48 protein-coding genes and 1 pseudogene (2 of these 49 only partly in view) are annotated in these 57,671 nt (G+C 31.5%); 15 read left to right on the top strand and 34 right to left on the bottom strand.

Annotated features, from left to right (window positions below):
* The 5 genes from GQR97_RS16895 to GQR97_RS16875 all read left to right on the top strand — a co-directional run.
* Nucleotides 1-3,836, top strand: partial view of a hybrid sensor histidine kinase/response regulator transcription factor gene (locus GQR97_RS16895; protein WP_158850526.1) — the 3' portion only. The gene continues 313 nt to the left of window position 1, outside the view; 3,836 of the gene's 4,149 nt are visible here — the last part of the coding sequence; its start codon lies off the left edge, out of view; its stop codon occupies nucleotides 3,834-3,836.
* Between the two features lie 489 nt (nucleotides 3,837-4,325).
* Complete coding sequence (locus GQR97_RS16890; protein WP_158850524.1) at nucleotides 4,326-7,526, top strand: SusC/RagA family TonB-linked outer membrane protein; 3,201 nt, start codon at nucleotides 4,326-4,328, stop codon at nucleotides 7,524-7,526.
* A gap of 13 nt (nucleotides 7,527-7,539) precedes the next feature.
* Complete coding sequence (locus GQR97_RS16885) at nucleotides 7,540-9,228, top strand: RagB/SusD family nutrient uptake outer membrane protein (protein WP_158850522.1); 1,689 nt, start codon at nucleotides 7,540-7,542, stop codon at nucleotides 9,226-9,228.
* Between the two features lie 79 nt (nucleotides 9,229-9,307).
* Nucleotides 9,308-11,119 (top strand): alpha-L-fucosidase, encoded by a 1,812-nt coding sequence (locus tag GQR97_RS16880; RefSeq protein WP_199269875.1) that lies wholly within the window; start codon nucleotides 9,308-9,310, stop codon nucleotides 11,117-11,119.
* Nucleotides 11,120-11,126: 7 nt separating this feature from the next.
* Complete coding sequence (locus GQR97_RS16875; protein WP_158850520.1) at nucleotides 11,127-12,269, top strand: putative glycoside hydrolase; 1,143 nt, start codon at nucleotides 11,127-11,129, stop codon at nucleotides 12,267-12,269.
* A gap of 264 nt (nucleotides 12,270-12,533) precedes the next feature.
* Here GQR97_RS16875 and GQR97_RS16870 read toward each other — a convergent pair whose 3' ends face one another.
* The gene (locus GQR97_RS16870; RefSeq protein ID WP_158850518.1) at nucleotides 12,534-14,042 is read right to left on the bottom strand and encodes a sulfatase; all 1,509 of its coding nucleotides are present in this window, start codon (nucleotides 14,040-14,042) and stop codon (nucleotides 12,534-12,536) included.
* 813 nt (nucleotides 14,043-14,855) lie between these two features.
* Between GQR97_RS16870 and GQR97_RS16865 the strand changes: the two genes are divergently transcribed.
* The 7 genes and pseudogenes from GQR97_RS16865 to GQR97_RS16835 all read left to right on the top strand — a co-directional run bounded on the left by GQR97_RS16865 (nucleotide 14,856) and on the right by GQR97_RS16835 (nucleotide 27,068).
* On the top strand, nucleotides 14,856-16,325 hold the full coding sequence (locus tag GQR97_RS16865) for a sulfatase-like hydrolase/transferase (RefSeq protein WP_199269874.1): 1,470 nt from the start codon (nucleotides 14,856-14,858) through the stop codon (nucleotides 16,323-16,325).
* A gap of 2 nt (nucleotides 16,326-16,327) precedes the next feature.
* A complete protein-coding gene (locus GQR97_RS16860) occupies nucleotides 16,328-17,722 on the top strand; it encodes a glycoside hydrolase family 28 protein (protein WP_199269873.1) in 1,395 nt (464 codons plus the stop codon).
* Nucleotides 17,723-17,732: 10 nt separating this feature from the next.
* Nucleotides 17,733-19,634, top strand: a complete 1,902-nt coding sequence (locus GQR97_RS16855) for an alpha/beta hydrolase family protein (RefSeq protein ID WP_158850516.1) — start codon at nucleotides 17,733-17,735, stop codon at nucleotides 19,632-19,634.
* A gap of 1,448 nt (nucleotides 19,635-21,082) precedes the next feature.
* A pseudogene (locus GQR97_RS16850) lies at nucleotides 21,083-22,875 on the top strand (alpha-L-fucosidase).
* Between the two features lie 45 nt (nucleotides 22,876-22,920).
* Nucleotides 22,921-24,732: an arylsulfatase gene (locus GQR97_RS16845; protein WP_158850514.1), complete on the top strand. Its 1,812-nt coding sequence runs from the start codon at nucleotides 22,921-22,923 to the stop codon at nucleotides 24,730-24,732.
* A 244-nt stretch (nucleotides 24,733-24,976) separates the two neighbouring features.
* Nucleotides 24,977-26,320, top strand: coding sequence for an integrin alpha (locus GQR97_RS16840; RefSeq protein ID WP_199269871.1), 1,344 nt, complete (start codon nucleotides 24,977-24,979; stop codon nucleotides 26,318-26,320).
* 112 nt (nucleotides 26,321-26,432) lie between these two features.
* Nucleotides 26,433-27,068, top strand: a complete 636-nt coding sequence (locus GQR97_RS16835) for a hypothetical protein (RefSeq protein ID WP_158850512.1) — start codon at nucleotides 26,433-26,435, stop codon at nucleotides 27,066-27,068.
* Nucleotides 27,069-27,350: 282 nt separating this feature from the next.
* Here the strand turns inward: GQR97_RS16835 and GQR97_RS16830 are convergent, their stop codons facing one another.
* Both GQR97_RS16830 and GQR97_RS16825 read right to left on the bottom strand, forming a co-directional pair.
* A complete protein-coding gene (locus GQR97_RS16830) occupies nucleotides 27,351-27,569 on the bottom strand; it encodes a hypothetical protein (protein ID WP_158850510.1) in 219 nt (72 codons plus the stop codon).
* Nucleotides 27,562-27,993 carry a hypothetical protein gene (locus tag GQR97_RS16825; RefSeq protein WP_158850508.1) on the bottom strand — a complete coding sequence of 144 codons (432 nt, stop codon included), beginning with the start codon at nucleotides 27,991-27,993 and terminating at the stop codon, nucleotides 27,562-27,564. Before GQR97_RS16825 ends, GQR97_RS16830 begins: the two co-directional genes overlap by 8 nt.
* Nucleotides 27,994-28,507: 514 nt before the next feature.
* Between GQR97_RS16825 and GQR97_RS16820 the strand changes: the two genes are divergently transcribed.
* On the top strand, nucleotides 28,508-29,479 hold the full coding sequence (locus GQR97_RS16820) for an IS110 family transposase (protein ID WP_158848152.1): 972 nt from the start codon (nucleotides 28,508-28,510) through the stop codon (nucleotides 29,477-29,479).
* Between the two features lie 47 nt (nucleotides 29,480-29,526).
* Here the strand turns inward: GQR97_RS16820 and GQR97_RS16815 are convergent, their stop codons facing one another.
* From GQR97_RS16815 to GQR97_RS16790, 6 genes are all read right to left on the bottom strand, one after another.
* Nucleotides 29,527-30,435 carry a hypothetical protein gene (locus tag GQR97_RS16815; protein ID WP_158850506.1) on the bottom strand — a complete coding sequence of 303 codons (909 nt, stop codon included), beginning with the start codon at nucleotides 30,433-30,435 and terminating at the stop codon, nucleotides 29,527-29,529.
* A gap of 160 nt (nucleotides 30,436-30,595) precedes the next feature.
* Nucleotides 30,596-31,219, bottom strand: coding sequence for a porin family protein (locus GQR97_RS16810; RefSeq protein ID WP_158850504.1), 624 nt, complete (start codon nucleotides 31,217-31,219; stop codon nucleotides 30,596-30,598).
* A gap of 163 nt (nucleotides 31,220-31,382) precedes the next feature.
* On the bottom strand, nucleotides 31,383-32,186 hold the full coding sequence (locus GQR97_RS16805; protein WP_158850502.1) for a hypothetical protein: 804 nt from the start codon (nucleotides 32,184-32,186) through the stop codon (nucleotides 31,383-31,385).
* A 167-nt stretch (nucleotides 32,187-32,353) separates the two neighbouring features.
* On the bottom strand, nucleotides 32,354-32,833 hold the full coding sequence (locus GQR97_RS16800; protein WP_158850500.1) for a DUF2004 domain-containing protein: 480 nt from the start codon (nucleotides 32,831-32,833) through the stop codon (nucleotides 32,354-32,356).
* Nucleotides 32,834-32,976: 143 nt separating this feature from the next.
* Nucleotides 32,977-33,825, bottom strand: coding sequence for an IS3 family transposase (locus GQR97_RS16795; protein ID WP_233267657.1), 849 nt, complete (start codon nucleotides 33,823-33,825; stop codon nucleotides 32,977-32,979).
* Nucleotides 33,795-34,229 carry a helix-turn-helix domain-containing protein gene (locus tag GQR97_RS16790; RefSeq protein ID WP_158850498.1) on the bottom strand — a complete coding sequence of 145 codons (435 nt, stop codon included), beginning with the start codon at nucleotides 34,227-34,229 and terminating at the stop codon, nucleotides 33,795-33,797. Before GQR97_RS16790 ends, GQR97_RS16795 begins: the two co-directional genes overlap by 31 nt.
* A gap of 418 nt (nucleotides 34,230-34,647) precedes the next feature.
* Here GQR97_RS16790 and GQR97_RS16785 point away from each other — a divergent pair, with 418 nt between their 5' ends.
* A complete protein-coding gene (locus tag GQR97_RS16785; RefSeq protein WP_158848152.1) occupies nucleotides 34,648-35,619 on the top strand; it encodes an IS110 family transposase in 972 nt (323 codons plus the stop codon).
* Nucleotides 35,620-35,653: 34 nt separating this feature from the next.
* Here the strand turns inward: GQR97_RS16785 and GQR97_RS16780 are convergent, their stop codons facing one another.
* From GQR97_RS16780 to GQR97_RS16700, 17 genes are all read right to left on the bottom strand, one after another.
* Entirely contained in the window at nucleotides 35,654-36,184 is a 531-nt protein-coding gene (locus GQR97_RS16780) for a hypothetical protein (RefSeq protein WP_158850496.1), read from the bottom strand.
* Nucleotides 36,185-36,370: 186 nt separating this feature from the next.
* On the bottom strand, nucleotides 36,371-36,850 hold the full coding sequence (locus GQR97_RS16775; protein ID WP_158850494.1) for a hypothetical protein: 480 nt from the start codon (nucleotides 36,848-36,850) through the stop codon (nucleotides 36,371-36,373).
* A 40-nt stretch (nucleotides 36,851-36,890) separates the two neighbouring features.
* On the bottom strand, nucleotides 36,891-37,475 hold the full coding sequence (locus tag GQR97_RS16770) for a hypothetical protein (protein ID WP_158850492.1): 585 nt from the start codon (nucleotides 37,473-37,475) through the stop codon (nucleotides 36,891-36,893).
* Nucleotides 37,476-37,619: 144 nt separating this feature from the next.
* Nucleotides 37,620-38,213, bottom strand: coding sequence for a toxin-antitoxin system YwqK family antitoxin (locus tag GQR97_RS16765; protein ID WP_158851749.1), 594 nt, complete (start codon nucleotides 38,211-38,213; stop codon nucleotides 37,620-37,622).
* 661 nt (nucleotides 38,214-38,874) lie between these two features.
* The gene (locus GQR97_RS16760; RefSeq protein WP_158850490.1) at nucleotides 38,875-39,657 is read right to left on the bottom strand and encodes a hypothetical protein; all 783 of its coding nucleotides are present in this window, start codon (nucleotides 39,655-39,657) and stop codon (nucleotides 38,875-38,877) included.
* A 142-nt stretch (nucleotides 39,658-39,799) separates the two neighbouring features.
* Nucleotides 39,800-40,846, bottom strand: coding sequence for a hypothetical protein (locus tag GQR97_RS16755; RefSeq protein ID WP_158850488.1), 1,047 nt, complete (start codon nucleotides 40,844-40,846; stop codon nucleotides 39,800-39,802).
* Nucleotides 40,847-40,962: 116 nt separating this feature from the next.
* A complete protein-coding gene (locus GQR97_RS16750) occupies nucleotides 40,963-41,682 on the bottom strand; it encodes an IS3 family transposase (protein WP_233267656.1) in 720 nt (239 codons plus the stop codon).
* A 111-nt stretch (nucleotides 41,683-41,793) separates the two neighbouring features.
* Nucleotides 41,794-42,315: a helix-turn-helix domain-containing protein gene (locus GQR97_RS16745; RefSeq protein ID WP_136583671.1), complete on the bottom strand. Its 522-nt coding sequence runs from the start codon at nucleotides 42,313-42,315 to the stop codon at nucleotides 41,794-41,796.
* Between the two features lie 114 nt (nucleotides 42,316-42,429).
* The gene (locus GQR97_RS16740; RefSeq protein ID WP_158850486.1) at nucleotides 42,430-43,080 is read right to left on the bottom strand and encodes a hypothetical protein; all 651 of its coding nucleotides are present in this window, start codon (nucleotides 43,078-43,080) and stop codon (nucleotides 42,430-42,432) included.
* 186 nt (nucleotides 43,081-43,266) lie between these two features.
* Nucleotides 43,267-43,665: a hypothetical protein gene (locus GQR97_RS16735; protein ID WP_158850484.1), complete on the bottom strand. Its 399-nt coding sequence runs from the start codon at nucleotides 43,663-43,665 to the stop codon at nucleotides 43,267-43,269.
* Nucleotides 43,662-44,048 (bottom strand): pentapeptide repeat-containing protein, encoded by a 387-nt coding sequence (locus GQR97_RS16730; protein WP_158850482.1) that lies wholly within the window; start codon nucleotides 44,046-44,048, stop codon nucleotides 43,662-43,664. The genes GQR97_RS16735 and GQR97_RS16730 overlap by 4 nt, the downstream gene beginning before the upstream one ends.
* A gap of 140 nt (nucleotides 44,049-44,188) precedes the next feature.
* Nucleotides 44,189-44,878, bottom strand: a complete 690-nt coding sequence (locus GQR97_RS16725) for a hypothetical protein (RefSeq protein ID WP_158850480.1) — start codon at nucleotides 44,876-44,878, stop codon at nucleotides 44,189-44,191.
* Between the two features lie 315 nt (nucleotides 44,879-45,193).
* Nucleotides 45,194-46,531 (bottom strand): alpha-L-fucosidase, encoded by a 1,338-nt coding sequence (locus GQR97_RS16720; RefSeq protein WP_158850478.1) that lies wholly within the window; start codon nucleotides 46,529-46,531, stop codon nucleotides 45,194-45,196.
* A 253-nt stretch (nucleotides 46,532-46,784) separates the two neighbouring features.
* Entirely contained in the window at nucleotides 46,785-47,183 is a 399-nt protein-coding gene (locus GQR97_RS16715; RefSeq protein ID WP_158850476.1) for a hypothetical protein, read from the bottom strand.
* Nucleotides 47,184-47,417: 234 nt separating this feature from the next.
* Nucleotides 47,418-48,044: a hypothetical protein gene (locus tag GQR97_RS16710; RefSeq protein WP_158850474.1), complete on the bottom strand. Its 627-nt coding sequence runs from the start codon at nucleotides 48,042-48,044 to the stop codon at nucleotides 47,418-47,420.
* 759 nt (nucleotides 48,045-48,803) lie between these two features.
* Nucleotides 48,804-49,550, bottom strand: a complete 747-nt coding sequence (locus GQR97_RS16705) for a hypothetical protein (RefSeq protein ID WP_158850472.1) — start codon at nucleotides 49,548-49,550, stop codon at nucleotides 48,804-48,806.
* 170 nt (nucleotides 49,551-49,720) lie between these two features.
* On the bottom strand, nucleotides 49,721-50,266 hold the full coding sequence (locus GQR97_RS16700) for a hypothetical protein (RefSeq protein WP_158850470.1): 546 nt from the start codon (nucleotides 50,264-50,266) through the stop codon (nucleotides 49,721-49,723).
* A 355-nt stretch (nucleotides 50,267-50,621) separates the two neighbouring features.
* Between GQR97_RS16700 and GQR97_RS16695 the strand changes: the two genes are divergently transcribed.
* Entirely contained in the window at nucleotides 50,622-51,593 is a 972-nt protein-coding gene (locus GQR97_RS16695) for an IS110 family transposase (RefSeq protein ID WP_158848152.1), read from the top strand.
* Nucleotides 51,594-51,643: 50 nt separating this feature from the next.
* On the opposite strand, the gene GQR97_RS16690 is transcribed toward GQR97_RS16695, so the two are convergent.
* The 8 genes from GQR97_RS16690 to GQR97_RS16655 all read right to left on the bottom strand — a co-directional run.
* Nucleotides 51,644-52,270, bottom strand: coding sequence for a hypothetical protein (locus tag GQR97_RS16690; protein WP_158850468.1), 627 nt, complete (start codon nucleotides 52,268-52,270; stop codon nucleotides 51,644-51,646).
* Between the two features lie 146 nt (nucleotides 52,271-52,416).
* A complete protein-coding gene (locus GQR97_RS16685) occupies nucleotides 52,417-53,037 on the bottom strand; it encodes a hypothetical protein (protein ID WP_158850466.1) in 621 nt (206 codons plus the stop codon).
* A gap of 637 nt (nucleotides 53,038-53,674) precedes the next feature.
* Entirely contained in the window at nucleotides 53,675-54,511 is an 837-nt protein-coding gene (locus GQR97_RS16680; RefSeq protein ID WP_233267647.1) for an IS3 family transposase, read from the bottom strand.
* Entirely contained in the window at nucleotides 54,508-55,029 is a 522-nt protein-coding gene (locus GQR97_RS16675; protein ID WP_158850464.1) for a helix-turn-helix domain-containing protein, read from the bottom strand. The genes GQR97_RS16680 and GQR97_RS16675 overlap by 4 nt, the downstream gene beginning before the upstream one ends.
* A 114-nt stretch (nucleotides 55,030-55,143) precedes the next feature.
* The gene (locus GQR97_RS16670) at nucleotides 55,144-55,851 is read right to left on the bottom strand and encodes an MBL fold metallo-hydrolase (RefSeq protein ID WP_158850462.1); all 708 of its coding nucleotides are present in this window, start codon (nucleotides 55,849-55,851) and stop codon (nucleotides 55,144-55,146) included.
* A gap of 161 nt (nucleotides 55,852-56,012) precedes the next feature.
* Complete coding sequence (locus GQR97_RS16665; protein WP_158850460.1) at nucleotides 56,013-56,609, bottom strand: hypothetical protein; 597 nt, start codon at nucleotides 56,607-56,609, stop codon at nucleotides 56,013-56,015.
* Between the two features lie 209 nt (nucleotides 56,610-56,818).
* Nucleotides 56,819-57,463 (bottom strand): HNH endonuclease, encoded by a 645-nt coding sequence (locus GQR97_RS16660; RefSeq protein WP_158850458.1) that lies wholly within the window; start codon nucleotides 57,461-57,463, stop codon nucleotides 56,819-56,821.
* On the bottom strand, nucleotides 57,460-57,671 hold the final stretch of the coding sequence (locus tag GQR97_RS16655; RefSeq protein WP_158850456.1) for an AAA family ATPase. The gene runs 994 nt beyond the window's last position; the window shows 212 of its 1,206 coding nt (coding positions 995-1,206); its start codon lies beyond the right edge, outside the window; it ends in the stop codon at nucleotides 57,460-57,462. The genes GQR97_RS16660 and GQR97_RS16655 overlap by 4 nt, the downstream gene beginning before the upstream one ends.

The following is a 57,671-nucleotide window of genomic DNA, read 5'->3' as shown; positions in this document are numbered from 1 at the left end:
GTACCAAACAAGGAATAAATGTATATGTGCCCTGGCTTGAAAAATTTCATACCATACCTATAGATTCTAAATTAAACATTAGCCATATTAGCTCTGGTCCTAATGGAGCAATTTGGTTCTCGGGCGAAAATAAATTATATGCTTGCAATATTGAAGATGTTATTAATGGCGTTTTTAAAGTATCAAATATTTCTTTAGATGCTTACACCAACATAGCTACTATAAAACAATTCAGTTTTACGGATAACAACGCACTGCTCTTAGCTACTTCTAAAGGTCTTAAAGAAGCTTTTTTCAGTAAGGAATCAACAGGTATTAATTCAAGAATTGAAAAAATAATTGATTTTGAAAAATTTCATAATTACAATATTTCTACAATAAAAAACATAAAAGACATGCTTTGGATAGGGACCTTTGATGGTTTATTCAAAACAAGTTTTAAAAATAGTCGCATACAAATTATTCGTAAATATGATATTGGTGATATCAAATCGCCTATAAGAATAAATACTATTTTTGAAGATAACAATGATATTGTTTGGGTTGGAACAGAAAAACATGGTCTTTTAAAATATCTAGAAAAAGAAGACAGGTTTTTAAACTATTTACATACTCAGAAAAATGAAAATGGACTGAGCAGTAATATTATCAATGCCCTTTATCAAGACAATTATAATGTTTTATGGATTGGAACAGGGCAAGGAGGTATTAATAAATTGGACATTGCTCAAAAGCAATTTATTAACTATTCAAAAAACCCATTTGACAAACACTCCATCTCTGATAATTTAATAAATTCCATTTTGGAAGATAGTAAAGGTAAATTATGGATCTCCACATATAATAAAGACTTATTTAGAAGTACTGAAATAATCAATGATAAAACCGTAAACAACATTAAGTTTGAAAATGTATTAAATCAAAATAGTTTAAAAGAAGACTCTGATATAATAACAAATATATATGAAGACAAAGCAGGATATATCTGGTTTGCTACAGATTCAAATATAATGGTTTACAATCCTTTAAAAAACAATTTTAAACATGTTGATTTTAAACATAACGGAAAAATAATTCCTAAACAATTATACCATATTATCCACCAAATAGATGAGAACCATTTACTTTTTGCAGGTAATCAAATTACAATAGTAGAAAATCCATGGACTAGCATAAAAAATAAAACAGATCCTGAATTAGAAGTTAAAAGCATTTTAGATTTTGATTATAAAATTGTATTTCAGACCCTAATAATAGACAAACATAAAAAACTATGGTTCGGCACCAATAAAGGTTTGCTGTATGGAACTTTTGATGGAGAAAAAATCAATATTGAGAATCAAATTTCTGATGAAGGAAATAACAGATTGAAATTAAGCTACTCAACTGTTTTCTCACTCTATGATGACCCTAAGGGCAATATTTGGGTTGGTACATTTGGTGGTGGGTTAAATAAAATAACTTTAGATGATACTGGTACGCCAATTAAAATAGATTATTTCAGGAAAAACGATATTTTACCAGATGATGCCATTTATGGTATTTTACCAGAAAACGACACCAACCTATGGCTTAGTACAGATATGGGATTAGTTAAATTTAATACTGAGACTACTAAAACAAATGTTTACGATGTAAGAGACGATGGTTTAGCTCAAAACAATTTTAGAAAAGGTGCATATTTTAAAGGTTCATCTGGCTATTTTTATTTTGGAGGATTAAATGGTTTAACACTTTTTAAACCTAAAAATATTCAATTAAACACCACGCCTCCAAAAATAATAATCACGGCTTTACTTGTAAATAATAAAGTAATAAAAATTGGTGAGAAGCTTGATGATAATGTTGTTCTAAATAAGTCCATTTCAGAAACAGAAAGCATTTCTATAAGCCAAAACGAACACATTGTTGCTTTTCAATTGGTAGCAGAACACACCTCTACGCCATCGAAAAATAAATTAGCTTACAGACTAAAGGGGTTTTACGATACTTGGATTGAAGATCCAAACGGAAAAACTACAGCAACCTATACTAATCTTTCTGCGGGCGATTATGTGTTTCAGGTAAAAGCCTCAAACGGTGATGGTGTTTGGAGCAACGAAATAAAGAGCTTAGCTGTTGTAATTTTACCACCATGGTATCAAACTTGGTGGAGTTATTTGCTTTTTGTTTTACTAACCGTTTTAATATGTGCTGGTATTATTATTTATTTTGTTCAGCATGAAAAGCTAAAACAGCGCTTAAAATATGAACAACTCGACAAAGAACGATTGGACACCATAAACCAAGGGAAATTTAGATATTTTACCAATATATCACATGAATTTAGAACACCACTTACGTTAATTTCAGGACCGTTAGAACATATAATTTCCATTAATAAAGATTCCGAAAAGACTAAGTATTTAGCTATTATTCAAAAGAATACCAAACGGCTACTTAGTTTAGTAGATCAATTAATAACCTTTAGAAAAGCAGAGCAAGGTTATTTAGACTTAAATTTTAGTCAGAATACTTTAGGAGGTTTTATATACCCAACTACAGAAGCATTTGAAAATTATGCTACCGAAAAAAACATAAATTTCTTTTACAAAGTTAATTCGCCTAATGAATACATTGTAATAGACACAGAAAAAGTAGAACGAATCCTTTTCAATTTACTATCCAACGCCTTTAAAAATACACCTGCCAACGGAAACATTAGTATCGAATCTGATATCATTCATAAAAACGGAACAAAAATGATACAAATAGATGTTATAGACAATGGTAAAGGGATACCTGCAGAAGATTTGGATAATATTTTCGAAAGATTTTACCAATTAGGAAATAATGAAAATAAATTAAGTGGAGGTGGAATAGGTCTTGCATTTTGTAAATCGCTTATCAATTTATTTGAAGGAGATATTTCTGTAAAAAGTGAACCTTTTAAAGAAACCAGGTTTACAGTTTTAATACCTATTGGCAACATTGAAGATTATAATAATATTGAAGTAAACACCACTACAAAATCATTTATTAAAGATTGGGTACCATTATCAACCGAATATAAAAATGAAACTTTAAATGATGAATTAAAGGAACACCATTTATTGATTGTTGAAGACGAAGAAGATGTACAAAACTTTTTAACCAGTACACTTTCGAGAACATATTCTATTACCTTAGCAAATAACGGTTTAGAAGGCTTAGAAAAAATAAAATTAAGAGAACCAACCCTGGTAATTAGTGATGTTATGATGCCAGAAATGGATGGATTTGCTTTTTGCGAGAAAATTAAATCAAACACTGAAACATGTCATATCCCTGTATTACTGCTCACGGCATTAGGTACTAACGAAGATATCATTAAAGGTTTAGAGTTTGGAGCAGACGAATACCTAAGCAAGCCTTTCTCTATAAAAGTTTTAAAATTACGTATAAAAAAACTGATCGAAAATCATATTAGAATAAAAGAACATTTCAAAAAGAACAGTTCAATTCCGAAAAAAGGAATCGAATTATCTACTCGAGATAAAGCATTTTTAAGTGATATTATTGAAGTTATAGAGGGAAATATTTCAGACACTAATTTTGGTGTTGTAGAATTATCAGCAAAAATGAATTTAAGTACTTCTCATTTTTATAAACGACTAAAACAACTTACAGGTCAAATTCCCAATGCTTATTTACGAAACTTTAGACTACAAAGGGCCGCAGAATTATTGAATAAAAATGATGGCGCGAATATTAATGAAGTGATGTATCAAATAGGTATTAGTTCTAAGTCATATTTTTCTACCTCGTTTAAAAAACTACACGGTGTCACACCTTCTGAATACTCAAAAAAATCCTAATTAATTCACAATCCTTTTAAAATTATTTAAAAGTAGTTTTTTTTTAGAGTATTTATTGTCTCTCTTCCAAAAACGGGGAATTTTGTTCTCAAAGAAACGACTAACCAATTTGCATTTGTTTATAAGTTTCCTGTTTTTCTTGTTCACTTATTGCTTCCATTTTGTCCTAAATAACAAGATGAATTCAAATTTACCTTACATCTCTTTTTAAATGAATTACTCTTATTAATTTATTCTTTTTTTAGATAAAATAAAAATTGCAGAGGTAAAATAAAGAATTAGAAAATTTCGAATTCTATTTTGGCTACCAAAAACAAATACTAGGTAATAAAAGCGTAAAAATTTAGAAAATCGGTTTTTTGAGCAACAAAAAAAGTGATTTAAGAAATTCATTTTTAGGATTTGACACTAAATTTGGCATACAAACTAAAAAGTGTTTTATAAATCAAGATGGAATTATAAAACCTAACTATTAACTAAACTAAAATTATGAAAAAATTATTAAGTGCATTTATGTTGTTTAACTCAATGCTGTTATTGGGTCAAACGCAGAATGTTTCTGGGCTTGTTGTAGATAAAAATGAAAACCCTCTTCCTGGTGCTACAATAATTGTAAAAGGAAGTAAAGTTGGTGGTGTCACTGATTTTGATGGGAACTTTACGATCAAAGTTTCAGAACCAGTAGATGATAAATTATTAATAGTTTCTTATATTGGATATAAAGAACAACTTGTTTCTTTATTGAGTAATAGGAATCTTAAAATTATCATGTTAGAAGATACCGAGGCCTTAGATGAGGTAGTTGTTATTGGTTATGGTTCGGTAAAGAAGAGCGATTTAACGGGAGCTGTTGTATCCGTAAAAGCTAAAGAGATTACCAAAGTAGGAGCCGTATCTTTAGATCAGGCATTGGCTGGTAGAGCAGCAGGTGTATTGGTAACACAAACCTCTGGTGTTCCAGGTGCTGGGGCAAGTATTAGAATTAGAGGTATTACTTCTACGAATGGTTCAGAACCTTTGTATGTTGTAGATGGTATCCCTTTTGATAACGAGCAAATAGAGGGCTTAAATGCTGAAAGTCAATCAGCGAGTATGAGTCCTTTGTCAACAATTAACCCGTCTGATATAGAGTCTATTGAGGTTTTAAAAGATGCTTCTTCTACGGCTATTTACGGATCAAGAGGGGCAAACGGAGTTATTTTAATTACTACAAAAACAGGGAAGTCAGGGAAAGGAAAAGTGCAAATTAGCTCTGATACTGGTTTGGCACAGATAAGAAAATATTATGATGTACTTGATGCTAATGAGTATACTATAGTTAGGAACGAGGCGTATACAAATGATGGTGATCCAAATCGTGTTTCTCAAGATGATTTACAAAGTGCTCTTGCAGGAGAGTTGCCTACAACAAATTGGCAAGATGAAATCTTTAGAACAGGTCAAAGTACAAATTTTAATGTAGGTATAAGTGGAGGTAGTGAGGCTACTACATATAATTTTTCTACTAATATTTCCAATATTGATGGAATACTTAAAGGAACAGATTTTAATCGTATCGCAAGTCGTTTGAATTTAGATACAAAGGTGAATGATAAATTGTCCTTTGGAACAAGAATTAATTACACAAATGTAACGTCAAATCAAAAAAGTACATCAACGAATACAGAAGGTGCATACGGAACAAATAGTGTTATTAGTAGAGCGCTTAGAACCGCACCAACTGTTGCTTCTGATGCTGTTTTTGAGTTTGATGATGTTGATGGAACTAATGGTGACTTGACTTTATATTCTCCATTAGAAGCTTTAGAAGGTAATATATATAATAACATTATTAATGAATTTAGAGGAAGTGTGTTCTTGAAATACAAATTAAATAAAAACATGTACTTTAGGTCAGATGTATCCTATTATACTAGATATGTTGGACAAACATTTTATCAGTTAAAATCTCTTTCTACAAGAAGCGGTACTCAAGATGGTAGAAGTGGATGGGCAAAAACCCAGGATAGTAGGTCTACGGGACTTGTAAATCAAAATACTTTTAATTATAATTTTGATTTTGGGAAGAAACACAAATTCACAACAATGATTGGTCAGTCTATCAATACGAGTCAGAGTTTCTCTGTTAGAACGTCGAATTTTGGTTTTGCCAATGATATTTTAGGTATCTATGACCCAGGATCTGCAACATATCAAGATGATGATGTTATTAGTGCTGTTGATTCTAACTTGCTTTCATTCTTTGGTAGGTTAAATTATAATTATAACAGTAAGTTACTTTTTACATTTACGGCTAGAGCGGATGCTTCTTCAAGATTTGCAGAAAATAATAAATGGGGGTTTTTCCCAGCAGCAGCTGCGGCATACAATCTTCATAAAGAGAATTTTATCAAAAACACGAATGTAATATCCAATTTAAAATTAAGATTAAGTTACGGATATTCTGGAAATCAATCTGTAGCACCATATCAATCATTGTCTATTCTAGGAACAGATCAACATATCTTTGGAGATGGTAGTGGAGGTGAAGCTGCAGTTACTATTGTTGCTCCTGCGCAATTACCAAATGCAGACTTAAAATGGGAATATACAAAGCAGTTAGATTTTGGAATAGATTTTGGATTGTATAAAAATAAAATAACAGGTACTGTAGAATACTATAATAAAATAACAGAAGATTTACTCTTTAATGGCATAGATATTCCTTCGCATTCTGGTTTTACTGATTTTACTAAAAATTATGGATCTCTTGAAACGAATGGATTTGAGTTTTCTATGAATGCTAATATTATTAGCAAACCAAAATTTAGTTGGACTTTAGGAGGAAATGTAAGTTTTGGGAAAACCATTATTAAAGATTTGCCAGCAGATTATGTTCAAGCTGGTTTACAATGGGGTATTGTTACAGACACTCAAAGATTAATTATAGGTGAAGAATTTGGTGCTTTCTACGGATATAAAACTGCTGGAATAGCGCAGTTTGATGATTTTGTAGAATTTCAAGGCCTTTCAGAACAAGAGCGCATAGATACATATAATGCAAATCCAGCAGCTAACTATACATTGGTTGAAGGAGTAACAGGAAAAGCACCTAGAAGTACTACACAGCTAAACCCAGGGGCACAATTATATGAGGATATTGATGGAAATGGAATTATAAACGGGGAGGATCAACAAGTAATTGGTAGAGCACAACCTGATGTGGTTTTTGGAATAAATAATTCATTCTCATTTGGAAATATTGACCTTAGCTTCTTCATAGATGGACAAGTAGGTAATGAGATTGCTAACATGATGTCTTTACAGACCTTAGCTTTTAGTGGTAACCAGCAATCGAGTATAGTTAAGGAGGCTTGGACAGCTACAGATCCAAGCTCAGTTTATCCAAGATTAAATAGCGAAAATAATGGACAATATGTTTTTAGTGATAGGTTTATTGAAAATGGTTCATTTATTAGGTTGCAAAATATAACCTTAGGTTATAATTTCCCTAGAAAGGTAACGCAAAGTTTAGGACTGAATAATCTGAGATTATACACTTCAGCATCAAATTTATTTGTAATTACTAAGTATTCTGGATATAATCCTGATGTTTCGCTTTCAGGAACCCGAGTTATCAGTCTTGGTCATGATAATGCAGCCTATCCTGTTCCTTCTTTGATAAGAATTGGTGTTAATGTACAATTTTAAAAAAAACAAAAAAATGAAAAGTATATATAAAATTTTATTGTCGATTTCTTTAGCATCGGTAGTTTCTTGTGAAGGATTTTTAGAAGAAAATCCTCCAACATTTATTTCTACTTCTAACTTTTATCAAGATGAGAGCCAGGCTAGATCTGGATTAGATGCTGCCTACAACTCATTGGATAATCACAGTTCTGTAACATCTGCTTATGGGTTTTCATGGCCTATGTTAGATTTGGGGACAGATGATGTTTCTTCTAAGCTGAATGAAAATAATGAAAGTCCTGATTTTCTATCTCATAATATATCGTCTACCCTCCGTTTTATAAATTTAAGACAACAATATGCAATATGGTGGCAAGGAATTTCGAGAGCAAATTATGCAATGGAAAATATTCCTAACGTACCAGATATGGATGATGCGACTAAGAATAGTATGGTTGGTGAGGCTAGAGCATTAAGAGCGCTTTATTATTTGCATTTGGTTAAAACATTTGGAGATGTACCGTTAATGTTAAATTATGTATCTACGGAAGCTCAAATAAATGTAGATAGAGCACCGGTAGATGATGTGTACGATGAGATAATTATTCCAGATCTTAAGTTTGCAGAAGAACACTGTGAAGATGCACTTCATTTTGGAAGAGTTACTAAATGGACTGCAAAAATAATTTTGGCTGATGTGTATCTAACGAGAGCAGGTTGGAGAAGAACATCTCAAGGTGAATTTGTACAAGGAGATCCTGTTAATTGGGCATTAGCTCGAGATAAGGCATTAGAAATTATTGAGAATTCTCCTCATTCTTTAAATACAGTACCAGAGGTTGATGGACTTCATGTGACGCCATCTTATGGAGTAGCATGGAACAATCCTTTTACTAGTGAATCGATGATGGAAGTAGCAACTTTAGCTGAAGATGGTTTAGGATCTCGATTAAGTAAAGGATGTGCAGCCTCTAATAGTGGTGTTAGTTATTGGGGACTTTTTAGTGCTCAACCATTATTAGATGAAGGAAATTCGTCTACAGTTTCTCAAATGAGGTTTCCTGGTAGGCCAGGTACAGCTGGAAATTATATACCAACTCCAAATCTTTACAGAGCTTTTGAAGATGGAGATATTAGAGGAGAATGGAGTTTAATGACTAGGTATAAAACAGCTGATGGTACTGAGTATGTAATAGCACCAGTATTTAGAAAATATGTAGATATAGATTATTATTTAGGATTACCAGAGACATCGCAGTTTAGAACCAATTCTAACTTTATATTATATAGATATGCAGATGCACTTTTGATCTATGCAGAGGCAGCAAATGAAGCAGAAGGATCACCAAGTGATTTGGCATATGATGCAGTAAACCAGATAAGAAGAAGGGCTTTTGAAGTTACAGATGATTCTAGAGACTTTTCAGGTCTTTCACAAGAAGAATTTAGAACTGCAGTATGGCTAGAAAGAAGACGTGAGTTTAATGGAGAAGTTAAGAGACGTTTTGATTTAATTAGAACCAATCGTTTGTTTACTGCTACAGATCCTTCTGTACCTAATCAAATGGATAGATTTTGGAGTGAAGAGGAAGATTCTGCAACAGAATATACAAACATGCATATTTTATATGGTAGTGCGCCTTTTCCTGATAGAGAATGGTTATTGCCTATTCCTCAGGTTGATATAACTTTGACAGGTTGGGAACAAAACGAAGGTTATTAAAAATGAAACAAGCAAGAGGAGTGACTTATTTAACCGATTCGCCCCTTCTCTTGCTTAAAAGAAATAATATTAATAAAAAATGAATATATTTAATAAAAGTAATTTATCCCTTGTAGTCTTTTGTCTATTAATCGCTTTTTCTAGTAGAGCTCAAGTCAAAACAGAAAGTATGGATAAAATGTGGGGGGAATCTAATGTTTCACCGGACGCTTTAAAAAGCGGAAAAGGTAAATTCTTTGATGAAAGTAATTTCGGAATGTTCATTCATTGGGGTTTATTCTCAAATCTCGGAGGTGTTTGGAACAATAAAACGTATTATGGTATTGGCGAATGGATAATGAATCCAAGAATGGCTGGAATACCTGTTGAAGATTACAAGCAAATTGCAAATGACTTTAATCCAACTGGTTTTGATGCAAAAAAAATAGCACAATTAGCCAAAGATGCTGGAATGAAATACATTGTAATTACCAGTAAGCATCACGAAGGTTTTGCCATGTTCGACTCTAAAGTAAGCGATTTTAATATTGTAGATGCAACACCTTTTGGTAGAGACCCAATGCACGAATTGGCGGATGCATGCCATGATATAGGTTTAGGTTTCGGGTTTTATTACTCACATAACCAAGACTGGACTGCTCCTGGAGGTAAAGGAGGTCCTAAGACAGATGAAAATGGAAAAGAAGCTACTTTTAAAGATTACTTCTATAATAAATGCAAACCTCAGGTAAAAGAGATTTGTACAAATTATGGTGATATAGATTTTGTATGGTTTGATACACCTGGAGATATGCCAAAGGAATATGTAGTAGAATTAGCTGCTATGGTTAGAGAATTACAACCAAAAGCCATGATGTGTAGTCGCGTTGGCTATGGTTTAGGAGATTATGCCAGTGTTGGCGATATGGAAGTTCCAACAAAACGTATTGAAGGTTTATGGGAAACATGCGATACTAATAATGATTCATGGTCTTATGCTTGGTACGATAATAACTTTAAAAGTCCAAAAGTCATTTTAAGTAGATTATTGGAAACTGTAGCACGTGGTGGTTCTTATTTGTTTAATGTAGGTCCAAACGAATTAGGAATTGTTCCAGAAATTGGCGCTGAATTTTTAAGAGAAACAGGAAAATGGCTAAAAAGATATCCTCAAGTGGTTTATGATGCCGGCTATTCTCCATGGGATTATAAATTACCTTGGGGAGATGTAACTACAAAAGGTAATAACATGTATTTAGCGGTTTCAGAATGGCCTAATGATGGTAAATTGTATTTACCTGGTTTAAAAACTAAAATTAAATCGGCTAAAATTCTAAATCCTGAAGGAAAAGATCAAAAGATTGAATTCAATCAAGGAAAAGATAATTGGGTTACTTTTAATGTACCTTTTAAAGCTCCAGATCATTTAATTTCAATTATTGAAGTTGAAGTAAATATCAAAAAAGGAGAAGACATAATAGCCGAAGACACAGCTCTTGGAATCTACCCAAATACAAGAACAGAATTAATTACCGAGTTTGGAACTGTTAGCAATGCCAAACAAGAAGACAAAAAATGGATGGAGAAATTCGGTGAATGGAAACACGTCAATCAAGTTGGAAATTGGGCAGAAAACGGACAAGTAACTTGGAGCATCGACGTAAAAGAAGCTGGATATTACTATTTAGATTTAGATTACAGAGGTACTGATCGTTTGGTTTGGAAAACAACAACAGATGAAGGCATTATAGTACAAAACCAACAAGCCGCTACCGAAAAGTATGTGTTTTACAATATGGGTATTTTAGAATTTAAAACACCCGGAAAACACACCATAACAACAACTTTAGTAGAAGGAGACAGAAAAACTGCTAGTTTAAAATCAATAGCTTTAAGACCTATAAATGATTAATTAAGATATGAAGCGCGTCACTTTAAAAGTTTTTTTTAATGCTTTAATCCTGTTTATCTGTTTTCAATCAACAGGACAATCAAATAAAGCTTTTCCCAAATTCCTTTGGGATAAAGTACCTGTGGCATTTCATTTTGGAAAACAGGGAGCTTTAACTAACGATGAAGCAAAATTTATTGCATCGCATTCAAATTATGTCGTTTTAGAAAAAGGACATGGTTTACCAGATTCTAAAAACACCGAAACTGGCATTGAAGTAGATGCAAAAAAATTAAAAGAATTGAATTCCAATATGAAAGTCATTTTCTATTGGAATGCTTTTCTAGATATCTCAACATACGAAGCACATCATGTATATAAAAGTCATCCAGAATGGTGGTTAAAAACAAAGGAGGGCGAACTTGATTTAAAAAACGGAAAAACAAAACGCTATGATTTGTCCAACCCAGAAGTTAGAACATGGTGGGTAGAAACAGCAAAAAACGAAATTTCAAACGGCCCAACCGATGGATTATTTATGGATGCTTTTATTCAAGTAGGAAGTCCAGCAAATATTGAACTATGGGGCCAAGAGAAATACGATAGGATTCAAGAAGGGTTAAAAAAATTAATAGCCGAGACCAGAGCTGCTCTTGGAAATAACAATCTAATAGTTTACAACGGTATTCGAAGTAACCCAAGAAGAAATGTTGGAAATAACTTTCCAGATTATACCGACGCCGTAATGATTGAACATTTCGGAATCATTAACAGTAACTCTAAAGAAAGCATGCTACAAGACATTCAAGAAATGGAGAAAGCCGGACAAACTGGTAAAATAGTAATTTTTAAAGGATGGCCTGGATATACTTGGCTAGACAAAGATTTTATGGCAAAACCCCTAAAAGAAAAACAAGAAATTTCTAAAAAAAATATAACGTTTCCTTTAGCTTCATTTTTAGCAGGCGCACAAGAAAACTCCTATCTCATATATAATTGGGGCTATCGCTTTAAACATGGTGCAACAGATTGGTATCCTGAATTTGATAAACCACTAGGCAAACCATTAAACAATATGAAAGTGAATGGTTGGGAGTTAACTCGCGATTTTGAACATGCCTCTATTTGGGTTGACTTAGAAAACAAAATTGCCAAAATCGATTGGAAATAACTAATGAACTTCTTCTACATGGATTGGAACTTCAAATAATGAAGATGGAAACCTCTAGTCATAACTATAAAAAAAAAGAATACATTAAGTTCTGTGCATGAATTAAAATTTTTGAATCTATTCTTTTTACCTAGAGTACAAAATCTTTGAAACTGAAAATTTATTGATTTAGAATCGTAATCTCTTGACGGAAACTATGCCTTTGCAAAATGGATGATTGTAGATGCTAAACTTATATATTAGTACGATTAGGCATTTCATAACTTAGTATTTTTTATAGTATTTCTCCGGTATAGTATTTCCTACTCTATCATTTTTCCACCAATCTGGACCTTCTGTGAGTACTTCATCATCATATTCCATAAGTGCTTTTTTTAGCCTTTCAAATAGCTTTGGTTCATGAGCAGATAAATCAGTTGTTTCCCTTGGATCAATAGCAAGATTGTATAACTCGAAACTTGTTAGATCACCATTAGCTAGTATTTTCCAATCGCCTTCTCTTAATGCTACCTTAAACTCATTACTGTTGTTCCTCCAATAAAGTGGTTTTTCTCTGTGGAATTTTTTGTTCTCAAAAATTGGCAAAATAGAAGTACCATCAAGGGTAATGTGTTTTGGCAAGTCAATTCCTGCAATATCCAAAAAGGTTGAAAATATATCGGAACCAATAATGGGCTCTTCTGCAATTCCTCCTGGCATCACACCACTTCTCTTAAAACCAGCAGGCCAAGATATAATCCCTGGAACTCGAATACCTCCTTCATGAGTGTGTCGTTTTCTACCTCTTAGTCCTCCGGTGTTTCCACGATACCTTGCACTACCAGCATTGTCTATTTTAACAGGAAACCCAAATTCATTATCTCCTTCTGGGCCGTTGTCACTCGTATACCAGATTAACGTGTCATCGTAAATCCCTTCTTCTTTCATAACACGTACAATTTCTCCAACTGCTTCATCTATTTGGGTCACATTGGCGTAGTATTGCTTAAGGTTGGGATCGTCTATTTCATCATCATATTTTTCAATAAACTTCGGATCGCTCATTATTGGTCCATGGGGTTCATGAAACCAAAGTGTCATAAAAAAAGGCTGATTGCTATTTCGATACTCTCGAATCCACTTCACAACCTCTTTCGCCACAAGTTGAGCAGAATAACCGTTCATCGCTCCCATTGGCTTTCCATTAAGGAAAAAATTACCCGGATTCTCATGAGAGGGCCTTGCTACATTCCCGGTTGCAAACCAATAATCGTACCCATAGTCATCCATACTTGGCTGATTTGGGTCAGTACCAAAACCAAAGTCTGTGTATGGCTGTGGCCACTGACGTTCTCCCTGCTTTTTCTCTGTATAATTACTTAGATGCCATTTTCCAAAATGAGTTGTTTGATATCCATGTTCTCTTAACAACTGTGGCAATGTCACTTCATCCTTTTGCAAATGACAGAAATGGTCTGCGGGCACCCATCTGAAAACACCGTTACGAAACGGAGTTCTGCCTGTTAATATAGATGAGCGAGAAGGGGAACAAACTGCAGCAGATGAATAGCATTGTACTAATTTGATGCCTTCCCTAGCCAATTGATCGATGTAGGGGGTTTTTATAAATTCATGTCCAAAAGAACCAAGGTCACCCCAACCCTGATCATCTGTAAGAATTTGGATAAAATTGGGTTTTCTCTCACTTTTAGAAAGTTTGCCTCCACGAATACTCTGACCATAGGCGGTGGTAAACAAACCATAAAATACAATGGCTAAAACAAGTCTTTTCATAATCATAGTAAAATCTAGTTGTTAACAAAAACTCTTCACATCTTCCAAGATAATCATCTCTCTTTTGTCGGTAGATTGTGTTATCATTTTTAAATTTTTAAATTCAATATTTTTAGCATAGAGGATGTATGCTCCTATGCCAGTAGTACTCCGAAGAAAAACTGATCTGAATATGTGCAATATTTCCCACCACTTCTCTTTCCGAGTTTTTTGCCCCTCCATTTTTCTAATTTCACATCTCCTATATATTAATCAAGAATCCCAGTAATTATGATTGGCTCCGCTTTGACCATTTCTTGATCCCTATTGTTAAAATTATTTCTAGTATTTTTTTTGAGATTTTATTTAACAAAGATACCTTAGACATTTAAAAAACATTTGCTCTAATCAATTCATATTTTCCTCTATTTAGTGAAAAAAAGATTTTATAAATTATATAGAGTTTAGAACTAGATAAACTAAGGTTTATCCATGAGTATTATAAAAACATTGAGCCTTAATTTCTAATAAACAATTCCTTAATCGATAGAAAAGCAAGCACATCAACCAAAACTGAGTCTTCATATTAATCGAGTTTTCGAGTAGTCATATTTACATTATTAAAACCAATATTTTAATATCATATCTTATAGTTTGTTCTTTTACTGAAAAGTTTATAAAACACAGAACATTCGCATTTCTCTATGCACCTTTCTATTTTTTAATTGATATATGGCTAGAAAAATCTTAAAAAAAATAATATTGCGATCAATACTTTAGAGCTATTTTATAATTTTATTTACAATAATTGATTTGAGAAACAAATAAATCTAAATGAGTAATTGGTTCGTTTATGATTTTAATAATTTCGCTGAAAACAATTTTATCATGAAAGCCTTTAAACTAATTACATATCTTTTTTTAACTACTTTACTTATTCAAAGTTGTAAAACTGATACTAGCACTAAATCTATTAAAAACAAAGAAACCCAGCCTAACATTATTTTCATATTTGCTGATGATTGGGGATATGGTGATTTAGGAATTCACGGAAGCTCATTTTGTAAAACTCCTAATCTAGATAAAATGGCAGCTGAAGGAATTGATTTTCAAAATTTCTCTGTAGTCAATCCAGTTTGTTCACCTAGTAGAACTGGAGTCATGACAGGTCAGTTTCCTGCGAGACATAGTGTGCATGGACATTTTGCTTCTGTTGAGTCTCATATGAAACGTAATATGCCAGATTGGTTAAGTACAGAAGCACCTTTGTTACCACGAATGCTTAAAAAATCAGGATATGTAACTGCTCATTATGGAAAGTGGCATTTGTCAAATACTGATGTAGCAGATGCACCATCTCCTTTAGAATATGGATATGATGAATATGGAGCATTTAACTTACCAAATAAATTGCATCAAATGGATGTGGATTCTACATTGTATAAAACCATAGATTTTGTAAAGAAAAATAAAAACAAGCCTTTCTTTGTAAATGCATGGATTCATGCAACACACACACCCCATTATCCAAAGAAGGAATATATGGATTTGTTTTCAGATTTAGATGAACAACAACAGGTGTATGCCGCAGTAATAGCTGAATACGATGATCGTATTGGGCAATTGTTTCAAACATTAAAAGATTTAGGAATAGATGATAATACTCTTGTACTTTTTTCTTCTGATAATGGTCCAGAATTTACAGGAACTACAAAAACACAAGGAGATAATTCAACTGGAGGTGGTCTAGGATCGTATTATTCAGTTGGAGAAACGGCAGGTCTTAAAGGTAAAAAGCGTTCGTTGTTCGCTGGAGGTGTTCGTATTCCTTTTATCGTGAGATGGCCAGGTTCTGTACCTGCTGGAGTCCATGATAAAACGACACAATTATCTACAGTAGATTTGTTACCTACTTTTTTAGAATTAGCAGGAGGTAAATTGCCTGAAGGATATGAATCAGATGGTGTTAGTATTGTAGAGGCTTTAAAAGGGAAAGAGATGAAACGAGAAAAACCAATTTTTTGGAACTGGAACTTCTCAAATAATAGAACAGAATTCTGGCCTTCAGCAGGTATTCAAGAAGATAATTGGAAGCTTTTAACCAATTCAAAATTAGGCAAAACTGAATTATATAATATCAATTCAGATTGGTCGGAACAAACAGATGTGGCGGGTAAATACCCAGAAAAAGTTTCTGGTTTATTAAATAAAATTAAATTGTTTGAACAAACTTTACCTACAGCACCTCTAAGTAATACTTTTTCTAAAGAAAGAGAACTATTAACTAAACAATTAGGAAACTAAGTATGAAAAACCAATTATTAAAAGGTGTTGTAATGGCACTATGTTTAATCTGTTTTGGAAGCTGTAAAAAAAATAATGAGTACAATATCTTAGATTATGGAGCAATTAATGATACTACAATTGTAAATACAGTAGCGGTTCAAAAAGCTATTGATAAATGTGCTGAAAATGGTGGAAAAGTAATCATTCCTTCTGGAAAATATGTTATAGGTACAATTAATTTAAAAAGTAATGTTGAATTACATATTCAAAAAGGAGCAGAACTTTTGGGGAGTTTGTCTTTAAAAGACTATTCTACAGAAAATAAAGGCGCTATAGAGGCACCAGCATTTAATAAGAGTTTATTGTATGCGGAGAATGCTCATAACATCAAAATAACAGGACAAGGACTTATTAACGGTAGAGGTACTAAAAATAATTTCCCAGTAAAAGTTGCGGATAGCTTAGGAGAGAGACCCATGTTAATGCGATTTGTTGATTGTAATAATATAGAATTTAGAGATGTATCATTTTTGAACAGTGCTTCATGGTGTGTTCATATGGTTTCTTGTGAAAATATTATAGCAAAACAAGTGACCATCAATAGCATGGTTAATAAAAATAACGATGGCTTTGATTTAGATGGATGTTCCAATATTTTAATTGAAGATTGTGACCTCAAGACTGGAGACGATGCTATTTGCCCAAAAAGTACCACATCTAAAATCACAGAAAACATGGTTGTTAAAAACTGTAGGGCAGAAAGCCATACAGCAGCTTTTAAGTGCGGAACCTCTTCAAGGGGTGGCTTCAGAAATATTAAAGTTTCTGATTGTGATTTTTCTAATACACGTATGGGAGTTATAAAACTTTTACAAGTAGATGGAGGTATTCTAGAAGATATTACTATCGAGAATATTACCATGGATAATGTAGAAGGTCCCATTTTTATTAGACTAGGAAATAGAGGTAGAGTTTATGATAAACCAACAGAGCAAATTTATAATTTGAAGGAAGGAACAAATGAAGGAGCTTCTACTGGATCTATAAAAAATATAACCATACGAAATTTAAAAGCAAATGTAGTTAGTAATATCCAGAAGCGTTGTGGTATTATGATTACTGGAATTCCTGGTCATTATGTGGAAAATGTTTTATTAGAAAATATTACTATTTCTTATCCAGGTGGAGGAACTGAAGAAGATGCAAAAAGAAGTATTGCTGAAGATATTATAAGATATCCAGAACAATTTTTCTTTGGAGTATTGCCTTCTTGGGGTGCTTATATTCGTCATGCAAAAAACATTGAATTTAAAAATGTGATCATGACTACTCGTAGTAGCGATGCTCGAGAAAAAATTGAGCTAGTTGATGTTGTAGGTTTTATGAATAATGAATCTTCTAATATTCACAATTAAATAAGTTAAGATGTTTTTAAAAAATATTATTGTTGCATTATTGTTTGTAATGTCATCTATTTTGACCTCACAAAATCAAGAAAATGACACTTTTAGTACAATAACTGATGCTAAAGATGTGCCTCAGAATTTCCATGAGCTGTGGAGTCACTATGATGCAAGAAAAGAACCTTTAGATACAGAGATTCTTAAAGAGTGGGAAGAAGATGAGGTCATCTTTAAAGTTCTAAGATATAGAGTTGGAGTTTTTAAAGGCAAAAAAGCTATGGTGGCCGCTATTTATGGCTATCCAAAAAACGGGAGTAACCTACCTGGTTTAGTGCAAATACATGGCGGAGGACAGTATGCCGATTATAGAGTTGTACTAACAAATGCTAAGCGCGGTTATGCTACCATTTCTATTTCATGGGCGGGTAGAATAAACGCACCAGAATATAAAGTAACACCAAAGGAAGTAAAGCTTTTTTTGGCTGGTAAAACAAAAGATGCTAATTACAAAATAACAACAGACTGGGGAAAATTAGATGGATATCATGCTCCAACTAGATACAGCTCTAAGGGAGGTTACGGAGGGTCTTTAGCCCCAGAGGATTGGTCTTTAGATTCTGTGGATTCCCCAAAAAACAGTCGTTGGTTTTTAGCTGCTTTGGCAGGAAGAAGGGCTTTAACATTTTTAGAAAATCAACCACAAGTAAATGCAAATAAGTTAGGTGTGTATGGACACTCAATGGGAGGTAAACTTACAGTATTAACAGCAACAGATTCAAGAGTAAAAGTAGCAGTCCCTTCTTGTGGAGGAATAAGTGATAATGACAATGATATATACAAGGATTTATATAAAAATACGATTGGAGATAATTCTTATTTAAAAGAAATAAAATGTCCTATATTATTTTTGAGTCCTTCAAATGATTTCCACGGACATTTAAAAGATATCCCTAATGCAACAAGCTTAATAAAGACCGATGATTGGAGAGTTGTAAGTTCTGCGCATATGAATCATAAGGTTTTAGGAGAATATGAGGTGTCAGGTTTGCTTTGGATGGATCAGTATCTAAAAGGAAGTTCAGAGTTGCCTAAAACACCTGAAAGTAAAATAAAATTAAAAACTAAAAATAAAATCCCTCTTATTGAGGTGTTACCAGATAATTCCAAACCAATTATTGAAGTTGATATTTATTATACATTTCAAGGAGAAATTCCAAGAGCTACTAAAAGTGAAGAAAGAGAAAATAGAATAAAGAGGTATTGGAACTATGCTAATACGGTAAAAGTAGGAGACAAATGGAAAGCTGAATTACCTTTAATTCGCATAGACAAGCCCGTTTGGGTCTATGCAAATATAAAATATAGGTTGAGCAAGCCCCAACAAGGTGCAGGCTATTATTATAATATATACAAAACGGATAAATTTAATATATCTACACCTATCCAAGTAATTTCTCCTGAAGATTTAAAAAAATCCAAAACTGTTGTCACTGATAAACCTTCATTAATTATTGAAGACTTTAAAGGTAATTGGGAAAAAGAGTGGTTTTACGATAAAAAAAATATTTGGGGAAGAAGTACTCATAAACCTTATAGTACGAAATATAAAGCACCTAAAAAAGCGAGATTGGGAATTGAGCTAATTAGTAAAGAAGCGAATAAAATGGTCATTCTCTTAGATGATTTTGCCTCAGAATTAATTCTTATTGGAGGTTCAGAACCTCAAAAATTGATACTATCACCCAAAGACTTTAAAAATATAAAAGGAGAATCTTTAAAAGATTTTACTCTTGTAAAAGAACTTTCATTGTTACCTAAAAAAGTAATAAAAGGAAAAAAGAATACTAGTTCAAAAACGGTGAAACTTGGAGGGGAATGGAATGGAAAAAAACCTATTTTCAAAAAATTGTATTGGGTTAAATAGTACTGTTAAATTGAGATGTATAAAAAAAATGAAAAATTCAAGAAAAGTTACCTTTATTACAGTTTTTTATGTGTTTGTGCCATCGCGATGAATGCACAAACGAAAGTTATTGGTCTTAAGTAAATTAATGTTCATTTTTTTGCTTATTAAAAAAAGAACTTGAAAATTATATAGGTCTGTTTTCTCCAGCTGCCGTAAGCAGAACTTAAATTACTATAGAGAGCGTTGCGCTCGTACTCGATTTTTGAGGGTTTTGTTTTTTTAATTGGTTAAAAGGGGGATGTCCTTATAATTAATGTATAATTTTTACGAATAACATAGTTGTTGTAAAAACAACTATGTAGGATAGAAATACATATTAAGCAAAGTTATAAAATATAGGTGTAGGCTTTTCTTTTTAGAAAACAGAACCATTAAATAATTTGAATTATATATAATCATGAACTAGCTGTTTAGTCATTCAGCTAATTGTCTAGTTTTTTTGCAAGTCTGGTATTTGAGGTTACAAGTATCTTATAGATGTTGAATAATTTATTATGAATAGAATTAAAAATTGATAAAAATGATGTTAAATATTACAATGGGTATTTTGGTAGGGCTAATAATAACTATACTTTTATTAAAATATAGTTCGAATGATTTTACTAAATAAGAATTCGTAATATATCATTTCAAGGTTTAGTAGGACTATTTTAGTGTTTATAAATATATATCCATGTTTTTAATTTTAGAAAAGGCCATTAAAACCCTTATTTGATAAGAATTTTTAGTGTTTATCTAGTATTGATTTTTTTTTTTTTAGATGAGATATTGTTATTCTAAGGTATGAGAATTAAAACTTATTACAGTGAAAGCTCCTTTTGATTGGTCTTCGTTTTGTGCAAATGATAATGAATTTGCCAATATAAATAGTGCAAGTTGTGTGAAAAAATAAAAGTTAGTTGTTTTAATAAACATGATTTTTGGTTTTTGATTTATTTGTTAGTAGTGTTTTTTATATTGGTGCTACTGGTGAATTAATGATTTAGTTAATTGTTTTAAATTTTTAAGAATTGCATCCATTCAAATATAGGTTTATGAATAGAATTGATTTTTCTCATATTCAGCTAAAGTTTGCTCGAATTGGTCAGTTTTAAATTTTTTCAAATGTACAGCAATTGAATATTTTGTACTTAAAAGAATATCAGGATTAAAATATAAAAAAGGAAGATTAGCTTTGTTAGTGTTTAATTTATTGATTTATAGGGTGGTTGTAAAGGTTGAGTGATTGTAAAATGTGATGTTATGCCCTTTCCGTTGAAAAGAGCAAAAAAATGACTGATTAAAGAAAAGCGAGTTAGGGTATGAAGAGATAATTTAGCTGAACTGTTACATTCTACTTTAATTAGTTGAAATAAATGTTCTGTAAATCAATATAATATATTGTAAAAAACACAAAAAATAAATATATGATAGCTATGAGTAAAAATAAATATTTATCACTAATGATGGTTTTATTTATGTCAATTTCCGTAATTTCTCAAACGAAGGAAGGAAAAGGAATCGATGAAATGTGGGGTGAATTTACAGTTTCAATGGAAGCATTAAAATCAGGAAAAGCCAAATTATTTGATGAAAGTAATTATGGAATGTTTATTCATTGGGGATTATTTTCTCATTTATGGGGTAAATGGAATGATAAAACCTATTACGGAATTGGTGAATGGATTATGAATCCAAGAATGGCAAATATTCCTGTTGATGAATATATGAAAATTGCAGCTGATTTTAATCCAGCTCAATATGATACAAAGAAAATAGCACAATTGGCCAAAGATGCTGGAATGAAATATATTATTATAACAAGTAAGCATCATGAGGGATTTGCTATGTTTAAATCAAAACAAATAAATTCAATATAGTTGATGCAAGTCCATTTGCACGTGATCCAATGAAAGAATTGTCTAAGGCGTGTCATGAATTAGGTTTAGGATTTTATTATTCGCATAATCAAGACTGGACTGCCCCAGGAGGTACGAGAGGTCCTGTAGTTGACGAAAAAGGAAAAGCAGCCACTTTTAAAGATTATTTTTATAATAAATGCAAGCCTCAGGTAAAAGAAATTTGTACAAACTACGGAGAAATTGATTTTGTATGGTTTGATACACCTGGTGATATGGAAAAAGAATACGTTGTAGAACTATTAGATATGGTTAAAAAACTGCAAACTAAAGCAATGATGTGTAGTCGTGTAGGTCACGGTATGGGTGATTACGCGAGTAAAGGAGACATGGAAGTGCCAACTAAAAACATCGAAGGATTATGGGAAAGAGCAGATACCAATAACGATTCTTGGTCGTATGCCTGGTATGATAATAACTTTAAAAGTCCTAAAGAAATTGTTCATCGTGTTTTAGAAACAGTGGGAAGAGGAGGAACGTATTTGTTTAATATAGGACTTGACGGAAAAGGAGTTGTACCAACTATTGGAGCTAAATTTTTACAAGAGTCTGGAGCATGGATTAAAAAGTACCCACAAGTGGTATATGGTGCAGGTGCTTCTCTTTGGGGACATTCTTTACCATGGGGAGATGTTACAACTAAAGGTAAATCGTTGTTTTTAGCAGTATCTGATTGGCCTCAGGACGGAAAATTATATTTGCCAGGATTGACCAACTCAATTAAAAGCGTTAAAGTGTTGAATGGAGACAAAGCACCTACGATTTCATTCGAACAAAAAAATAACTGGACCGTTTTAAATGTTCCTTTTGAAGCACCAGAAAACTTGGTTTCTATTGTTGAAGTTGAATTAAATGAAGAAGCGAGTCAAGTTAAGATTAAAGATGATTTAGGTGTATATCCTAATATTGATACTGTTTTATTGACTGAATTTGGTGAAGTTAAAAATGCTAAACAAGAGACTATTCGTTGGATGGAGAAATTCGGTGAATGGAAACACGCTAATCAAGTAAGTGAGTGGGCAGATAATGGATCGGTTACTTGGACTGTAAATGTTCAAAAACCAGGTTATTATTATATTGATTTGTCCTATGCAGGTAAAAATAGATTAGTCTGGAAGACAGAAACTGATGAAGGAATTATGGTTCAAAATCAACAAGCAGCTACTGAAAAATATGTGTTTTATAACATGGGGATTTTAGAGTTTAAAAAAGCGGGTAAACATACAATTACAACTACATTAATAGAGGGTGACAGAAAAAAATCTAGCTTAAAAGCATTGAAATTACAACCTATTAAGTAATCGTTGATAAGATTGCCAGTTATGAAATAATAATTTACAAATAAAATGAAATTTAATAAGCTGACTAAAATGTTGCTGTGTTTGCCTATGTTTTTAGGTTTACAAACAGTTGAAGCACAAAAAGCAAAGAAACCAAATGTTATTATTATTATCACAGATGATCAAGGCTATGGTGATTTGGGATGTACAGGAAATCCAATAATTAAAACACCAAATTTAGACAAGTTCTATAAGCAATCTGTTCGATTGACTGATTTTCATGTTGGACCAACTTGTGCTCCTTCGCGTTCAGGTTTAATGACTGGTCGTTATGCGAATAGAGTAGGGGTTTGGCATACTATTGGTGGAGTTTCAATTCTTCGTGAAAAAGAAGTAACCATGGCTAATGTTTTCCAAAATAACGGTTATGAAACAGCTATGTTTGGAAAATGGCATCTGGGAGATAGTTATCCATCACGTCCACAAGACAAAGGTTTTAAACACGTAATGCTACACGGTGGTGGCGGAGTAGGGCAAACACCAGATTATTGGGAGAATGATTATTTTGATGACACTTATTTAGAGAATGGAGTGCCTAGAAAAGTAAAAGGCTATTGTACTGATGTATGGTTTGATGAAGCGATAAATTATATTGAAAAGAACAAGGACAATCCTTTCTTCTGTTATATTTCAACCAATGCTCCGCATTCGCCATATAATGTTATAGAAGAATACTATAACAAGTACAAAAACGAAGCGATACCTGAAGAATTGAAGAAATTTTACGGTATGATTTCTAATGTAGATGATAATTTCAAACGTCTTCAAGATAAATTGAAACAGTTGAAGTTAGATGATAATACGATTGTGATTTTTATGACTGACAACGGAACTGCTGCTGGTTATAAAGAAAAAGAAGGCAAAATGTATGGTTATAATGCCAACATGAAAGGAACTAAAAATAGTGAATATGAAGGTGGACATAGAGTGCCATTTTTCATTTCTTATCCTGCAGGTAAAATTTCAGGAGGAAGAGATGTTAATACGATGTTAGCGCATTTAGATATTTTACCATCATTAGCAACAATTTGTAAACTAGAATTGCCTAAGTTGGATTTAGATGGTAGTGATATTTCGGCATTACTAGTAGATAAAAAAGCTACTTTTAAACGTGATTATTTAATTACAGATTCACAACGTGTTCAAGAGCCAATTAAATGGCAAAAAAGCGCGGTAATGTCTGATAAAATGCGATTAGTAAACGGCGTAGAATTGTATGACATTGCAACAGATCCAAGACAAGACAAAGATTTGGCAGCTCAATTTCCTGATGTAGTGGCTAAAATGCGTGGGTATTATGAAGAATGGTGGAGTTCTGTTTCTGCTGAGTTCAATCAGTTTCCAGTAATCATTGTAGGTTCAGAAAAAGAAAATCCAATGATCCTTACTTGTCATGATGAACATATTCATGATTCTAAAATTCCGTGGAACCAAAACTTCATTAGAGAAGCAAAATTAAATCCAATAGGAGGTGAGTTTATAATAGAATTTGAACGCGATGGTGTGTATGAAATTGAGGTAAGCCGTTGGCCGTTTGAGTCTGGTTTGAAAATTAATGAAGGTGTTTCAGGAAGAAAATCGACTCAATATATTGATGCAATAGCTGAAGGTAAAGCGATAGATTTTAAAAAGGCTGTTGTAAAAATTGGTGCTTGGAAAGAAGAAAAACCAGTAGATCCTAATGCAAAATCAGTTTTGTTTAAAGGGAATTTTACCAAAGGAAAAACATCATTGAGTTCATGGTTTATTGATGCTAATAAAAAAGAAGTGGGAACATTCTATTTTAAAATAGCAAGAGTAGGTGATTTTAAAATTTAAGGATGTTTTTTTAAACAAATTTTTATAATTGAGATTTGTATAATATTTTATTTGTATATCCGTAAATCACCCTAAAACAAATTAATTTGCATTTATTTATCTGATTACAAAAGAGTTATGAGTGAATATATTTAGTTTTGGAGTTCATTTTACAGATGAAAAGAGTTGTCGTTTACATTTTAAAGAAGATTAAACCTTTTGTGTTGATCAAAGTCTTAGAATAAAGAACATAAAATAATTTTACATGATATTGATTTTTATTAAATCCAAAAAAAGCAATTTATTTTTAAGTATAATTTTAATTGCATTTACTTTTTTTAGTTGCAATAGTAGGGATGATAATACTGAAGAAATTATTGATGATGAAGTAATTGATGACGATGCAATGTTTTATCAAGCAGAAAGCTTTGTAAAGATAGAGAATGGTTTGGGAGGGCTTGATGCTGATTTGGATGCTGGAGACAGGTTTGGGAGAGACCATGATGTAATAGGAGATGTGGATGGAGATGGGGTAATAGATTACGTTATAGGTGCGCGATCAGATGATGATGGTGGGGTTGATGCCGGAGCGGTATATATCTTGTTTATGAATAGTGATGGTTCTGTTTCATCTAATCAAAAAATATCTACAGAAGAAGGTGATTTTGATGAAACTTTAAATGCCGGAAATTTCTTTGGTTACGGTGTTGCAGGTGTGGGGGATTACAACGATGATGGTATTCCTGATATTGCAGTTTCCGCACCAACGAGTCCCAATAACTCATTGTATATTATTCACTTGGATACGAATGGAAAAGTAAAAAGTTATGTAAAAAATGAAAATATAAGCGCTCAAGGTTTAACGGCTATTGGGGATATTAATAACGATAATCGAATTGATTTAGTAGCATGCGACCCAAGATCGGATGATGGTGGTTCAAATAGGGGCGCCATTGATATCTTGTTTTTAAATGATAGTTCTGAAGTTCTTAATGAAAGTACGGTAACCATTAGTTCAACACAAGGCAATTTTGGTGAAGGATTGCAAGATGGCGATGAATTTGGAGGAAGGGAAGTTGCTATGCTTGGAGATTTAGATAATGATGGGACTATAGAGATGGCTGTAGGGGCATTTTTGTCTGACGGTGGTAAAGGTGCAATCTGGATACTTTCATTGGATGCAACAACACTAAATGTAGTTTCTAAAATTAAAATAACAGAAGGATTAAATGGTTTTACGGAAACACTTGATTTAGAAGAGAACCCCAATGGTACTTTTGGTGCGCAGTTTGGGCATGCTATGTGCGCAGCTGGGGATATTGATGGTGACGGGATAACAGATTTAGTTACGGGAGCCAATCAGCAGAATGAGGGTAACGGGTATATCTTATATCTAAATGCAGATAAAACCGTAAGAACATTTGATAAAATCAGTGCAACTGAAGGGGGTTTTGATTTGGTTCTTGGCACAGAAGACCGTTTTGCACGTTCTATTTCCTATGTGGGAGATATAAAAGGAGACGGTTCTTTTGCAGTAAATTTTGGTGGTGGGGTAGGAATTGGTGGAACAGGTTCGCTTTATACACTTTTCTTTAGACCTATTGAGTAGTTTAATCTTGTTGGGTCTAATATTTTGAAGCGTTCTTCTATTTTACTTTTCAAAAAAAATCTTAACTAAATAAAATTTTATTGGTAAACATAAATCTAAAGAAATCAATTTGATGAAAAAAAATAAAAAACAGAGCAAAATGGTAAGAACATTTTCAATAACAATAAAAAGTATAGGTATACTTATCCTTTTTATTGTTATTATGAGTTGTAAAAAGGATGAAGAAGGTGAACCTGAAGTAGTGAATGAACCTGAGGTAGGTATTGAGTTGAATGCTCCTATTATTCAAACTCCGGCACCACTTATTCACTTGGCAGATAACCTTGATGAACAAGATGAATTAGGGTGGTGTATCGACACTCGAGGTAATGGCTTTGCTGAAGACCTTCATGCCCATTCTTGTAAACCAGATGGTGGTGATGTTCAATTTTATTATAATGAAGAAACAAATCAAATTTGTTCAGCAGAATTTGTTGATTTTTGTGTTGAAATGACTGGAGGTCCCATAGAGGGGATGACTTTAAGGCTTGTTGATAGTGACCCTAACTCATCTGAGCAGAAGTTTATTTATCATGATGAAAGCGGCGAGTTTAGACCAGATGGTAACAATAATCTTTGCCTTGTTGCAGGTGCCACAAGTGCTGTTGCTGGTATATATATGTCACGTACATTAACATTAGAGCTTATTTCTAATACTGACGTAAGTTTAAAAAAATGGGTTATTGTAAGTGCGGAGTCAACGGATTAGTTCTGTTTTAACGTAAGTTTATTTTTTTGAGAATATTTACTTAAAGAAATACTAACCTGTAATTAATGAATATCCTTAAAAAGATGTACTTCTGTATTGCGTTTAAACTAAATTTTGACTATTTTCTCAAATAAGAGATAACGTTTATGTATAAGAATAGTTGCGGGTTTGTATGCGAGGAATTTCCGAAGGAAATTCAGACGTTACAAACACGCAACGACCTTTGATTAAGCACTAAACCGTAATTATTTTTATACGATGTTGTGTGTAGTTTTTATTCAGTTATATCTTTGGAAATATAGCAATTACATTACTTTTTGAATCAGTCATTTTTCCATTTTCTAATTCAATTTTTTCGGTTAGAGGTAATTGAGATAATTTTTCCACAATTGTTTTAGTTAATAATTTAATTTCGTCAGATGGATTAGTAATTCCATCGTCTTGCATTTGCATTCGTATTGAATAAATTCCTAAATAATGTTTTACGTCCAAATTATCCATCTATTGAAACTCCAACCTGTTTATTATTCTCAAAATGAACATTGAAAAAGTAGTTTTGTCCTTCTTTTTCCTGAAACGCCATTTCAAATCCTTCATGACGTACTGATATTCCTTTCAGTTCAAAATGCTTTTCAATTGACACGAATTCCATTTTCGCGTTTTCAAATTGTTCTTTAAGTGCTTTTTCCGATTCAGATTTTATTTCCGTTTCGTTATTCAACGCATTGAGTAAAATCCGCTTTTGGTTTTCAGATATTCCATCTTTATTTCCTGCTAATAAAATTTCAATATCAGAATTCAAAAACCTTTTATTCACTTGCCAACCAACATCATTTCCTCTCGTGCTAAAACTCTCAATTTCTCCAAAATCAGAGTCAGTCGTTTTTAGTTTTTTACTTCCAAATAGATTTCCAAATATTCCCATTCAGTTTGTTTTTTAGTTCGGTTGCCCAAATTCTGAGTAACATTTTTTCAATGTTCTGAAAATCAATTACTTATGTTTTTGATTTTCAGCTGTCTTTTTCTTTTTTTCTGGAACTAAACGTTACCTTAAAGTAATTATTTTCTTTCCCGAAAAAAGGGGAATTACACACAACGTTTTTGTGTATGATTAGTTGCGTGTTTTGGGCAGTGAATTTAGTAAAAAAAGCACGAACGGCGAAATTCCGAAGGAATTTCCCAAGTGAGCTAAAACTAGCAATTAATTATACACGTCTTAAGTTAGCATTTTAATAAAAACACTAAATTAAGGCCTAAAAATAAGAAAGCACAAAAGAGAGGAGTAAGGTTAATATACACGCAGAAGCTTTAGACTTCGTCAACATTGAAAATCCCCTCTCTTTTCTACACAGATTTCGTACAGTTCTATGAGGCTTTTAGACCTCGATTTTAAGTCGTTGAAACTCGCGTAGATCGTCCTTTCAAAAAAACATTTTCTTATGAATAAAGATATTAAATATTTTGGAATAGACATTAGTCATTTGGTGTTCGATGTCACGGACTCTGATGGTAATTACTATCAGTTTAAAAACAATGAACTTGGCTTTAAAAAGTTCACGAAACTTTTAAATAATAAGAGTCATTGCGTTATGGAAGCCACAGGCTATTATCATTATCAGTTAGCGTATCATTTGCTAGAATCTGGTATCAAAGTATCGGTTGAAAATCCATTGTCAGTAAAACGCTTTATACAGATGGGACTATCAAAAGTTAAGACAGATAAGAGCGATTCAAAACTTATTTGTGCTTACTCAGAGCAAGTAGAATTAAAGCTATGGAAAGGAAATTCTAAGGAAGAAATAGAATGTCTTCAAATCGTTAGAACCCTTTCTGTATATACAAAACAAAGCACTATGCTAAAAAACAAACTACATGGAGAAGCGGTTTTGGGAAATCCAAGTAAGCTTGTTGTAACGTCTTTAAAACGTAGTTTAAGACAACTAACAAAAGAGATGAAAACTTTGGAGGATAAGCTGTTAATATTAGTAAAACAATCACATCAAGATTTATTTACCCGTTTAAAAACCATTCCAGGTATAGGACCAAAAACAGCCATTATGTTAGTGGTATTAACAGGTGGATTTGATCGTTTTACGAGCGCAAGTGAACTTTGTAGTTACGCTGGCCTTACACCTATGATCCGGCAAAGTGGAAGTAGTGTAAAAGGGAGGCCACGAATAAGTAAAATGGGGAATCAAAAGCTTCGGAATTTATTATTTATGTGCAGTTTTAATGCGTGTAAATACAACAAAGCTTGCCGCGATCTTTATGAGCGAATCGTAGCGAAAGGAAAGAGCAAAAAATTAGCATTAATTGCCGTGTGTAATAAGCTACTAAAACAGGCTTTTGCACTAGCTAAATCAGGATTAATATATGATGGAAACTATAAAAGTACTTTAGTGAAAAATTAATACATTTTTACTTGTTTTTTACCACAGTACTTTGTTGTACACAGTTTTTATTGGTTCGTTGAATATAAAATATATGGAAACTCTTCCTCGTCCATATCAGAATAGCTTTCTAAAACATTTGAATTAGAGAAATTAAAAAGATATTCATTTGTGAATTCGTTACCATTTACATTATTTTCGTTTTTTTCAATAACCTTTGTTACATTATTCTCAGATAAATATGCTGGTCCGATGTATGGCATAAAAACTGATACTGCAATAAAAAGGTCTTTATATGGATTTTCTTTATTATCGTAGAAATATTTATAAGTATAACTGTAATTAGTTCCACTTGTGTGTTCTACTCTTGTAACGTTTGAAAAAGTAGAATCATAGTAAAATTTTTGGTGACCAAAACTAACATCAAAACCTCTTCCTCGATGGTCATTATAAATTTCCTTAATTTTTCCGTTTGGATAATAACCAAAGTAGTTTTCCTCAACGAAATAGTCATTATCCATAAAAATACTTTTTAGAAGTCCATTATTGTTGTAGTTAAATGTGTAAGTTTTTATAACTTCATATTCATTACAAAGATTAGTTCTTGTTGACACAATTGACTCAATAAGATTCTCAAGATTGTAATGGAAGACAAAAATGTTCTTTTCACAGCCTGAATAATGTGGTAAATAAAAAGTCATTTTAGAAAGTCTGTTTGTGTCTTCTATATATTCAAATTCCCAATATCTTTCCGCTGGTTCAGGAAAGTTATCAAACATTTGTAGTAAAACATTTTGAATATTTTTATCAAAACTTCCTTTTGCAATATCATTTAATATAGTTTCAGGCTCTTCTAATTCAAAGCCTAATTCAGCGTGTGTTAAAGAACTGTTGTCTATTTCAATTGATTCATATCCATCATCTTTGTCACATCCAAAAAAGATAGTCAGAATTAACAGTGTTAATATTTTTTTCATTTTCGTAGTCAAATTGTGTACAACGTTGTTGTGTATGGTTAGTTGCGTGGTTAAGCAACTAAATTAGTAAACTTTTACGAACCCGTGAATATTCCGCAGGAATATTCGCAAGTAAGCTTAATGAAGCAATTAATTATACACGGTGTTACAAACAGTTTTTTTATAGTTTATAATTCATTCCTAATTGAATTACAGAAGTTTTTAAATTTTGACGTTCAATTATCCCATAATTATACCTTAATGAAATTCCTAAATCAGAAGATATAGAATATCCGAGTCCTAATCCTATCCCGAATTCAAACGTTTCTTTATCATCATTTTTTAAGAATCCTTGATCAAAAGAACTATTTTCGTATTCAATTTCTCTATTTAATGTAAGACCAAATTGAGGTCCAAATTCCAAGCTTAATTTTTTATTCAATTTATATTCCAAAATAATTGGTATTAATACTAAAGATTCATTTATTTTACCGTTAATTCCACCTCTTATAAAAACATCATCAGGTGCAGAATAATTACTACCATTAGTAGAAAAGTTACTTCCTTGCTGTGAATAAATTAATTCGGGTTTTATTAATATTCTTTCACTAATTGGTAATTTTACAAAACCTCCAAGGTGAAATCCGATTTTTCCTGTATAGTCAGCTGGAATATCATCATCATTATTATCAATAAAACTTGAATAATTCAGTCCGCCTTTTATTCCAAATTCAATTTGATTGTCTTGTCCATAAATGTTTAGAGTAAGCAAGAAAATTCCAATTAGTAAAGAAGTTTTTTTCATTCGTAATTCTGGGTTTAAATTGTTTGTAACGTTTATGTATAAGAATAGTTGCGGGTTTGTATACGAGGATTTTCCGAAGGAAAATCAGACGTTACAAACACGCAACGACCTTTGATTAAGCACTAAACCGCAATTATTTTTATACGGTGTTAGGCAACGTATTTTATTTATTTCCTCTATATTTCTCATATCTCGCTTTCATTTCTTGTTCAATTCCTGTACTATTTCCAAATCCGCGAATTTTCTTTAGAGTTTCTTCGTAATTTGGGTGTAATCCGCCATCACAAACTATCTTGTAAATTTCATTTTCAAAAACTAATACTCCGCTTTGATAAATATGAATTATTAATGCTCCTGAATGATAACGTTCAATACTATTTTTTCGACGAACATAGTGGTAACCCATTAATTTCTCATTTGGAAATCCATATTTATCCGTCATTTGGTTAAAATCGGATATTATTTCTGAAGCTCCATTAATCAACTCATCCAAAGTCAATTCAATTTCACTAGTTCGCCAATCGTGATATTTACTATTAAATTCCTTATCACGATTTATTAATGAAAGAAAGTTATCTCTCAATTCTTGGTTATAGTTCTCTTTGTAATAATCCGAATAGGTTTCAAAATCAGCATTAAATTTATCGTACCACTTGTGTTTTTTGTGATATCTAAAATATCGCAAAGGAACTCCACCTTTAGCTAATCGGATTGCAATTTGTTCAGCCCATTTTGTATCCTTTCTTTTTAGTGCAACTGAAAAAGCTAAATGCAAATCGGCACCTAATGGATGGTCAGTTTTTGTGAAAGCAAGTTTTAAATTCTTTTCGGCATCTTCATAATTTTTGTCAGAATAATTCTTAGACGCAAGTTTAACTAAAGGATAGTATTCTGCAAATTCACATTCTTGAGCAACTGAATTTACTGTAAAAAGTAGAATTGTAAATATTAGCAGGATGTTTTTCATATGTTGCCTAACGATTATGTATAAGAATAGTTGCGGGTTTGTATGCGAGGAATTTCCGAAGGAAATTCAGACGTTACAAACACGCAACGACCTTTGATTAAGCACTAAACCGCAATTATTTTTATACGGTGTTGTGCGTTCGTTTTTTTTATTTTTTATACTTCCATTTAACTTTCCCAATCAATAGATAAATTTTTCTGTCGATTCATTTTAATAACTAATAATTGGTCAGATATTTCATCATCTAAACAATAATCAAATACAACCAAATCAGAATAAAAACTGATTGTTGTTATTTTCAGAAAGTTCATTAATTTTTTTAAATTATTTATTTCTGTGTCATTAGAATCAATAATTTCTTCAAAATCATCTTCTAATTCTTCTAAATGATAAGACAAAAATTCAAATGTATTTCCATTCTTGTTTTCAAAGTCGTTTGTTATAAAATTTCTATTTTGGTTATCAAATTCAGGTAAATTTTCTAGTACATTTTTTATTATAGTGAATTGTTCTTTGTCAGCAACTTGCATTTCATTTAGGAAAATATTAATTTCTTTTCCATTATATTCAAAATCCGTATCATATTCGTCCTGCAAATTTTGAATATCAATTTCTTGTTTGAAATAAGGTAATTTTAATTTTTCCATTTTTTATAATTTAATTCTGTCTTTCAGGTTTCGTTGTGTATTATACTGATATAGGTTGACTCTTTTTAGTTAATATTTAGACGTTCAAACTATTTTTTTCAGCCGTTTAGAAGGCAAAAAAATAGTTTGAACTAGTTCTGTTCTTAAATCTTAAGTTCAGGTAAATTTACATTATTTTTTCGATAGGATTTGTATTTGATGTTTGGATTGAGATGGACTTCAGCAGGTTTTCTGAGATCCAGGCTAAAATGTGTTCTCAAATTGTTATAAATATAGACTGCTTGTTGTGTCATTTTTTGTGCTAATTCAGTGTTTTTAATGGTTTGTTTTAATCCATATTCATATTTAAGAGTTCTATTAATGCGTTCTGCAACAGCATTTTCGTAAGGATCGTATTGTTCAGTCATACTCATTGTAATGTTGTTGTTTTCAGCGAATGTTGTGTATTTCGGATTGCAGTATTGAAAACCTCTATCCGAATGATGGATAAGCTTTTTATCAGGGTATTTCCTGTTTTTAATAGCCATAGCGAGTGCATCCGTACAAAGCGATGTTCTCATATGGTTATCGAGTTTATATCCCATAATCTGCTTAGAATAAGCATCTGTAACAATGGCTAAATAATTATGACCGTATTGTGTTTTAATATAAGTGATATCGCAGACCCAAAGTTGTTCAGGACGAGTAGGGACATGGTCTTTTACCAGGTTTTTATATTTTTTGTACATATGGTTTGAGTTTGTAGTTGTGATGTAATTTTTAGTTTTGGGAATCAAAAGATTATTTAGTCTGAGGAAGCGATAGAACTTGTCTCTACCAATTTTAATATCAGCGTTTATAAAGTCCTGTTTTAGTTCTTTATGTAGCTTAATACCACCAGTTTTAGAGCCTACTTTATTACGGTATTCCTTGACCATTTTGATCATTCTTTGATGATCTATTTCTTTTTTCTGTTGCGTTTTTAGTCTTTTGTAGAAGGCTTGTTTAGAAATCCCAAAACATCCATAGAGCCATTTTCTTTTATACGCTGTTTTTTCTTTTGCTCTATCTCTTTTGCTAATGTTTTGGGCAATGACTTTTTTGACATATCGACGCCTGTAATGAGTTCCATATCAGCAATAATGTCTTGTTGGAAGTCTTTTTGGAACTCCAGTTCTTCAATTTTTTCCTTTAACTTTTTAATTTCATCGTTTTTACTCATACCCGTATTTTGTTGTACTAAGGTACTGTATTTTCTTAACCAATAGGTAATGGTTGTTCGAGGGACATCGTATTTTTTTGAAGCTTGGTTATTAGATAATTGTCCGCTAAGGATTTGGTCAACGACTAAAAGTTTGGTTTCTAAAGTTGCTTTTTGGTAGCTTTTTTTTCGCCAGTGTTCATTTTGTGTTTTCATAAGTGACTATAATTAATGGTTTAATTTTTAGTCAACCTATTTCAGGAAAATTCAAATTTTAAATGACAGCTAACGTGATTGTGTATGGTTAGTTGCGTGTTTAGTCAACTAATTTAGTAAACAAAAACGAACGCGAGAAAATTCCGAAGGAATTTTCCAAATAATCACTTGCCCAAGCAATTAATTATACACGGCTTAAGTTAGCATTTTAATAAAAACACTAAATTAGGGCATAAAAATAAGAAAGCACAAAAGAGAGGAGTAAGGTTAATATACACGCAGAAGCTTTAGACTTCGTCAACATTGAAAATCCCCTCTCTTTTCTACACAGATTTCGTACAGTTCTATGAGGCTTTTAGACCTCGATTTTAAGTCGTTGAAACTCGCGTAGATCGTCCTTTTAAAAAGACATTTTCTTATGAATAAAGATATTAAATATTTTGGAATTGACATTAGTCATTTGGTGTTCGATGTCACGGACTCTGATGGTAATTACTATCAGTTTAAAAACAATGAACTTGGCTTTAAAAAGTTCACGAAACTTTTAAATAATAAGAGCCATTGTGTTATGGAAGCCACAGGCTATTATCATTATCAGTTAGCGTATCATTTGCTAGAATCTGGTATCAAAGTATCGGTTGAAAATCCATTGTCAGTAAAACGCTTTATACAGATGGGACTATCAAAAGTTAAGACAGATAAGAGCGATTCAAAACTTATTTGTGCTTACTCAGAGCAAGTAGAATTAAAGCTATGGAAAGGAAATTCTAAGGAAGAAATAGAATGTCTTCAAATCGTTAGAACCCTTTCTGTATATACAAAACAAAGCACTATGCTAAAAAACAAACTACATGGAGAAGCGGTTTTGGGAAATCCAAGTAAGCTTGTTGTAACGTCTTTAAAACGTAGTTTAAGACAACTAACAAAAGAGATGAAAACTTTGGAGGATAAGCTGTTAATATTAGTAAAACAATCACATCAAGATTTATTTACCCGTTTAAAAACCATTCCAGGTATAGGACCAAAAACAGCCATTATGTTAGTGGTATTAACAGGTGGATTTGATCGTTTTACGAGCGCAAGTGAACTTTGTAGTTACGCTGGCCTTACACCTATGATCCGGCAAAGTGGAAGTAGTGTAAAAGGGAGGCCACGAATAAGTAAAATGGGGAATCAAAAGCTTCGGAATTTATTATTTATGTGCAGTTTTAATGCGTGTAAATACAACAAAGCTTGCCGCGATCTTTATGAGCGAATCGTAGCTAAAGGAAAGAGCAAAAAATTAGCATTAATTGCCGTGTGTAATAAGCTACTAAAACAGGCTTTTGCACTAGCTAAATCAGGATTAATATATGATGGAAACTATAAAAGTACTTTAGTGAAAAATTAATACATTTTTACTTGTTTTTTACCACAGTACTTTGTTAGCTACAGTATTTTGTTGTTATTAAATCAATTAAACTTCTGTGAAAATTAATAATTAATTCTGCGCTTTCAATATTTTTTTCATATTTCAGCGAGAATACAGTTCGGATTGAGTATTTCTCATTTTTTTGTTTACCCAATGTATTAAGTTCAAAAGCCGTATTTTCAATAAGTTCATTTAAATTTAATTTCGTGATTAAGTATGCTATATTTTCTTTAAATAAAATATCAGAAGATTTAATATTCCAATTTAGTTTCTTAAATAATATCAGTTTACTTAAATGGTCAATTGTTTTTATTTCAAATTCAGGAATTTTGTTATTATTTAACTTATTAATTTTGAATTCTGCTGTATCTGAATTTCCAAAATCATATAAAACATCTATATCAAAGTTTTTATAAAATATTTTTAATCTATATTTAGAAATATGGACAAATGAACCAATTTCGCCACCAACTTTATAATCTTCGTACTCAAATACACCATTATAATTTTCACAAATTCGTTTTAATTCAGTTTCTGGGTTCATATTGTAGCTAACGTTCAGTATAAGAAATCGTAGGGCAGGTGATAAGCACTTTCGTTTCGGTTTATTACTTAGCTAAATATAAATATTTTGCTTTTATCTTTTCTACTACAAACGCCAAATTTTATATTTAGCGGACTTTGTTAATATTCACAGGCCTTTCGGTTTAGCACAAACGCCCTATGTTTTTTATACCTTGTTGGCAACAGTATTTTTTAATTCAGTTGGTTTGTTATTTATTCGCTTTATTACGTATGCAATTAAAAGTCCGATTGTAAATGTTGTCAGAATGGTGCAAATAACAAATGCAATAATTGGCGGAATCATCATCAAAAACCTTTCTTCCGTTACAGTCAGTCCGACAATCAGACAAAAAGTTAACCAGATAATTAAATTCACAACAACAGAATATTTAAAAGAAGTCAGAATCAATGATTTTCCATCATTAATATTTTTATAAGCCAATTTTCCGCCAATCCAAAGAGCAATCAGAAACGCAACAACAAGTCCAATCGTCGAAACACCATATGTACCAAGAATAGCGATTGTCAAAAGTCCTTCTCCAGTTAGTAATAATGGTATCCAAATCGTAGCAATGACAGTCAGAATTCCAATTGGTGTCCCAATGAGATAAGAAGTCAGAATACTTTGCTTTAATTTTTTTTCCATTTGTTTTACGTTCAGTTTGGATATTGTTGGCAACAGTATTTTATTCTTTTTTAACTTGTACTTTTCTAAATTCAGTTAGAATCTTTTCTTTTTCCATTTCGGTTAAACCAAAATCCGGTAATCTTTCAGGTGGTGGAATTTCGTCGTCAATTAACAAAACATTTTGCACAAGATATTCGCCAATGTCCATATTCCAACCTAAACAACCCGATTGATAATCTATCTGGTATGTTGTATCACGAATTGCTTTTAAAGTCAATTCTGTTTTATTGGGAAATTCCTTTTTTCTTAAAAGTCCTTCGTACGCAATCCCTTTTATAATTCCGTTTGGGTATTCAGTCAGTTTAAGAAGTTCCGATTCGGTTGCGTTTTTCATAATCCATCTTCTTCTGTCAACTTCGTTTTTTGTTGAAATTCCCATTCCACCAATTCCGCTAGTAATTCCACGTGATTCCGCAACTTGTAAAGAATCTTTTATTTCTTTTCTTATTCCATTCCAATTATAGGTCCAATTTGGTTCATAATTTGTCACAATAGCAGTTATAACACCAATTCCGATTATTGTCAAAATTGGAAATAAAATCGAAAATCGACTTCGTTTGCTGTTGTTTCTGCGTTTTGTCATATTGTTGCCAACGTTGATGTATAAGAATAGTTGCGGGTTTGTATGCGAGGATTTTCCGAAGGAAAATCAGATGTAGCAAACACGCAACTACCTTTTTTTTAGCACTAAACCGCAATTATTTTTATACGGTGTTAGGCACAGTTTTTATTCTTTTTTTATTTCTCCATTTTCGTTAAACAGAGTTGTTTTTATTAAAATTCCGTCATTGTCATAAACAGAAACTTCTTTAATTTTTCCGTTTTGATAATATCTTTTTAATTCTCCGATTACAAGTCCGTTTTTAAATTCCGCTTTCAGCCGAATTTTTCCGTTTGAGTAATAATCAGTTTCAATTCCGTCACAAACCTTTTCGCAATTCATAAACTTATAGTTAGGAATTATTCCAAGTTTTTTAAGTTGTTCCCGACTTGTGCCTTTTTTATAGGAAACATTTGTCTTTTTTATATATTCTTCGATTCTCGGTTTAACTAAAGTGTCTGAATTTATTAGTTTGTCAATTACAATTTTACGTACTTCTCCAATTTCGGTTGCGACAAGTTTATACTCTCCTTTAGTCAGAAGAATTATTGTTCCGTCAAAGTCCGATATATTATACTTGGTTCCGTCCTTTTCAAGATGATAGTAATCACTTCTTTCAATTTCGTTTGAGCAAGAATCTTTCAAAAATAGATTGAATTTAATTTCTTGACTAAATCCAGAAATGGTAGAAAAAAGTAATATTAAAATCGTTAATTTCATTGGTCTGTCAAATTGTGCCTAACGTAACGCGTATAATGTTTGTTGCGTAATTTATACACTAAATTAGTAAAAAGAAACGAGTTAAAGTAAAATCTTACGATATTTCCAAAAGAGAATTATAAAGCAATAAATTTTAGACGTTGTTGTGGGCAGGTTTTGATGTCTTTTTTGAGACTTAGTATAAAAAGAATAACCAATATCTAGAAACTGATTTTTTTTCTTTTCAAATAAAACCTGACCAAAAAATAAAGCGTAAAGATTGGAGTTTTCAATGTTAGCAGATAAGAACTGACCACTGGTAAAAAAACAAAAATTTAATACCAAAAACTAGCAAAAGGAAAACGACCAAAAAAATATTCATGATAGCGCTCATCCGCCAGGGAGTAACAAAAGTAAATAGACCAAAATGTTAGCTAAAATTTTTGTGTTTTGTGTGCCTAAAAAAATTGAGTTTTAATGCCTGAACTTGGCAAATATGCTTCTTTATGAAGCTAAATTATAGTTATGTATTTCTTGTTGAAGACTTGCCCACAACGTTGTTGTGTATTAAAAGTTGCGATTTTGTGAACGAGGAATTTCCAGCGGAAATTCAGAAGTTTGCAAAGAAGCAACAAGTTTTAGTTTAGCTAAATATAGCGATTTTTTATACACGGTGTTATGTTTAGTTATTTTCCTTCATAAAAATAGTAGCAGTATATTCCTTCTGAATCCATTTTCCTTTTTCTCCTTCTTTAATCTTAAAATTTTCAAATAATTCTAAATCTGATTCAATTGTCATTGTGTATTGATTTCTATTTTTTTTATTATAATTCGTTAACACGTAATAAGTTCTATATTCATGTTTTTTCCTACTTTTATTTATGTATTTATTCAGGTATTCTATAATTGCTTTTGGGTGCTTAAATTTTTTTGTTTTTAAGAACTTGACTTCAAATTTTCCGCCAAACTTAAAATTAGGTTTATAAACAAAAAGTAAATTTTCATTTAGTTTTAAATTTTCATATTCCTTATAGAATTCTTTTTCGGATGTAAAACTCATTTCATTAAATGAATATTCTAATGGATAATTTTTTGCTAAATTCAAAATTTGAGTAGCACTAAATTCATAAGATTTACCATCAATTCTTATGTAAGAATATTTTGGATTAAAAGACCAGGTTTTTAATTTCTTATCTCCTTCAAAAAGTCGAATATTAAATTCACCTTTTGTAAATTGATTTTTGACTTCTTTTCCTTTAGTCAACAATTGAGATAGAGAATCTAATACTTTAAAATCCTTAATCATAAAGTTGTATTTTTCAAAAGTTTTCTCCTTATCATAATGAGGATACATTCCAATCAGTCTCATATTTTGATTTAAGTCTATATTTTCTAAAATTAAACTTTCTTGAGAATAAGCTGAAATATAGAATAAAATCAAAATTGTAGTTATAAGTTCCTTCATTTTTTTTTAATTAAACATAACGTGTTTATATATGGTTTGTTGCGTGGTTTAAGCAACTAATTTAGTAAATAATTAAAGCCCAAGAAAATCCGCGAGGATTTTCGTAAGTAGGCAAAAAGCAAGCAATAAATTATATATGGTGTTAGTGCCAGTTATATTCAATTTTCCTGTTAATTTCTTTTTCAATCAATCCATTAAGTATGTATGTTTTATTTATCCAATTATTAAATTTGTCATATTTTGTTTGAATAGTTTTTATTTCTACATTTTCAGGTCTTTCATTTGTCATACTATTTTTCCACCTTTTAATTATCTTATCTTTCGATGTAGTTATATTTTTATATTCATCAACTTCAAGTTTTTTATTGAATCTAAGATATTCAGTTTTTATGGAATCTTTCCATTTATAATTTGAGAATCTTGAATTTAACTTTCCATTCCAGAAATCATCTTCAATCACAATTTCCAAGTTTTTATTTTTTATTTTTTTTATAATTTTATCGAGTTTGTTATATCTGTATTTTTTAATTATTAATGTATCTATTTTTTTTTGATATTTATAAATAGTGGAATCATTTGCATTTAAATGTTTTTCGGATTTATTTCCTGTAAAACTTTTATCTAAAATTACTCCAAAACCATTTTTAGTATTAATAAACAACTTTTTTGTTAACTGATTGTAAGAATTGTACTTATATAAATTATAATGCCTTAATGTATCGTTTCTGAAAAATTCTTTTTTGGTAAGTAGAATATTTGAAAAATGATTAATGTATTGAGTTTTTATACCTTTTTCAAAAATATTCAACGAGTCTGGATATTCGGAAATACTACTAAAGTATTGTTTGAAAACCTCTGTTATTTCTCCTTTATGTTTTCGTATAATCTTTGAAACTCTATTTAAAGTATCATAGTAAATTATTTGAGTAGGTTCTTTTAAGCCTTCCGAATAATCATTTCGTTTTATGAGGTTATTTTTTTTATCATAAAAAACTTTATTTGTAATTCTAGATGTATCTATTCTTGACTCTTTGTTTCTATAAAACTCAAGTCGTTCTATGAAAATTGATTTCACAGAACCTGTGTGATCTATATTCCATATATTCGACACATAATCATCAATAGATTTTTCTTGTGCAGATATTAAATTTGTTATTAATATTATAATATAAAATATTGAGTTTTTCATTGAATTGGCACTAACGTGTTTGTATATGGTTTGTTGCGTGTTTTAAGCACCTAATTTAGTGAATAATTACCGACCAAGAAAGTGAAGTGCACCCAAATGTTTAGACAAATTTATAATTAATTTTGATAATAATTAGCTCGATATTCAATCGGGCTCATACCATTTAAATTTTGTTTAATTCTCTCATTATTATAATATTTTATATAGACTTTAATCTCTTTTTTTAACTGAGATATCGACTTATATTTATTTATATAAAACAATTCAGATTTTAGAATACCGAAGAAATTTTCTATCACAGCGTTATCTAAACAATTTCCTTTACGAGACATACTCTGAGTAATTCCTTTTTCTGTTAATAATCTTCGATACTGTTTCATTTGATACTGCCATCCTTGATCTGAATGTAATATTAAATTTGTTTGATCTGGTATTTTCTTAAAAGACTTTTTCAGCATAATAGCTACTTGTTTAAAATCAGGTTTTTCAGATAATTGATAACTTATTATTTCTCTATTAAAGAGATCAATTATTGGAGATAGATATAGTTTTTTTCCTAAAACTTTAAATTCTGTAATATCGGTAGCCCATTTTTTATTTGGCCTAATAGCTTTAAAATTTCGTTGTAATATATTAGGAGCTGTTTCTCCTATTCGCCCTTTATAAGACTTGTATCTTTTAGCTCTGACTAAACTTTTTAAACCTAATTCACGCATTAACTTGAGTACTGTTTTATGATTTATTAGAGTGCCTATTTTGTTGATTTCTAAAGAGATTCTTCTATAGCCATATCTTCCTTTGTGACGATGATATATTTGATGAATCAATAGTTTTATCTCTTTATATTTATCAACTAAAAGACTTCTTTTATGATGATAATAATAACTACTTCGCCATGTTCGTATGATATAATAAAATATCTAAATCATACTTATGCCTTAATTCTGTTATGGCTTTTGCTTTTTGTTTTGCTCTTGTTGAATTAAGGCCTGTAACTTTTTTAGCAAGTCCAGTTCTGCACGTAATGATTCATTTTCTAATAAAAGTTCCTCTTCTCTTGTTAAAGGTTTATTAGACTTTTTTTTAGCTCTCTTAAATTGCATAGATTTTGGTTTACCTCTAGGTTTAATGTTTAAGCCTACAATACCCTCTTTTTTATAATTACGTTGCCACTTCATAATTACAGATTTAGTAGGAATATTAAATTCTAAACAAGCTTGACTGAAAGATAATGAATCTTTGTCAATAGCTTTTAAAACTTTAAGTTTAAAAGGAATGCTATACACTTTGGTTTTTCTTGGTAATAGTGCTTTTTTACCATATTTTTCATAAAATCGAATCCAATCATGAAGGGTTGTATGATGACAACCATATAACTTAGACACATCTTCAACTGTTTGGTGATTTTTTAAAACTTGCTTTACACATCGAAGTTTAAATGCGTAATCATACTTGACTTTTCTTCCCATAATAATACCCTCAAATAGTGTCTAACTTTTGGGGGGCAGTTCAAAGTCCGCGAGGACTTTCGTAAGTAAGCGAGAAACCAGCAATAAATTATATACGGTGTTGTAAACTGGCTTTTATGCTATTTTCTCGATTCTTGCATTTTCACATAATGGATATTCTGCAACGAATTCTTTTATTGATTCATTCATTTTTTCAAACGAATCAGAATAGAAATAAAGTCCTGTTTCATTTTGTCCTTGCCAATATCGTGTTGCTTTAGAATTATCGTTTGTAAGTTTTTTAATTTCAGAAAGCACAATATTAGAGTCAGTTTTTTCATAAACTTCTTTGTCTAAATTTATTCCGTCTAGATAGATTCCGAGTCCTTCTTTTTCGCCAAAATAAATCCGTTCATCCGTTTTGTCAATCACAATTCTTGAACCTTTTGGTGCACCAAATTCTGTTAGTTTATCTGTTATTAATTTGATTATGTTTTTATCAATATCTTCTGAATACAATTGAATATCAATATTACACCATTCTAATTCTCCAGATGGTAGTTGAGTAGTTCCAGCTCCTAAAACCTCCCCAATGTTATTTGCTTTTAGGAATTCGTCTAAAGGGTCTTCGTAAATTTCTCCTCTTTCAATCGGCATTATTTTATCATTCAAAAAAGCGACAATGAAATTTATATCTTCATCATCTTTTCCAAATAGGTTTTCCAATATTTGGTCCATTTCATCTTCTGGATTCTTTTTCTTAAATAATTTTCTGAAGAAGTTCATATTATTCTTGAGCTTGTTTACAACGTTTAGTGTATGGTAAGTAGGGCATTTAAAAGTACTAAACTTTCAATTTTGCACTGAGCCAAAGCGTTGTAATTTTTTTTCAACTTATTCATTTTAAAAGCCAAATCAACGATTTGGCGGTGTTGATTAATAGAGCTGAACTTTCATAAACCACCGAACCCCCTATTTGCTATATACAGTGTTGTAGCACGTTTTTATTTTTTCAATCCAACTTTTTTTGTTTTCATTAATTTCAGTCGGCAATTCATTTATTTCGTTCTGCTCAATTTTTTCCAAGCAAGCGGAAAATATAGTTTTAGTTCCGCTAATAATTAATATCTCATTTTGGTCAGGTTTTCCAAATTCCAAAGCAATCATAGATGACCAAATTCCGACACGATATTGATATTCCGAAACAAATCCAGCGAAACTTTGAATTCCATCTTTAGTAATTATTTCCTTTCCGAGTTCAATCAGTTGCTTGTATTCATTTCGGTCAGATTTATCAAAGTCAAAAGGATGGATTGATAAATTATATAAATTCTTACATCCAAAAAGAAAGTCAGTCGTTTTTGGATTCATTGTTTTTGTTTAATTACTCGATTCATAAATTCGTCAGTTGTAATTGTATGTCCATACCAGTCAGCTCCGTCAAATTTAGTATTCGAAAATTTACAATCAATAAATTCTGCTCCACTTAAAAGACTTCCACTCAAGTCAGCATTTGTAAAGTCAATACTATCAAATTTACAGCATTTGAATCCACAATTTTTTAAATTACAATTCCGAAAACTCGTTCCAGTAAAATCTGCACTAAAAAATGTAGAACCCTGAAGATTAGAATCGTCCAAAGTCAAATGTTGAAGATTTTCGTGTTCTTCAAAGTCACAGTTTGGAAATTCACGCTCTCCTTTTTCATACCTTTCTAAAAGGTCTCCTATATATTTTGGAATTTCGTTAGTCATTTCTCAAATGTGCTACAACGGTTTGTGTATGGTTAGTTGCGTGGTTCAGCAACTAATTTAGTAAAAGGAAACCGAACGTTAGGGAAATCCGAAGGATTTTCCGAGTACACACAGACCCAAGCAATTAATTATACACGGTGTTACCTGCTGGCTTTCTTTATCAGGTTCTTAAATTCATTTTCAGTTAGAATTTTGGTTAATTCTAATTCAACTGTTGTTCCGTCTGGGTGATATCTTTGATACTTTACCATACCAATATCTTTTGCGTAATATGTAAATTGATAAAACTCATAGCTTTGGTCAGAATCGAGTGATTTAATCTCGTATTCATCCATAAACTTTAGTGTTGAGTAGTTAGTTCCTTTAACGTCTATGTTTTCAAAACTATTTTTAGTCCGCTCTTTTATGAATTGCTCATTTCCATACTTTAGACTTTTATATTTTACAGAATACTTGTATTTATTTTTGTCATTCCATTTGTAAACATCTTTGTCGATTATAATTCCATTAATACGTATGTTTTCTCCACTGTCAATTTTCTCAAAATCTGTGTAGCTAATTATTTTCGCTCCATCAACTTTTAGTTCTTCCTCAAAAATATTGTAAAGCCTAAAATCAGTTGTGAAAGATTCCGTTAGAATTATTTTTGTTTTCGGATTTGTAGTTACTTTCCAATACTCAATTCTTTTCGGATTATTTTTGTCAACGTATTCATAAATTTTGATTTCTTTTTTTGTTCCAATTTGATAGTAATATTCTTTAAAATTTTCTTGTGCAAAAGAACTTGAGATATTAATAATTAGAATCAGGATTAGGACGTTTCTTGTCATTCTTATTTTTTTCAGCTTGCAGGTAACGTTTAGTATAAGAATAGTAGCCGACTGCGTAACACTTAACTGTCAAACTACAAGATAGTTGAAGCGGGCTACAATCCTTGAAAACACTGCTGTTTCGGCTATTATTTTTATGCGTTGTTAGCGGTTGTTTTTCTATGTTGTATCATAGTCTTCAAATGTATCTTCAAAATCCCATTTGATTTTTCAAGACACTCATATTGGGTAATGCTTTAAACTGAAAACAAACACCCTCTCCCTATTCCAAGAGTGGGTGTAACTAACAATACATTCACTAAACTAAAATTAAAACTATTTTACTTCTAACTTAATAACAGTAGCAATAACATTTTGCGCATTTGCGGGTAAACTTATTTTTTGACCTAAAGTAGTAGAATTAATTTTTAATTTGGTTTTGGAGTCAGACAATAGTAATGCCTTTTTCGCATTTATACTTTTGTCTAGCAAAAGCACACCATCATTAGGCCATTCAAAAATGTGAGCGTATACTATACCGTCTTTACTTGTATATCGTCCCCATTTTGGAGTGTTGTAAGGGCTAGCTTTTGCACCATAAATCGATTCTCCATTAATTTCTGTCCATTCGCCCATATCTTTTAAGCGTTCTACACTTTCTGGAGGAAATAAACCCTGTGCGTCTGGTCCAATATTCAATAGATAATTACCACCCTTAGAAACAATATCAATTAACTTTTTAATGAGATCTTCACTACTTTTCCAGTTCGTATCGGATGGTTTGTAGCCCCAAGAACCATTCATAGTCATACATGATTCCCAATCGCTATCGATGCCTGTTGCCGGGATTTCTTGTTCCGGTGTGCCAAAGTCTCCTACGAAATTACCTTCTTTATCCGTTCCTTTCATACCCTGACGACCTTTGTCTACTCGGTTGTTAACAATGGTTTTAGGTTGGATGTTAAGTATGAAATCATACATTTCTTTTCCCATTTCAGTAGTGTAATCTGAAATCCATTCGCCATCGAACCATACCACACCAATATCACCATAATTGGTAAGTAATTCTTTCACCTGCGGTTTTAAGTAATTTTTATAATACTCTGGAAACTCCGGATTAACGTTTTTACCTGTATAATTAGGATAATAAGGGCCCTGTGCCTGAGGATGGTGCCAATCGGAAATAGAATGATATAAACAAAATTTGATTCCAGCTTTCTTACAGGCAATGGATAGTTCTTTAACAATATCGCGTTTAAAAGGGGAGGCTTCCATGATGTCATAATTGGTGATTTTTGAATCCCATAAACAGAAACCATCATGATGTTTTGAGGTAAGAACAATGTATTTCATACCCGCATTTTTTGCCATAGCAACCCACTCATCGGCATTAAAACTTGTGGGGTTAAACTGCGAAACTATTTTTTCATAATCTTCAATAGTATAATCCAGTTTAGCCATAATCCATTCGGATCCGCCATTAAAAATTTCACCATCACGTTCACCACCCGGAATTGCATAAGCTCCCCAATGAATGAACATTCCAAAACGGGCATCTCGCCACCATTCCATACGCTCATCATCCGATGTTTTTTTCTGATTTACTTGACCTTGTACACTACATATGTTTGTGAACAAGATAATAACTGTAAATATTTGAATTAGTTTTTTCATGATTATAATATTATTTGGGGTATAAATATGCTATATGTTAATTCGGGTAGCCCATTTCCAAAGTTTTCATTTAGTTTAAAGTTCATTTCCAGTGTCAATTTGTTAAATAACCGCTAACGTGTTTGTGTATGGTTAGTTGCGTGGTTAAGCAACTAATTTAGTAAACAAATACGAACCTGAGAAAATTCCGAAGGAATTTTCCAAATAAGCACTTGCCAAAGCAATTAATTATACACGGTGTTGCCAACAGTATTTATTCCGTTTTGTTGTATAATTTTTCCGCTTCTTTTCGTGTTCGCTCAAAAATATCAGTTCCGAATTCCGCAAATATCAATTCTTTCATTTTTTTCGTGTAACACTTTGATTCCGCTGTTATAAGACAACCACCATCTTTAATCAAAATCCCATATTTTGATTTCATATATTTTTCGTAAAATTCGCTAAAATTCCATTCGTCTTTTGTTCTAACTATCAGTCCGTAAGAATAAGATTTGTAAGTTTTATTTCCAACGTCTTTTATGGCACGTTCAGTTCCGCTTTCACAATTTCCAAAAAAGATTGAGTCATTTTTAATTCCGCCTTTTTCTTTTTCCGATTGAGAATAGCTTAATCCGAAAGTAAAAATCAAAATTAAAGTCAAAATTTTATTCATTCCGTTCGGTTTTTTCATATTGTTGGCAACGGTTGAGCTATGAACAGTACGGGAGCAAACTGACGTTTACTTTTCGCCACGCACATAGCAAAATCTTTTTGTTTTGTTTTTTCTTTTATTGTTTAAAGCAAAATCCCAAAGATTTTGCGGACTTCATAAAAATACACAAACTTTTCGATTAAGACCGAAACCCGTATTGTTTATAGGTTGTGTTGTGTGTCGTTTTTTCCGCAGTTAGATTATAATCCAACCTTCTTTTAAAAAAGTTAATTTAGAATTCTCTATAAACTCTTTTAATTCAGTGTTTTTATCAGCGTTTTCGTTAGTCAATTCAAATAGATAGACTTGCGGATTTGCTGATTTCGGCCTGCCTAACCAAAATCGAAATCGTTTAATTTTTGGTGAGTCAGATAGAAATTCAAGTTCTTCTAAGTTCGTTATAATTAGATTGTCTCCTCTGCTTAACTCGTAAAAATATCTTTCCGAAACAGAAAGGGAATCAAGTTCCTTTTCCGATTTCCGCTGTTCAGTTGTAAATCCGCTTATTAGTTGAGGATATAAAACACCTTTTTTGAAAATCATTTCCAGTGTATCGTTTACACCATAAATGTTGAAAGATTTATTGTCGTATATTAATTCAGTTCCGTCTATTTCTTTTATTTCATAAGAATAGACTTCATACGATTGGTTTTTATACTCTTTTTTGAAAAGTTCCTGTGCCCAATAATCTTCTTGTTCTCCTTGATTAGTAAAAGGTGGTTTTAATTCAGTTCTTTTTTTCGTTTCAATTTTTTCAGGATTGTTTTGAGATTTACAACCAATAGAGAAAGTCAGAAGTATGATTGCAACAAATAATTTCATTTTCTTAGTTTTAGTTTCTCAAATATCTTTTAATACTATTAATCAAAAAAGTAATAATGAGTGAACTCTGATTTTGGTTGAGTGACTAATTTCTTCAAAATGACACACAACGTAACGCGTATAATGTTTGTTGCGTAATTTATACACTAAATTAGTAAAAAGAAACGAGTTAAAGTAAAATCTTACGATATTTCCAAAAGAGAATTATAAAGCAATAAATTTTAGACGTTGTTGTGGGCAGGTTTTGATGTCTTTTTTGAGACTTAGTATAAAAAGAATAACCAATATCTAGAAACTGATTTTTTTTCTTTTCAAATAAAACCTGACCAAAAAATAAAGCGTAAAGATTGGAGTTTTCAATGTTAGCAGATAAGAACTGACCACTGGTAAAAAAACAAAAATTTAATACCAAAAACTAGCAAAAGGAAAACGACCAAAAAAATATTCATGATAGCGCTCATCCGCCAGGGAGTAACAAAAGTAAATAGACCAAAATGTTAGCTAAAATTTTTGTGTTTTGTGTGCCTAAAAAAATTGAGTTTTAATGCCTGAACTTGGCAAATATGCTTCTTTATGAAGCTAAATTATAGTTATGTATTTCTTGTTGAAGACTTGCCCACAACGGTTTTGTGTATGGTTAGTTGCGTGGTTTAGCAACTAAATTAGTAAACTTTTACGAACCCGTGAATATTCCGCAGGAATATTCGCAAGTAGGGAAGAACCTAGCAATTAATTATACACGGTGTTACCAACTGGCTTTTATATTTTATGTTCATATCCGATTTCGTTTAAATCTGATTGCAATTGTTCAAAATCATCTAATTCTGGATTTAATTCTAGAACCAATTCTTTTGTTATTATAATTCCGTTATAAATCTTTTCTACAAGTTCCAATTTGAGTTCGTATCCCTCAAAATTTTCCTCGTAATATTCTTCCGCCCAATTTTTGTAAGTCAACGGTTTTCCATCCAATAACTGAAGTAAATCATTTGAACCATCTTTGTAATCGTCTTTAGGTAAATTGATTTCTCCTATTTTCCAATTATTATCTGATTCAGTTTGCCAAATACAAAAAGTTGTTCCAATACTTTTCACAGGTTCTCCGTATATAAAGTCATTAAATACTTTTGGCAAATTGTCCACAACTCCTTTTGGAATTATTTGAGTCAATTCCGTTTTGGTTTCTTTTTTTGAGCTAAATATTTTCTCGACAAAAGATTTTTTTTCTTCAATTGGAATGTTTTTCCAACCATTCATTTCGCTTTCGTGAGCAAATCCGTTAATACAAGTTCCGTTTTTGCTAAAAACCATTAGCATTTGGTCTCCTTGTCCGTTTCTCATTTCACAAAATTCTTCTGTTTCACTCCAATCTTTTTGGTAAGAATAATATCTGTATTCCCATTCAGGACAGATAATAGCTTCCAAAGCAGAAATGGATTTGCAAATTTTTTGTAATTCATTTGGGTTTGGCAGAAGATTTAGGTTTTCAGAGGAAAGTTTGTTCATTAGCAGGATTTTTGTTCAGCTTGTTGGTAACGTTGATGTATAAGAATAGTGCGGTTTTGTGTGCGAGGATTTTCCGAAGGAAAATCAGACGTAACAAAAGTGCACGGACTCTTGATTAAGCACTAAACTAAGCATTATTTTTATACGGTGTTACCTACAGTTTTTTATTTTTATCGGTTTAACAATGTCAAATAATGAATTGCAAAAATCAACCGAATATTTTCTTTTTCAAAATCAGTTTTTTTAATGTTTTTCGCAAAACCTGCTATTACAGAAGGAACTAAATCATTTGTTGATTCCAACCTTTCAGCATAGTCTTTGATAAAATCCGACCTCTTTCCAACAAGTTTCAAATATTCCAAATAGAGACTTTTGTCCGCAAAATTGTATTTAACTTTATTCAATTCAGAGTCTTTGTATTTCCACCAAATTTTGTCAAATACTTTATATTCGACAACTGATTGTCCTAAAGAATCAATTCCATCAATTATTGGTACAGAATTATTTTCAATCACGCGTTGCGAGAATTCCCAATATGCAATTTTAGTAGAATAAGTCTGTGATTCGTCAATCAATATATTATCAAAATCTTGAAGCAAGAATTTCAATTCTTGAAATTCAGTTTCAGAGAATATTCCGTTTATATTTTCCAATTTCTGTTCTGTGCCACAGGACAAAAAAGTAATGAAAAGTATTAATGTTAGTTGTTTTTTCAAATTGTAGGTAACGTGCTTGTGTATGGTTAGTTGCGTGATTTAAGCACTAAAGTTAGCAAATAAATCACAGATAGAATATTCCGCAGGAATGTTCGTAAGTAGGCTTAAAACAAGCAATTAATTATACACGGCTTAAGTTAGCATTTTAATAAAAACACTAAATTAAGGCCTAAAAATAAGAAAGCACAAAAGAGAGGAGTAAGGTTAATATACACGCAGAAGCTTTAGACTTCGTCAACATTGAAAATCCCCTCTCTTTTCTACACAGATTTCGTACAGTTCTATGAGGCTTTTAGACCTCGATTTTAAGTCGTTGAAACTCGCGTAGATCGTCCTTTCAAAAAAACATTTTCTTATGAATAAAGATATTAAATATTTTGGAATAGACATTAGTCATTTGGTGTTCGATGTCACGGACTCTGATGGTAATTACTATCAGTTTAAAAACAATGAACTTGGCTTTAAAAAGTTCACGAAACTTTTAAATAATAAGAGTCATTGCGTTATGGAAGCCACAGGCTATTATCATTATCAGTTAGCGTATCATTTGCTAGAATCTGGTATCAAAGTATCGGTTGAAAATCCATTGTCAGTAAAACGCTTTATACAGATGGGACTATCAAAAGTTAAGACAGATAAGAGCGATTCAAAACTTATTTGTGCTTACTCAGAGCAAGTAGAATTAAAGCTATGGAAAGGAAATTCTAAGGAAGAAATAGAATGTCTTCAAATCGTTAGAACCCTTTCTGTATATACAAAACAAAGCACTATGCTAAAAAACAAACTACATGGAGAAGCGGTTTTGGGAAATCCAAGTAAGCTTGTTGTAACGTCTTTAAAACGTAGTTTAAGACAACTAACAAAAGAGATGAAAACTTTGGAGGATAAGCTGTTAATATTAGTAAAACAATCACATCAAGATTTATTTACCCGTTTAAAAACCATTCCAGGTATAGGACCAAAAACAGCCATTATGTTAGTGGTATTAACAGGTGGATTTGATCGTTTTACGAGCGCAAGTGAACTTTGTAGTTACGCTGGCCTTACACCTATGATCCGGCAAAGTGGAAGTAGTGTAAAAGGGAGGCCACGAATAAGTAAAATGGGGAATCAAAAGCTTCGGAATTTATTATTTATGTGCAGTTTTAATGCGTGTAAATACAACAAAGCTTGCCGCGATCTTTATGAGCGAATCGTAGCGAAAGGAAAGAGCAAAAAATTAGCATTAATTGCCGTGTGTAATAAGCTACTAAAACAGGCTTTTGCACTAGCTAAATCAGGATTAATATATGATGGAAACTATAAAAGTACTTTAGTGAAAAATTAATACATTTTTACTTGTTTTTTACCACAGTACTTTGTTAGCAAATCGGTTTTTTACGTTTTAATCATATTTATCATTCCATAAGAATAACTTCCTTTCGGTAATCTATCTCTAAAATCTTCAAAATATTTCCACAAGTTAAATTCGGAATTAATTGAATTCAATATACTTCGAACATTTTCTATTTCAGGCATTTCTGGGTTTTGATACCTTTCGTTTTCAGGTTCCCAATATGAGTAAACACGTCTTGTTTTTCCATTTCCGATTTCAAAAACATATGTCTTTCCGTCAAATCCTTTTGGATAGTTTTCAATTTCTGAACAATCTTTTAACGTCTCAATATTTTCTGCATTTAAAGAGTTAATTAATTTCTCAACAATTCTGTTTGAGATTTTTATTTTTTGATAAATAATTTCTGTCTTATTCTTTCTTTTATTTTCTGTGACAAAATTTGTCAAAGTTCCGTTATAAGTTGAGTCAGTTATTTTAATCAGTTCCACAACCTGATAATCAGTCCAAATTCGGTAAGCTTTTTCAAAATTCAGACTGTCGTAATGTTTTAGCCCAATTTCAATTCGGTCAGATTCGATATAAGGATTCCAAAAGGATTCTTTTTCGGTTTGACCAAATGCAAAAGTCGATATCAGACTTAGAATTAATATGTGGATTTGTTTTTTCAACTGTTTGCTAACGTGTTTGTGTATGATTTCGTTGCGTGTTTCTGCAACTAAATTAGTAAACAAAAACGAACCAGAGGAAATTCCGAAGGAATTTCCAAGTAGGCTAGCACTAGCAATGAATTATACACGGTGTTACCAAATGGTTTTTAATCTCCAACGTACTCAGTTTCTTTAATTTTTAAATTTCCAATATTTTTATCTATAATCTCAATTGAATACCAAACTTTCCATTGATTCCCAGTATCAGGAACATTCAAGTCAGAAGTCAGATATATAGTGTTTCCTAAAATGCTATCAATTTCGGTTGAGAAAAGATTACATTCTGCGTAAAATTCAGGAATCAGAGATTCTTTAAAATCAGTTCGGTCGATTTGTTTTTTGTCAACAATTGAGTCAGTCAAAAGCTTGAAATCAGTTACCATTTTGTGAGAATGGTCTAAATATGCTTGTTCTCCGTTTTGAGCTAAATTCCTAACAATTGAGCTATCGTTTAAACTATAAGTTTTTAATTCAAGAGTATGTTTTAAGTCAGAAATTTTAAATTCTCTTTTACTGGAAATAGTGTCAAGAACTAAAGCCCAATAATTATTAATTGTATCTTTTTTAATTTTTGATTGGATAGCTTCCAATTCCTTTTTTTGTCCAGACTCCGTTTCTGCTTTTAATTCCGTTTTTGGCTTAAATTCAGATTTGGTTTTGTCTGATTTTTTTCCGTCGCAACTTGATAGAATCGAAAATATTAATATTAAAGACAGAAGTTGTTTCATAGTTCGGTTTTCAACTGTTTGGTAACGTAACGCGTATAATGTTTGTTGCGTAATTTATACACTAAATTAGTAAAAAGAAACGAGTTAAAGTAAAATCTTACGATATTTCCAAAAGAGAATTATAAAGCAATAAATTTTAGACGTTGTTGTGGGCAGGTTTTGATGTCTTTTTTGAGACTTAGTATAAAAAGAATAACCAATATCTAGAAACTGATTTTTTTTCTTTTCAAATAAAACCTGACCAAAAAATAAAGCGTAAAGATTGGAGTTTTCAATGTTAGCAGATAAGAACTGACCACTGGTAAAAAAACAAAAATTTAATACCAAAAACTAGCAAAAGGAAAACGACCAAAAAAATATTCATGATAGCGCTCATCCGCCAGGGAGTAACAAAAGTAAATAGACCAAAATGTTAGCTAAAATTTTTGTGTTTTGTGTGCCTAAAAAAATTGAGTTTTAATGCCTGAACTTGGCAAATATGCTTCTTTATGAAGCTAAATTATAGTTATGTATTTCTTGTTGAAGACTTGCCCACAACGTTGTTGTATATGGTTTGTTGCGTGGTTTAGCACGTAATTCAGCAAATAAAAACCGAATAGAAAATGAAGTGCACCCAAATGTTTAGACAAATTTATAATTAATTTTGATAATAATTAGCTCGATATTCAATCGGGCTCATACCATTTAAATTTTGTTTAATTCTCTCATTATTATAATATTTTATATAGACTTTAATCTCTTTTTTTAACTGAGATATCGACTTATATTTATTTATATAAAACAATTCAGATTTTAGAATACCGAAGAAATTTTCTATCACAGCGTTATCTAAACAATTTCCTTTACGAGACATACTCTGAGTAATTCCTTTTTCTGTTAATAATCTTCGATACTGTTTCATTTGATACTGCCATCCTTGATCTGAATGTAATATTAAATTTGTTTGATCTGGTATTTTCTTAAAAGACTTTTTCAGCATAATAGCTACTTGTTTAAAATCAGGTTTTTCAGATAATTGATAACTTATTATTTCTCTATTAAAGAGATCAATTATTGGAGATAGATATAGTTTTTTTCCTAAAACTTTAAATTCTGTAATATCGGTAGCCCATTTTTTATTTGGCCTAATAGCTTTAAAATTTCGTTGTAATATATTAGGAGCTGTTTCTCCTATTCGCCCTTTATAAGACTTGTATCTTTTAGCTCTGACTAAACTTTTTAAACCTAATTCACGCATTAACTTGAGTACTGTTTTATGATTTATTAGAGTGCCTATTTTGTTGATTTCTAAAGAGATTCTTCTATAGCCATATCTTCCTTTGTGACGATGATATATTTGATGAATCAATAGTTTTATCTCTTTATATTTATCAACTAAAAGACTTCTTTTATGATGATAATAATAACTACTTCTTGCCATGTTCGTATGATATAATAAAATATCTAAATCATACTTATGCCTTAATTCTGTTATGGCTTTTGCTTTTTGTTTTGCTCTTGTTGAATTAAGGCCTGTAACTTTTTTAGCAAGTCCAGTTCTGCACGTAATGATTCATTTTCTAATAAAAGTTCCTCTTCTCTTGTTAAAGGTTTATTAGACTTTTTTTTAGCTCTCTTAAATTGCATAGATTTTGGTTTACCTCTAGGTTTAATGTTTAAGCCTACAATACCCTCTTTTTTATAATTACGTTGCCACTTCATAATTACAGATTTAGTAGGAATATTAAATTCTAAACAAGCTTGACTGAAAGATAATGAATCTTTGTCAATAGCTTTTAAAACTTTAAGTTTAAAAGGAATGCTATACACTTTGGTTTTTCTTGGTAATAGTGCTTTTTTACCATATTTTTCATAAAATCGAATCCAATCATGAAGGGTTGTATGATGACAACCATATAACTTAGACACATCTTCAACTATTTGGTGATTTTTTAAAACTTGCTTTACACATCGAAGTTTAAATGCGTAATCATACTTGACTTTTCTTCCCATAATAATACCCTCAAATAGTGTCTAACTTTTTGGGGGCAGTTCAAAATCCGCGAGGATTTTCGTAAGTAAGCGAGAACCAAGCAATAAATTATATACGGTGTTGCCCACAGTATTTTATTCAGTTTGTAATTCAATCGTAATTATTTTGCCTTGTTCGGTTAATGGATGCTCGTTTTTTTTGTCTTTAAAGAATTTTTCTGCAGGCTTAATTTCTGCTGGATGTAAGTGGTAAATTCCGATTTCATCTGCATCAATTTCAATATTTTCTTCTTTAGCATTTTCGTAAAGCCAATATGGGATAAATGCCAAGTCGATATTTTTTATTTTTCCAATAGTTTCTGGATTAGTTGTATCGCCAGATAAGTAAATTCTCTTTCCGTGCCAAGTTATTAAATATGAATAGTGTCTGAAGTTTATTCCAAAAACTTTATGCTTGGTTTTGAATGCTTTAATCTCAAAGTCATTTAGAGTTTTATTCAACTCTTCCAATTCAGATATGTTTGAAACTCCGTATTTCGTTCCGCCTTTTTCTTTAATCACCTTTTTTAAATTCTTTTTTGAGTAATGGTCAGAATGTTTGTGAGTAAAAATAAATATTGAGTTTTCCTTTATACTATCTAATTCTGATTCGTCAAATTCCATATAACCGTGTGCTCCAGATTTATATGGAAAATCTGTGTAGATATTAGTTGTTCCATCAGTTAAATATAATCCACAATTTCCTAAAAATTCGATTTTAATTTCTTTCGATTGCGAAAATCCAAGAGTTGTAAATAAGCATAAAGTCAAAGTAAAAATTGTTCCTATAAATGTTCTTTTCATATTGTCGTGTTATATTGTGGGCAACGGTTTTGTGTATGGTTAGTTGCGTGGTTAAGCAACTAAGTTTGCAAACTTTTACGAACCCGTGAATATTCCGCAGGAATATTCGCAAGTAGTGAAGAACCTAGCAATTAATTATACACGGTGTTGTAAAACGTTTTTTATTCCAAATATTCAACATCAGAACGTACTTTTTTCCGCCATTTCATTCCGTATTTATTGTCCATAAGTTCAAAAATTCGCTTATTATATTCTTTTAAACATTCGGCAATTGGTGGTTCGCAACCAAAGTCTAAATATTTAATTTTAAATTTTTTCTCAAAACGCTTGTCGGAAGGTGAGTTTGCAATTGGTGCTATTGAACCAACAAGCAATAAATTAGCCGTTCCATTTTTCCAGTCAAATTCTGCACGTTCAGCATTATATTCACAATCCGCTTTTAATTCAAACGTCACTTTATTCATTCCGCTTTTTGTTTCGACGTCAAACTTTTGTATTCCGTAACCGAATCCAGATATTTCTATTATATACTTTTTGTTAGGTTCAAGATATTCAATTCGGAAATAACCTAAACTGTCAGCCATAATTAATGGTTGTTTAGTAATCAATTCTTGAACATAAATATCCGAAATTGGCCTTTCGCCAGAAACTCCGCTAATCACTTTTCCTAATATTTCAGTTTGTCCGTATGTGATTCCGCAAACCAATATTAAAATCAGTTTGATGATGTTTTTCTGTATGTTCAGATTTTTTTTCAAATGTTTTACAACGTTAAGTATAAGAAATCGTAGGGCAGGTGATAAGCACTATCGTTTCGGTTTATTACTTAGCTAAATATAAATATTTTGCTTTTATCTTTTTTACTATAAACGCCAAATTTTATATTTAGCGGACTTTGTTAATATTCACAGACCTTTCGGTTTATCACAAACGCCCTATGTTTTTTATACCGTGTTGGTGGTAGTTATTATAAGCCATAATGTTCTATTATCAATTCAAACATTAAAGAAAATGAATTGTCTATTCGTTTGAAACTATAAATAGCATTTAATTCAGCTTCAGTTAAATGATTTCGAGCTTCAATTTGTTGAGCATTTCTGATTTCTATGAAAAGCTGAAGAAAGTTATTTAACTGTTTTAATCTTCGATTATCTAATAACTCCCTATCAAGCCTATATTTTTTGATTGTTCTTAGTCCTAATACAGAATTGTTTCTAGGTTGAATAAATTCGTTCTCATAAGTCAAATGTTCTTTTATTGTAACATCTGTATGTCTACAAGGGTCAAGTGCATCTTGAATTGAAATAGTAGAATGAGGTATTTTACCATTACAGTTATCACAAGATAGATACAAATTATCCCATTCATAAGATAGAGTTTTATCAACACTCACTTCAATATGATGGTCAACCTCTTTGCGCTTTCCCTTTAGTTTTGTTTCACAATAAAAGCATTTGTGGAAACTCATTGACTCTAACTGAGTCTTAACAGTATTGTGTGCATATTTACTTGAATCTGGTCTTTTTTTTCCTGAAGCAATATAATTGTCTCGCCAAGTAATTTTTCTGTCAATTAAAATTTGAGGTTCAGGAAGCCTTGAAATTCCTCTCATTTTTTAATTGATTTTATAATTGAGTCTAGATTTAAATAATTGAAATATTCAGGATTAATTTCTAATAATTTCTTTTCAATAGTTTTAATTTTTTCGTTTTTCTTATTTTCAATAGCATCTTTTCTCTCCTCAAGAAGTTTTGATATTTCATCACTAAAATTATTAGTATTGAAGAGTGGGCTGAGTAAAATTTCTTCAATTGGTTTGT

It is taken from the genome of Algibacter sp. L1A34, assembly GCF_009796805.1.
Taxonomy (GTDB): Bacteria; Bacteroidota; Bacteroidia; order Flavobacteriales; family Flavobacteriaceae; genus Algibacter.
The sequence above is the reverse complement of the archived record's forward strand: the minus strand, read 5'-3'. Positions and strand labels throughout refer to the sequence as shown.

Coding starts and splice junctions, on each gene's coding strand:
- GQR97_RS16870 (WP_158850518.1), bottom strand. CDS start 14,042: ATGAAAAGACTTGTTTTAGCCATTGTATTTTATGGTTTGTTTACCACC.
- GQR97_RS16660 (WP_158850458.1), bottom strand. CDS start 57,463: ATGAGAGGAATTTCAAGGCTTCCTGAACCTCAAATTTTAATTGACAGA.
- GQR97_RS16725 (WP_158850480.1), bottom strand. CDS start 44,878: ATGACAAGAAACGTCCTAATCCTGATTCTAATTATTAATATCTCAAGT.
- GQR97_RS16745 (WP_136583671.1), bottom strand. CDS start 42,315: ATGGGAAGAAAAGTCAAGTATGATTACGCATTTAAACTTCGATGTGTA.
- GQR97_RS16790 (WP_158850498.1), bottom strand. CDS start 34,229: ATGAAAACACAAAATGAACACTGGCGAAAAAAAAGCTACCAAAAAGCA.
- GQR97_RS16835 (WP_158850512.1), top strand. CDS start 26,433: ATGAAAAAAAATAAAAAACAGAGCAAAATGGTAAGAACATTTTCAATA.
- GQR97_RS16840 (WP_199269871.1), top strand. CDS start 24,977: ATGATATTGATTTTTATTAAATCCAAAAAAAGCAATTTATTTTTAAGT.
- GQR97_RS16765 (WP_158851749.1), bottom strand. CDS start 38,213: ATGAAATTAACGATTTTAATATTACTTTTTTCTACCATTTCTGGATTT.
- GQR97_RS16890 (WP_158850524.1), top strand. CDS start 4,326: ATGAAAAAATTATTAAGTGCATTTATGTTGTTTAACTCAATGCTGTTA.
- GQR97_RS16710 (WP_158850474.1), bottom strand. CDS start 48,044: ATGAAATTATTTGTTGCAATCATACTTCTGACTTTCTCTATTGGTTGT.
- GQR97_RS16865 (WP_199269874.1), top strand. CDS start 14,856: ATGAGTAATTGGTTCGTTTATGATTTTAATAATTTCGCTGAAAACAAT.
- GQR97_RS16775 (WP_158850494.1), bottom strand. CDS start 36,850: ATGGAAAAAAAATTAAAGCAAAGTATTCTGACTTCTTATCTCATTGGG.
- GQR97_RS16705 (WP_158850472.1), bottom strand. CDS start 49,550: ATGAACAAACTTTCCTCTGAAAACCTAAATCTTCTGCCAAACCCAAAT.
- GQR97_RS16845 (WP_158850514.1), top strand. CDS start 22,921: ATGAAATTTAATAAGCTGACTAAAATGTTGCTGTGTTTGCCTATGTTT.
- GQR97_RS16855 (WP_158850516.1), top strand. CDS start 17,733: ATGTTTTTAAAAAATATTATTGTTGCATTATTGTTTGTAATGTCATCT.
- GQR97_RS16825 (WP_158850508.1), bottom strand. CDS start 27,993: ATGGGAATATTTGGAAATCTATTTGGAAGTAAAAAACTAAAAACGACT.
- GQR97_RS16760 (WP_158850490.1), bottom strand. CDS start 39,657: ATGAAGGAACTTATAACTACAATTTTGATTTTATTCTATATTTCAGCT.
- GQR97_RS16810 (WP_158850504.1), bottom strand. CDS start 31,219: ATGAAAAAAACTTCTTTACTAATTGGAATTTTCTTGCTTACTCTAAAC.
- GQR97_RS16875 (WP_158850520.1), top strand. CDS start 11,127: ATGAAGCGCGTCACTTTAAAAGTTTTTTTTAATGCTTTAATCCTGTTT.
- GQR97_RS16830 (WP_158850510.1), bottom strand. CDS start 27,569: ATGGATAATTTGGACGTAAAACATTATTTAGGAATTTATTCAATACGA.
- GQR97_RS16780 (WP_158850496.1), bottom strand. CDS start 36,184: ATGAACCCAGAAACTGAATTAAAACGAATTTGTGAAAATTATAATGGT.
- GQR97_RS16885 (WP_158850522.1), top strand. CDS start 7,540: ATGAAAAGTATATATAAAATTTTATTGTCGATTTCTTTAGCATCGGTA.
- GQR97_RS16785 (WP_158848152.1), top strand. CDS start 34,648: ATGAATAAAGATATTAAATATTTTGGAATTGACATTAGTCATTTGGTG.
- GQR97_RS16685 (WP_158850466.1), bottom strand. CDS start 53,037: ATGAAACAACTTCTGTCTTTAATATTAATATTTTCGATTCTATCAAGT.
- GQR97_RS16770 (WP_158850492.1), bottom strand. CDS start 37,475: ATGACAAAACGCAGAAACAACAGCAAACGAAGTCGATTTTCGATTTTA.
- GQR97_RS16820 (WP_158848152.1), top strand. CDS start 28,508: ATGAATAAAGATATTAAATATTTTGGAATAGACATTAGTCATTTGGTG.
- GQR97_RS16740 (WP_158850486.1), bottom strand. CDS start 43,080: ATGAACTTCTTCAGAAAATTATTTAAGAAAAAGAATCCAGAAGATGAA.
- GQR97_RS16805 (WP_158850502.1), bottom strand. CDS start 32,186: ATGAAAAACATCCTGCTAATATTTACAATTCTACTTTTTACAGTAAAT.
- GQR97_RS16860 (WP_199269873.1), top strand. CDS start 16,328: ATGAAAAACCAATTATTAAAAGGTGTTGTAATGGCACTATGTTTAATC.
- GQR97_RS16695 (WP_158848152.1), top strand. CDS start 50,622: ATGAATAAAGATATTAAATATTTTGGAATAGACATTAGTCATTTGGTG.
- GQR97_RS16800 (WP_158850500.1), bottom strand. CDS start 32,833: ATGGAAAAATTAAAATTACCTTATTTCAAACAAGAAATTGATATTCAA.
- GQR97_RS16755 (WP_158850488.1), bottom strand. CDS start 40,846: ATGAAAAACTCAATATTTTATATTATAATATTAATAACAAATTTAATA.
- GQR97_RS16715 (WP_158850476.1), bottom strand. CDS start 47,183: ATGAATAAAATTTTGACTTTAATTTTGATTTTTACTTTCGGATTAAGC.
- GQR97_RS16880 (WP_199269875.1), top strand. CDS start 9,308: ATGAATATATTTAATAAAAGTAATTTATCCCTTGTAGTCTTTTGTCTA.
- GQR97_RS16670 (WP_158850462.1), bottom strand. CDS start 55,851: ATGAAAAGAACATTTATAGGAACAATTTTTACTTTGACTTTATGCTTA.
- GQR97_RS16720 (WP_158850478.1), bottom strand. CDS start 46,531: ATGAAAAAACTAATTCAAATATTTACAGTTATTATCTTGTTCACAAAC.
- GQR97_RS16815 (WP_158850506.1), bottom strand. CDS start 30,435: ATGAAAAAAATATTAACACTGTTAATTCTGACTATCTTTTTTGGATGT.
- GQR97_RS16675 (WP_158850464.1), bottom strand. CDS start 55,029: ATGGGAAGAAAAGTCAAGTATGATTACGCATTTAAACTTCGATGTGTA.
- GQR97_RS16735 (WP_158850484.1), bottom strand. CDS start 43,665: ATGAATCCAAAAACGACTGACTTTCTTTTTGGATGTAAGAATTTATAT.
- GQR97_RS16730 (WP_158850482.1), bottom strand. CDS start 44,048: ATGACTAACGAAATTCCAAAATATATAGGAGACCTTTTAGAAAGGTAT.